Source organism: Lysobacter helvus (assembly GCF_018406645.1).
In the GTDB taxonomy this organism is placed as follows: Bacteria; Pseudomonadota; Gammaproteobacteria; order Xanthomonadales; family Xanthomonadaceae; genus Noviluteimonas; species Noviluteimonas caseinilytica.
This window is the reverse complement of sequence record NZ_AP024546.1, coordinates 1343371-1399256: the sequence shown is the minus strand read 5'-3', so window position 1 is coordinate 1399256 and position 55886 is coordinate 1343371. Positions and strand designations below refer to the sequence as shown.

Sequence of the window (55886 nt, the reverse complement as noted above, 5' to 3'; positions counted from 1 at the left end):
CGTTCGGCGAAGCCGTCGCCGCGCCAGTTCTCGAGGAAGCCGCAGTGGCCGCCGTGCGGTGCGATGTCCAGGTGCGCGTGCGCGGGCAACGCGAGCTGGCGGAATTCGTCGACGGGAATGACCGGATCGTCTTCCGACATCAGGATGCTCGCCGGCACCGACAGCGACGCCAGGCGATCGCCCGCGATCGAATAACCCTGGAAATAGCCGTCGAGCGAACCGAACTGCGTGTGCCGCTCCACCATCCACTGCGTGAGCGGCCGCATGCGCAGGCCGAGTACCTGGTCGTCGAAATCGTGGTGCTGCGGGAACAGCTTGCGCTTGCGCGCCAGCGATTCGCGCCACTTGCGTTCGAAGTACCACATGTACAGCGGCAGGCCGCGTTCCATGTTGTCCATCGTGCGCGCCGGATCCAGCACCGGGCACACCGCCGCGACGTGCACGAGCGGAATGCCGGCAGCCTGCGCGCGCAGGGCGATGCGCAGCGCGAAGTTCCCGCCGAGCGAATACCCCGCCACCACCATCGGGCGCGTGGCATAGCGGTGCGCGATTTCCGCGGCCGCGTGCACGACTTCGTCGATGCGGTTGGAATGGAAGAGGCCTTCGTTGAGATGGTGCGTGTCGCCGTGGTCGCGGAAGTTGAGCCGGAACACTTCGAACCCGCGCGCGAGCAACCGCGCGGCGGTCAATTGCATGTAGCTGGATTCGGCGCTGCCTTCCCAGCCGTGCAGCAGCAGCGCGAGCGCGCGCGGCGTGACGCCGGGCATCGCCGAATGCAGGCCCTGCAGGCGCACGCCGTCGCCGGCGTCGATGATGTGCGCGGTGGTGACGGCGCCGCTGGCGGCCATGGCGCTCCGGCCGCGCCGGCGGCGCAACGCGCTGGAGCCCAGCACCGATTGCAGGTGCGGGCTGTACAGCGAACGCGGCGGGCGATAGTCGCGGGCGGTGAGCATGTCGCGGAGGCTAGCGCGCCCCGTGTCGAGGTCGCGCTCTAACCCGTCGCAGGTCGGCGAACCAACGCTGGAACTCAAGGGGCCGCCATCGCTTCGACGATGCGTTCGCGCGCCAGCTCGGCGATCCGCCGGCGGCCGCCGGCATCGGACACGTCGATCGGTTCGAGGAACCACACCTCGGTCTCCCGCGCCGGCTCGCCGAGCAGGCGCAGGAAATTGGCGGCGAAACTTTCGTCCGGCCCGAAGGCGACCACCGGTTGCGCCGATGCGCCCTTCCCGTAGCGCAGCGCGACCGGCTGGACGCGCACGCCGGCCTCCACCGCGGCCAGGAAGATGCGCGCGTGGAACGGGCCGATCTCGCGGCCATCGCGCGTGCGGCCTTCGGGAAACACGCCTACCGAACGCCCGGCGCGCAGGCGCGCCAGCATCTCGTGCAGCACGCCACCCATCGATTCGCTGCTGCCGCGCTCGTGGTAGATCGTTTCGCCGCGCGTGGCCAGCCAGCCCACCAGCGGCCAGCCGCGGATCTCGCGCTTGGCGACGAAGCCCATCATCCGCTGGCTGTGCAGCGCGACGATGTCGACCCAGCTGACGTGGTTGGCGACGAACAGCGTGGCGCCCGGCAACGGCACGCCGCGGCGATGCATGCGGAAGCCGAAGATGCGCATCAGCCCGCCCTGCCACCAGCGGATCATGCGGTGCTCGAGCGGTTCGCCGCCGATGTCGATGCGCCCGATCGGCGGCAGCATCACCAGCAGGGTGATCGGCAGGTCGATGAGCACGTGCCAGGCGAGCAGCGGCATCCGCAGCGCGAACCGCAGGGCGTTGGGGCCCTTCACTTCGGCGCGCCGGCGGGCAGCGCGATCACCGCCAGGGTCAGGCGCGAGATGCACACCAGGCGGGCGCGTTCGTCTTCGATGCGGATTTCCCACACCTGGGTCTGGCGGCCGACGTGCAAAGGCCGCGCGGTGCCGGTGACCAGGCCTTCGCGCACGCCCCGCACGTGGTTGGCGTTGATCTCGATGCCGACGCAGCCTTCGCCTTCGCCGACGCACAACATGCCGGCGGAACTGCCGAGGGTTTCGGCCAGCAGCACCGAAGCGCCGCCGTGCAGCAGGCCGTAGGGTTGGCGCGTGCGCGCATCGACCGGCATGGTCGCGCGCAGGAAGTCGTAACCGATCTCGGTGAACAGGATGCCCAGCGTTTCCATGGAGGTGCCCGCCGACATCGCGTTGAGCGATTCGATCGAGGCGCCGGGACGGAACGGTCCCGGGTGCGACGACGGGGGGCGGTCGCCGGAAGCCATGCCGGCGGCCTGGCTCAGCCGAACTTGAAGACGCCCGGGCGCCAGCCGCGGGTGTACGACTCGTGCTTGGAGGCATAACCGCTGCTGCTGCCGTAGCCGGTGCCGAACTCGCGCTCGCGGCGGACATGCATGCGGTCGACGAGTTCGTTGCGGCGCGATTCCAGCCACTCTTCGCGGCCGAGCTTGGCCGGATCCTGGCCACGGCGCTTGGCTTCGTGGTCGCGGTAGTCGCAGAAGTCGTCGTAGGCGTCGAGCTCGTGCTTCAGGTCGCGCACGCACAGCTCGATCATCACCGCGTCGTCGAGGAAGCCCAGCACCTCGACGTTGTCCGGGATGATGTCCTTCGGATCGCAGAAGTAGACGAGCGCGGACAGCACGCGCTGGCGGTCTTCTTCCGGCAGGTGCCAGCCTTCGTCGCGCACCATGGCGATCATGTCGTCCAGGCGCAGCAGGCGTTCCTTGATGAAATCGGGGATGTGCACCTTGGCGGCGTCTTCGAGCAGCTTGCCGCTGCACATGACGATGTCTTCGGCCGTCCGGTCCTTCGCCGATTCCTGCGCGGCTTTCATCGCCTTGTGGAAATGCTCGAGGTCGCGGTCGTTGAGTTCGAAATTCAGCGAAATCGACATGGCGGTATCCAGGTCCGTGAGGCGTGGCGGGGAGGCCGGCAGCCTAGCAGAGTCGTGGGGTTCTCCGGAACATTCGGCGCGCACCGACTCGCTTTCGGCGTGGATCAGAGGATCGGTGCCAGGCCCGCGCCGAAGGCCGTGAAGATGCGGGTGGTGAGTCCCTTGACGCTGAGGTTGACCTCGGGAAACGGGCCCACGGGCGTGTAGCAGCGGCGGAACCCGGGGTCGTCGCGCGGCAGCGGCGCGGGGCATTCCGGGCCGGGCGCGAATTCGTAGCTCGTCGCGTATTTCCACGGCCACAGGTCGAACAACGGCAGGGCTTCGGACACCTTGGCCAGCGAATAGTCGAGTCCGGAAAACACGGGCGCCGGATCCCGGCGCGCGATCACCCAGGCATTCTCGGGGCGCATGTCGCCGCGGATGCTGTCGGCCAGCAGGCGCGCGAAGGCCGGGTCGTCGATGACCACGGCGCTCTCGGTGTTGTAGCGATCGCCGCGCGGATCGAAGTTGTGCGTGCCGATCACGGCGATGCGTTCGTCCACCACCATCGACTTGGCATGCAGCCCGATGCGCACGCCCGCGCGCCGCAACGGCACCGGGGCGTTGGCGCCTTCGCCGCCGCTGCCGAAGTAGCGGGTGGCGACGTGTTCGCGCTGCTGCTGCGGGGTTTCGCGACGGGTGCGCGCGTTGCCGCCGGTGCTGCCGCTCGGGGCATCCATGCGTACCGCCGAGGCTTCGTCGATCGCCAACGCCGCGGCCTTGGTTTCCTCCGCGCCCGCGGCGATGGACGCCAGGTCGATCGGCGCGGTGGCCGGGAACGGTTTGAATTCGTAGATGTGGAAACCGAACTCGCGGAGGTAGCGGCGCTTGTACTTGAACGACAACGCGTAGGCGATGAACGCATCGGTCGCCGCCAGGCTGTTGGTCGAGATGACGATCCTGGGCGGCGCCGGGCGTGCCTGCAGCGCGCGGAACATGTCCTGCGCCTGGTCGGACAGCACCAGGTAGGGGGTCTGCAGGAGCACTTCCTTCTGCGAGGCCTCGATGATTTCGCGCAGGCCCTGGCCCGCGACCACCATGTTCGACGGCGCGCTGCGGCGATGCTTCTGCGGCAGGTCCGCGAGGAAACGCACGGCGCCGACCTGCATCGCAGGCGCGACCAGACGTTCGCGCACGAGGGCGGCATCGCTCGCATCGCGCGACATCGCCTCCACGCGCGCCGGCGCATCGAACGGATCCTGCGGCATCGGCTGCGGGCCTTCGGACAACAGCGCGCGGCCCACGTCGTCGAGGCGCTCTGCCGGCACGCTGCGGCGCGATTCCCAGAACGCATCGAAGTTGGACGCCATCTCGCGCGCCACCGGGCCGGCGACCAGCACGTCGCGGTCGCGGAAATCGTAGGTCGGGCTCCAGTCGTAGTAATCGTCCTGGTAGTTGCGCCCGCCGGTGATGCCCACCGCGTCGTCCACCAGCAGCAGCTTGCTGTGCATGCGCTGGTTGAGGCGGTGCCAGCAGCAGATCGACGCCATCAGGTACTGCGGGTAGCTGATGCGTGCGCGGTTGAAGATCGGGTTGTAGACGCGCAGCTCCAGGTTGGCGTGCTGCGAGGACAGCGCGGCCAGCGTGGTGGCCTTCCGCAACGCGGAGAGCTGGTCGACGATCATCCGCACCTTCACGCCGCGGCGCGCCGCCGCCAGGAGTTCGTCGAGCACCAGGTGCCCGGTGTCGTCCTCGTCGAAGATGTAGGTCTGCAGGTCCACGGTGTAGCGCGCGCTGCGGATGAGGTTGACGCGCGCCATCAGCGCGTCGGGGCCGCGGTCGAGCAGCAGGGCGAAGTGGTGCGGGGTGGAGTTCGCGGATTCGGCCAGCGCGGTGTCGGCGAGGTTGCGCAGCGGCGAATCGATGGCGCAGTGGTTGGGGCGGTCGCAATCGATGGCGGTGGCGCGCGCGCCGATCGCGATGGCTTCGGCGTGCCCGCGCTTGGTCTCGGACATCGCGCACGCACCGCACGACAGCGCGAGCGCCAGCACGAGCAGGTGCCGCAGCAGTGGACTCATTTCGCCGGCTCGCTCGCCACGTCGGTCAAGCGCACCTGCAGGTCGAAGCGCACTTCGTCCTTCAGCGCGAGGCGCCAGCCGTCCAGGTCGTAGTCGCCGCGGCGGACGACGCCTTGCGCGTGGATCGCGCAATCGCGGCCGGGGCGCGCGCACTGGCCCGCGGAGAGGACGAAGCGTTCGCGCCGCTGGATGCCGTGCATGCGCAACTGGCCATGCAGCGTGCCGCCGTCGCGCAGGATCGCGGCGTCGTAGGGTTCGGAGATGAACTGCACGTCCGGGAAGCGCGCCGCATCGAAGAAGCGCGGGCCGCGGGTGAGCGAGGTGTAGCGCGGGTGGTCGACGATCTCGACGTTCGCGGTCGGCAGTCGCAACCGCACCTGGCGCTTGCCGTTGCCGAGGTCGACGACTTCGCCGGCGCCGCCCACGAACCGACCGACCAGCACCTGGCTCCAGCGCGTGACCAGCGTGAACTCGAACTTCGATTCCGGCGCCACGTGCGCCAGCTGCGCCTGCGCTGCCACGCCGGCTGCGACTGACGCCAGCAGCACGGTGGCGATCCAGCGATACATGCGCCTAGCCCGTCACGGCCACCAGAAGGCGGCCAGGCGCGCGACGCCCGGCTCGATCGCGGCGTCCTTCGGCACGCTCAGCACCGCGATGCCGCCGGGCGGCATGCCGCGGTAATCGCCGGACTGCCCACTGTGCATGAGCGCGGCGAGCTGTTCGAAACCGGGGTTGTGGCCGACGAGCAGCAGGCGTTCGACGTCCTTGTGGCCATCGGCCAGCTCGATCAGCGTGCCGGGCGTGGCGTCGTAGATCGACGGCTCGAGGCGCTGGTCGACGTAGCCCACCGCGGAGAGCACCGCTTCGAGCGTTTCGCGCGTGCGCCGCGACGGCGAACACAGCGCGCGGTCCGGCACGAAGCCGTGTTCCTTCAGCCAGCGGCCGGCGGATTCGGCTTCCGCCAGGCCCTCCGGCGACAGCGGACGGTCGAGGTCGGCCTGGCCGGTGGCAGCGGGCTCGGCGTGTGCGTGTCGCAGGAGAATGAGTTGGCGCATGCCCGGAGCTTAGCCGAGGTGGAAGCGCGCGAGGGGTGAATGTCGTTTCACGCGCGCTTGAGCCACTTCAGCAGCGGCGCCCAGTCGGCCTGGTGCTCGCGCACCTGCTGGGACTGGTAGTCGAACAGGCTGCGCCCGAGCCCGGCCATCAGCACGTAGGCCTGCGTATCGCGGAGTTCGGCGACCAGCGGATACGGCCACTGGCGGAGCAGGTCCATCGACGACTGCGAGGCATTGGTCCAGGGCCGCAGGCGGTTGCCGACGAGGCCCACGGGCAGCTGCCCCTTCCGCACGCGGGGATGTTTCGCGAGCGTATCGAGGAAAGGGACGGTGGCCTCGATGTCGATCACCGACGGCAGCACCGGGACGACGACCGCATCGGCCACGTCGAGGAAATGCGCGAGTTCCTGGCCGTGCGCGCCGGCGGCGGCGTCGACCACCACGTGCTGCGCGTCCTTCGGGACGCGGCGGTCCCAGTCCTTGCGGGTGCCGTCGACGGGGAGCACGGCGTGTTCGAGGGTGGCGCGCTTCTCGGCCCAGTGGCGCGAGGAGCCCTGGCGGTCGGCATCGACCAGCACCGTGCGTTTGCCATCGAGCGCGAAGCGCGCCGCGAGGTTGGTCGACAACGTGGTCTTGCCCACGCCGCCCTTCGAACTGGCCACGAGCACCGTCTTCATCCCGACCCCCGGATACGCTGGAAGCCGCAGGGTACACGGCGCATGGCGGGCGCGCGCGCGGCTGCGTGCTAGCCTGCGTCGCATGACCGGCGAGATCGACCAGCTCTGGCAACGCGCCGAGTCGATGCTCCACCAGCGCCAGCTCGACCCCGCGAAGCAGGCCTACCAGGCCATCGTCGCGCGCGCCCCGGGCCATGCCGGCGCCTGGCTGCGCATCTCCACCCTCGCCTCCCTGCGGGGCCGGTTCCGCGAGTCCGCCGATGCGGCCTTGAACGCGGCCAACGGCGAACCCCAGCACCCGCAACTGCGCGCCGACATCTTCGACCGCCTCGTCGCAGTGGGCGAATCGCAGGCCGCGCCGATCTTCTTCGAACGCAGCTTCCTGGCCACGTGGTCGCCCGAGGCGTTGTTCGAAGGCGCGCTGGCGCTCAACACGCTCGGGCTGCCGACGCGCGCGCTCGAACTGGTGGACCTCGCCCGCGCCCGCGGCGAACGCGGACCGCGGCTGGGCCTGCTGCGCGCCACGCTGCTCGTCTTCGCCGGCCGCCTGGACGAGGCCGAGGCGGAGCTGGAATCGGTGATCGCCGTCGCCCCGCAGTTCGCGAGCGCGCATTGGACGCTGTCGAAGCTGCGCACGTGGACGCCCGCGCGCAACCACATCGATCGCCTGCGCAAGCGCCTGGTCGCCACGCCGACGCTGGATCCCGGCGTGCCCTACCTGTGGTTCGCGCTCTACAAGGAATACGAGGACTGCGGCCAGGACACCGAAGCATGGAAGGCGCTGGTGCACGGCTGCACCGCGCGCCGCCGCGCGATCGACTACGACCCGAAGTACGAGCAGGACGTCTTCGATCGCCTGATCCACCTCACCACGCCGGAATTCCTCGCGCCGCAGCCCCCCGCGCAGAAAGGCCCGCGCCCGATCTTCATCGTGGGCATGCCGCGCTCGGGCACCACGCTCATCGAACGCATCCTCGGCGCGCATCCGCAGGTGCGCGATGCGGGCGAACTGCAGGACTTCCCGTTCCAGATGGCGTGGGCCTGGGACCACCAGTCGCCGCGCATGCTCGACAACCACATGCTGTCGACGATCGACCGCGTGGATTTCGCGCAACTGGGCCAGCGCTACCTGCAACGCACGCAATGGCGCGCGTGGGCGGCCGACGGCGAGCCGCGCGCGGCGTACACCGACAAGCTCCCGCGCAACGCGATGAACGTGGGTTTCATCCATCGCGCCCTGCCCGGCGCGCGCATCCTCAACGTGGTGCGCGATCCGATGGACACGTGTTTCTCGAACCTGCGCGAATTGTTCGGCGCGGCCTATCCTTATTCCTACGACCAGCGCGAACTGGCGGCGCATTACCAGAACCACCGCAAGCTGATGGCGCACTGGCACGAAGTGTTGCCCGGCCGGATGCTCGATGTGTCGTACGAATCGCTGGTGGCCGACCCCGAAGCCGTCGCGCGCCAGGTCTTCAAGTTCTGCGGGCTGCGGTGGGTGCCGGGCTGCGCGGCGATCGAGAAGCGCAGCGCCCCCACCGCCACGGCGAGCACGGTGCAGATGCGCCAGCCCATCGATGCGCGCCACCAGGGCCGCTGGCATCGCTACGAAACCCAGCTCAAACCGCTGCGCGACGCGCTCGGGGACGCCGTGGACTGAACGCGCATGCGGGGCCGTATTGAGGCCGCGATCGGGGTCGGGGAAGGTCGGGCAAGCCGCCGCTGCTACAATTCGCGGTCTTTTTTCACGACTTTCGGTCGCGCCTCATGACCAGCACTGCTGAGCTTTCATCCCCCGCGTCCGCCAATACCGAGCTCACGAAGTCGGCGGTCGACGGCGATTACACCCTCGATCACAAGTACACGCGCCAGTCCGGCCGCATCTACCTGTCGGGCGTCCAGGCGCTGGTGCGCCTGCCGCTTATGCAGAAGCTGCGCGACCAGGCCGCGGGCCTGGACACCGCGGGCTTCGTCAGCGGCTACCGCGGTTCGCCGCTCGGCGGCTTCGACCTGGAACTGTGGCGCGCGAAGAAGCACCTCGAAGCGGCGCGCGTGAAGTTCACGCCGGGCCTCAACGAGGACCTCGGCGCGACGATGGTGTGGGGCACGCAGCAGACCAACCTGTTCCCGGGCGCGAAGGTCGAGGGCGTGTTCGGCATGTGGTACGGCAAGGGTCCGGGCGTGGACCGCACCGGCGACGTGTTCAAGCACGCGAACGCCGCGGGCACCGCGCCGAAGGGCGGCGTGCTCGCGCTCGCGGCCGACGACCACGCCTGCCGCAGCTCGACGCTGCCGCACGGCTCCGAACATGAATTCGTCAGCGCGATGATGCCGGTGCTCAACCCGGCCGGCGTGCAGGACATCCTTGACCTCGGCCTGATGGGCTGGGCGATGTCGCGCTTCACCGGGCGCTGGGTGGGCTTCAAGACGATCGCCGAAACGGTGGAGTCCTCCGCGTCGGTCGACGTCGATCCGCTCGCGCTGAAGATCGTGCTGCCGGAAGACTTCGAGCTCCCGCGCGGCGGCCTCAACATCCGCTGGCCCGATCCGCCGATGGACCAGGAGATGCGCCTGCACCAGTACGCGGTGAAGGCCGCGCAGGCGTTCGCGCGCGCCAACCAGCTGGATCGCATCGTCATCGATTCGCCGAACGCGCGCCTGGGCATCATCACCACAGGCAAGTCCTACCTCGACGTGCTGCAGGCGCTGGAATACCTCGACCTCGACGCGCGCGCCTGCGCCGACCTCGGCATCCGCGTGTACAAGGTCGCGATGACCTGGCCGCTGGAACCGGTGGGCCTGCGCCAATTCGCGCGCGGCCTGTCCGACATCCTGGTGGTCGAGGAAAAGCACGCCTTCATCGAAAGCCAGATGAAGGAATCGATGTACAACTGGACCGGCGAGCGCCCGTCCATCGTCGGCAAGTACGACGAAGCCGGCGAATGGATCCTGCCGTCCACCGGCGAACTCACGCCGGCGAAGATCGCCAGCGTCATCGCGCGGCGCATCCAGAAATTCCACGACAGCGAACACGTCCGCGACGTGCTGCGCTGGATGGAAGCGAAGGAATCCGAACTCGCCCTGCCCCGCGCCGCGTTCCCGCGCGTGCCGCATTACTGCTCGGGCTGCCCGCACAACACCTCCACGGTGGTGCCGGCCGGTTCGCGCGCGCTCGGCGGCATCGGTTGCCATTACATGGTCACGTGGATGGACCGCAGCACCGACACCTTCACGCACATGGGCGGCGAAGGCGTGACGTGGGCGGGCCAGGCCAGCTTCACCGACACGCCGCACGTGTTCCAGAACCTCGGCGACGGCACGTACTTCCACTCCGGCTCGCTCGCGATCCGCCAGTCGATCGCCGCCGGCGTCAACATCACCTACAAGATCCTCTACAACGACGCGGTCGCGATGACGGGCGGCCAGCCGGTCGACGGCACGCTGAGCGTTCCGCAGATCGCGCACCAGGTGCGCAGCGAAGGCGTGCAGACGATCGTCGTGCTGTCGGACGACATCGCCAAGTGGAGCGATCCGTCGATCTTCCCGTCGGGCGTGGAATTCCTCGACCGCAGCGAACTGGACAACGTGCAGAAGCGCCTGCGCGAGATCCCCGGCTGCACGGTGCTGATCTTCGACCAGACCTGCGCGACGGAAAAACGCCGCCGCCGCAAGCGCGGCAAGATGGTCGATCCGCAGAAGCGCGTGCTGATCAACTCGCTCGTGTGCGAAGGTTGCGGCGACTGCGGCAAGAAGTCGTTCTGCGTTTCCGTGCTGCCGAAGGAAACCGAGTTCGGCCGCAAGCGCGAGATCGACCAGAGCAACTGCAACAAGGACTACAGCTGCGTCAACGGCTTCTGCCCGAGTTTCGTGACGGTGCACGGCGGTGCGTTGCGCAAGAAGAAGGGCACGAATGCGGCCGACCGCTTGCAGTCGATCCCGATGCCCACGCTGCCGTCGCTCGACCAGCCCTGGAACATCCTGATCACCGGCGTCGGCGGCACGGGCGTCGTCACGATCGGCGCGCTGCTCGGCATGGCCGGGCACCTGGAGGGCAAGGGCGCGAGCGTGCTCGACCAGACGGGCCTGGCACAGAAGGGCGGCGCGGTCACCACGCACATCCGCATCGCCAACAAGCCCGAAGACATCCACGCCGTGCGCATCGCCGCGGGCGAGGCCGACCTCGTGCTCGGCTGCGACATGGTGGTGGTCAACGACTACTGGCCGTTGTCGAAGATCCGCAGCGGCCGCACGCAGGTCGTGCTCAACAGCTACGAAGCGATGCCGGGCACGTTCACCACGCGGCCGGACATGCAGTTCCCGGCGCAGGACATCGTCGGCGCGATCAAGCTCGCGCTCGGCGGCACCGATCCCTTCATCGTCGATGCCACGCAGCTGGCGACGGCGCTGATGGGCGACGCGATCGCCACCAACCTCTTCATCCTCGGCTATGCCTGGCAGCGTGCGCTGGTGCCGGTGTCGTTCGATGCGCTGATGCGCGCGGTGGAACTCAACGGCGCGGCGATCGAGATGAACAAGACCGCGTTCGCGTGGGGCCGCCTGGCCGCGACGGATTTGCCGGCCGTGCTCGAAGCCGCGGGCCTGTCGCGCAGCGTTCCGTCGCAGGACACGCTGCACGACCTGCCGGTGCTCTCGCCGGGCGAATGGGAAGGCCACGAGTGGGGCGCCAACGTCGCGCCGAAGCCGCTCGCGAAGGAAGACGAACTGCGCCACGTGCCCGCGCACGGTGCCGAGGTCGCGTTCCTCCCGCTCGACGATGCGCGCCTGTCGCGTTCGCTGGATGAAGTGGTGTCGCGCCGCGTCGCGTTCCTCACGGAGTACCAGAACGCCGGGTACGCGAAGAAGTATTCGGACTTCGTCGCGCAGGTCCGCGCCGCCGAACAGCAGCGCGCGCCGGGCAGCACCGATCTCTCCGAGGCCGTCGCGCGTTACGCGTTCAAGCTGATGGCCTACAAGGACGAATACGAAGTCGCGCGCCTGTACACCAGCGGCGATTTCCAGCGGAAGCTGCAGCAGCAGTTCGAAGGCGACTACAAGCTCAAGTTCCACCTCGCCCCGCCGCTGCTGGCGAAGAAGGACAGCGAAGGCCGCCTGATCAAGGGCGAGTACGGCCCGTGGGTGTTCACCGCGTTCAAGTGGATGGCGAAGCTGCGCTTCCTGCGCGGCGGTGCGTTCGACGTGTTCGGTTACACCGAGGAACGCAAGATGGAGCGTCGCCTGATCGAGGAATACTTCTCGACCGTGTCGTCGCTGCTCGCATCGCTCGACGGCGGCAACGTCGCGCTGGCGACGGAGATCGCCTCGATCCCGGAACACATCCGCGGCTACGGCCACGTCAAGGATGCGCACCTGCACTCGGCGAAGGAACGCGAAGCCGAGTTGCTGGCGAAGTGGAAGGCGCCGGGGGCGCCGGTGCAACGGGCCGCCTGATCAAGGGACCAGGGACCGGGGACCAGGGACCAGTCACTGCAAAAGCAAAAAAGCCGCGCTTGATAGGCGCGGCTTTTTCTTTGCTTTTCCCCGGTCCCTGGTCCCCAGTCCCCGGTCCCCCCTGCTTACTTCTTCGGCGCGTAGATCGGCGTCAGCAGGTCCGGCTTGCCTTCGATCCGCTCCAGGTGCGGGTACTTCAGGCCGTCGAAGTACGACAGCTTGATCGTGCGGAACAGGTCGAACTCCTTCACCAGCAGCGTGATCGGCTGCTTGCTGTCCTTCGCGGCCTTGACCGCGTCTTCCAGGATCTCGCCGCTGTACGCGCGATCGTTGACCGCCACGATGGTCATGCCCGGGCCGATGCCGGCCTTGAACGCCGGGCTGTCCCAGCGCACGTCGGACACGGTGCTGTCCTTGCCCACGCTCAGGCCCAGCGAATACAGGAAGTCCGCACCGCCGCCGTACTCGGCCTGCGCGGCCTTGGCGTACGCATTGGGCTTGTCCTTGTAGACCAGCTTCCAGCCCGAGGCCTCGATGCCGCCGGTGAGCGGCTTGCGGCCGTCGAGGCGATCGCGCAGGAACGTGTTCCAGTCGTAGGGCTCGATCGAATTGAGCGTGGCCACCACGTCGTCGAAGGTGTATGGGTTCACCTTCCAGTCGCCGTTGTTGATGCCGAAGAACTTCTTCGCGAAGTCGTCCAGCGAATGCTTGCCGCCGCTCTTCTGGCGCAGCAGGGCGTCGGTTTCCAGCCAGATCATCTGGCCGCCGGAGTAGTAGTCCTCGCTCAGCTGCCAGCTGCGATACGCCTTCGGCAGGCGCTTGGCGACGATCGGATCGTTGGTGGTGTCCTGCAGCGCGCGCCATTCCAGGCCCGGGCGGTTGTCGGCGTAGTTGGCCGCGACCAGCGCCAGCGCGTCCTTCGCGGTGTCGAAGGTGCGCAGGCCCGCGCGCGCGGTGATCACGTTGCCCCAGTACTGCGTCTGGCCTTCGTACACCCACAGCAGGCTGCCCTGCATCGGCGTGTTGAAGTTCGGCGTGGCAAGGTCCGCGCCGCGGCGGTACTTGCCGTCCCACGAATGGTTGAACTCGTGCGCGAGCAGGTCGCTGCTGCCGGTCTTGGGATCCCACGAGGTGAAGTACTTCGGGCCCACGCCGTTCTCGCTGGAACGCTGGTGCTCCAGGCCGTTGCCGGACATCTGCGAGCTGAGCGAGAACAGGAAGTCGTAGTGGTCGTAATGGTGCGCGCCGTACAGCTTGTACATCTGCTGCACGAGGTTGCGGTGCGCCTGCAGGTGGTCGGGCTTGGCTTCGAGGTACTTCGCGTCGTCGGCGACGACGTTCAGGCGCACCGGCACCGGGCCGTTGGGGTCGAGGTCGTAGGTCTTGAAGTACTTGCCCGCGTAGATCGGCGAGTCGGCGAGCACTTCGAAGTTCACCGGCTTGTACGTCACCGTGTCGCCGGCGCGCGCCTGCGTTTCGAGCGCGGTGGCGGCCTGCCAGCCGGCCGGGTACTTCACGGTGGGCGCGAAGGTGATCGCGCTGGCGTCGTAGCCGGCGGGATACAGCGACATCGCGATCCACTGCAGGTTGAGCATCGCCGGCGTCATGACGACGCGGCCCTGCATGTTGTCGGTGGGCGAGAGGAACTGGAACGCGACGTCGAGCTGCGTGGCGCCGGCCGGCACGTCCACCTTGAACGCGAACACGTCGAGCGGATCGCGCACCCATTCCAGGCGCTTGCCGTTGGCGGAGATCTCCAGGCCCGCGATCTTGTCGACGCGGCCGTAATCGGCGTGGCTGCCCGGCAGCCATTTCGGCAACAGCAGCGTCATCGGCCCGGTCTGCTGCACCGGGATCTTCTGCTTCACCTGGAAGATGCGCTGCGACAGGTTGGTCGCGTCCACGTCGATGGCGATCGTGCCGGGATACGGCGTCTTGCTCGCGGCATACACCGGCGCCTGCGGCGAGGTCTGCGCGAAGGCGGCGGGCGCGGCGGCGAGCGCGGGCAGCGCCAGCAGCAGCGAAAGAGCGAGCACGGTCGGACGTGGCATTGCGGATCCCCCAGGAGGTGTCGAAAGGCGAAACGCCGATCGTCTGTCATGGAGCCCCCGCGCAACCCCTGCCATTCGGCATGGTCGCGCGGGCCGCGGTCGCATTCAGTGCGGCTTGAAGCTTCACGCGGCGCGGGCGTAGGGTGCGGCCTCCCCCGACATGGAGTCCGCCATGGCCCCCTCGACCCGCATCGCCTGCGTCGCCTTCACGGTGTTCGCGTTGTCCGCCTGCACGTCCACGCCGCACGGCGATGACGCCGTCGCATCGTCCGGCACGATGGCGCCCGCGCCCGCCGCCGATGCAGGCACCGCTGCCCCCGCAACGCCGGCGCAGCAGTGCAACGCCGACGCCGCGCAGTCCGCGGTGGGTCAGGTGGCCTCGGATGCCGTGGTCGAAAAGGCGCGGACGGATGCGGGCGCGACGGTCGCGCGCACGCTCAAGCCCAACCAGGCGGTGACGATGGAATACCGCTTCGATCGCCTGAACCTGCGCGTCGACGCGAAGAACGTCGTCGAGTCGGTGGCCTGCGGCTGAGCCCGCCCTAGGTCAACGGCGAACCGGCGAGGATCATCTTCGCCAGTTCCGGTTCGCCGCTTTCGATCAGCTGCACCGGCGTCTTGCGGAAGCCGCTGAGCACCATCGCTTCGCTCAGGCACCACTCGCGTTCTTCGCGCGTCAGCGTGCGGCTGCCCGCGGCCACGTCCTGCAGCGTTTCGCGCGTGGGCTGCACGTCGACGGGTTCGGCGGGCGTCTGGTGCACCGGCGTCGGCAGCGCGCGGATGCGTGCGCCGGCTTCGATCAGCATCCGCATGCGCAGGCGCGCGGCTTCGGCGGCGGGGATGTTGTCGTTGACGCCTGGGACGGCGTCGGCGAGGGCCTGGCGCAGTTCGTCGCGTTCGCGGCGCACGCGCAGCTGCGCCTCCGGCGATTCCTCCGTGTTCGACAGCCCCAGGATCGCGTCCTCGATGCGCGCGCGGAGCGGGCTCGATTCGAAATCCGGCACGGCGCGGCGCAAGGCGGTGCCGCAGTCCAGCAGCAAGGCGCGCAGGGAGCTCATGCGTTGGCATCCTTGCGATCGGCGTCGGTCAACTCTGCCGCGGCCGGGACCGGCGGCGCCTCGTCCTCGGCCACGTGGTGGCTGCGCGCCTCGTCGGCGTCGACGGGCTGGTGTTGCAGGAAGCGGTTCTCGGCGGTTTTCTCGACGATCCGGTGGCTGTGCTTGTTGTGCATGGCGCGGCTCCCGCGGGAATCCCGGGGGAGCCTAGACCGGCGGATGTTGTGGCCGCGTCACTTCAGGGTGCGATCGAACAATTCCAGGATCCGGCGGTACTCGTCGTACCAGCTGTCGGGGTGCGTGAAGCCGTGGCGTTCCAGCGGATACGGCGCCAGTTCCCACTTGTCCTTGCGGAGCTCGATGAGCTTCTGCGTCATCATCACCGAGTCCTTGAAGAACACGTTGTCGTCGATCATGCCGTGGGCGATGAGCAGCGAATCCTGCAGGCCGGCGGCGTATTCGATCGGCGAGGAGACCTTGTAGGCCTCCGGGTCGAGTTCCGGCGTGTTGAGGATGTTGGCGGTGTACTCGTGGTTGTACTGCGACCAGTCGCTCACCGGGCGCAGCGCGGCGCCGGCCTTGAACACGCCGGGCTGCTTGAACAGCGCCATGAACGTCATGAAGCCGCCGTAGCTGCCGCCGTAGATCCCGACATGCGCGCGGTCGCCCTGCTTGTTGGCGACGATCCAGTCCAGGCCGTCGAGGTAATCCTCGAGCTCCGGCGTGCCCATGCGGCGATAGATGTCGGTGCGCCACTTGCGGCCGTAGCCTTCGGAGGCGCGGTAGTCGAGGTCGAGCACGATGTAGCCGCGCTGCACGAGCAGGTCATGGAACATCTGCTCGCGGAAGTAGTTCGGATAGCGCGTGCTGACGTTCTGCAGGTAACCGGCGCCGTGCACGAACATCACGATCGGGTACGTGCGGCCGGCTTCCATCTGCTTCGGGCCGTAGTACTTGCCCCAGATGGTGCCCGCACCGTGCTTCGACGGGATCTGCACGTACTCCGGCTGGATCCACGTGCGCGCGCGGAACTGCGGCGTGCGCGTGTCGGTGAGTTCGGCCAGGCCTTCGCCGTTGGCGCCGATCACCGCGACCTGCGGCGGGATGTAGCTGCCGGAGTGGCGCACCAGCACCTTCGCCTCGTCGGGCGAGAGCACGAAATCCTCGACGCCATCCAGCGCCGTCACTTCGCGCACCGCGCCGCCGTTGCGATCGACGCTGCACACTTCGTAATCGCCCGGCCACGCGCGGTTGCACAGGAAGAAGAAGCGCTTGCCGTCGCCGGTGAGCACCGGCTGCGAGGTTTCCCAGTTGCCCGACGTCAGCGCGCGCGGCGCGCCGTTGCCGTCGGCGATGTACAGGTGCGAATAGCCGTCCTGCTCGGAGAGGAACCACAACGCGCCATCGGGCGCGAAGCCGAAATCGTTGAAGCCCCAGTTGATCCAGGCCGGATCGGTGAGGCGATGGCGCGACTGCAGCTTCGCGTTGGCGAAATCGACGGTGGCGATCCAGCGATCCTTGTTGTCGATCGCGCGGACCATCACCGCGGCCTGACGGCCATCGGGCGTGAAGCGGATCGACGGCGGGCCGCTGTTGTCGCCGGAGGTGAGCACCTGCACGTCGCGCGCGCCCTTCAGCGCGGGCTTCTTCGCGGCCTTGCGCATCGCGGCGAGCGGATCGACGTCGATGCCGGGCAGCGCGTCGAACTTCAGTTCGCGCACGCTCGCGCCGTTGACGTCGACGAGCCACAACCGCTGCGGCAGCGGCGCGTTGTGGCCGACGCGCGTGCGCACGTCTTCGAATTCCTCGTACCCCGATTCGGTCACGTACTTCGGCATCTTGCCGGCGGTGCCGGTGTCGGCGCCCTTCGCGGTGGTGACGACCAGCAGCCAGCGGCCGTCGGGCGACAGCGCGCTGTCGGCGATCTCGACGTCGTCGCCGAGGAACGCCGGCGCGGGTGCGCGCGTCGGATCGGCCTTGCGCCAGGCGTCGCTCTGTTCGCGCGCGGCGTCCTTCTGCGCGCGGTCATTGCGCAGCGTGTCGATCAGGCGCAACTGGCGGTCGCGCAGGTCGTCGGCCTTCGGCGGGGTGTTCGGTGCTTTTTCCGCACGCACGACCGCGGCCTGGCGCACGCCGTCGCGCGCGGTCCAGCGATACCAGTCGTTGGAGACGCGGAACGCGAGGCTGCCGTCGCTGCCCCATTGCGGCTGCGATTCGTCGTCGTTGCTGCGCGTGACCTGCGTGAGCGCGCCGCTGCGCAGGTCGCGCACGAACACGTCGCCGTTGCGCACGAACGCCATGTGCGCGCGCGTCGCGTCGATCACCGGTTGCGCGGCGTCGGCATCGGCGCGCGACGGGCCGTCGAGCACGGTGGCCACGCCGCCGGCGATCGGCTGCACGTAGGTATCGCGGACCGTGGCGCCGGCGCGCTTGCGCAGCGAATACGCACGCTGGCCGTCCCACGACCACCACGCCTGTTCGATCGGCGGGCCGATCCAGTCCGGATCCGCCATCACCTGCGTGAGCGTCAGCGGCGCATCGGCGGTGGCGGCCTGCGGCGCCTGCGGCGCCTGCGCGAAGGCGGGCATCGCGAGGGTGGCGAGGAGGCAGGCGAACGGAAGCAACGGTGCGGCGGCGGGCAAGCGCATCGGGAGTTCTGGCAGGACGGAAGCCGCGCAGCCTAGCAGCCGGGACGGGCGCGGGCCGAGGTCAAAGGTCATGCGGATTCGCGCGAAATCGCCCTACATCCGGGCTCGTGGCGGCGCATGCGCCTGCCCTTCGCGCGCCGGGCCCTGGAACGGTGCGAGCCCATGCACGGCCGGCCCGTTCAGCCGGTGCCCGTCGACCGCATCGAATCGCGAGCCGTGGCAGGGGCAATCCCAGCTGCGCTCGGCGCCGTTCCAGTGCACCACGCAGCCCAGGTGCGGGCACATCGCCGAATGCAGGTGCAGCGCGCCCGCGTCGTCGCGCCACGCGGCCACCTTCTGCAACCCGCAGCGCAACACGGCGCCCTCGCCCGCCGGCAACGCGCCGAGGCCTTCGATCTCGCCGGCGCTCATCCAGTCGGCGTAGTACGGCACGAAGTTGAGCGTTTCGCGCACGAAGGCATCGGCGGCGCGCAGGTTGAGGCGGCTCGGCGAATACAGCGCGCGCAGCGGCGAATCGCCGTCGACGATCAGGTCGGCGATCAGCGCGCCGGCGATCGTGCCGTGCGTGAGGCCGTTCCCGGAATCGCCGGTGGCGATGTACACGTTGTCGGCGAAGCCGGGGTTGTGGCCGAGGAAGGCGAGGCCATCGATCGGTTCGATCACCTGCCCCGACCAGCGATAGCCCACGTCCAGCGCGTCGGGGAAATGGTGGCGCGCCCAGGATTCCAGGACTTCGTAGCGCACGGCGGGTGCGTCGTCCTGCCCGGTCTTGCGGTCTTCGCCGCCGACGACCAGCCACGTGCCGTTCCGCGCATGGGCGATGCGGACGTAGTGGTAGGGCTCGCACATGTCCCACAGCAGCGCGTCGGGCACCGCGCCCGGATCCAGCCGCAACGCAATCACGTACGTGCGGTACGCGGCCTGTTTCGCGTGGATGGCGATGCGGTCGTTGAAGGGCACGTTGGTCGCGACGACGACCGCCTCGGCCTGCACGCGCGCGCCGTTGGCGCAGGTGGCGCCGGCGTTCGCACCGCCGTCCACCGCATCGACGCGGGTGTGCGTGTGCAGGCGACCCCCGAGTTGCACGAACGCCCGCGCGAGCCCGCCGAGGTAATCGAGCGCGTGGAAGCGCGCCTGCCGCGGGAATCGCAACGCATCGCCGAAGGCCGCCATCGCCCCCGGCGGGGCCGCGACGCGTTCGACCGCGATGCCGGCCCGGCGCGCGGCCGCGAACTCGTCGTCCAGCAGCCGCGCGGTGCGCGCATCGTCATGCCCCCGCACCAGGTACCCGTCGACCCGCGCGAACCCGCAGACGATGCGTTCGTCGATGCAGGTGCGTTCGATCATGTCGATCGCCACGCCGTGGCTGTGCGCGGCCAGGCGCGCGCCCTGTTCGCCGTGCAGGTGTTCGAGGCGGCAGTAGCGATCGTCGAGGGCGTCGGACAGGTGGCCCGTGGTGCGCGCGGTCTGGCCGTCGTGGAGGTCGCCTTCTTCCAGCACGACCACGTCCGCGCCGGCGCGCGCCAGGCGGTACGCCGTGGTCAGGCCGGCGATGCCGGCGCCGACGATGCAGACGCGCGCATGCGCATCCGCGGATAGGGGCGCGAAAACAGGCGGATCAGCCGTCGCCATCCATAGGGAGCGACTGGCGCTTTTGCGTTCGGAGGTCGGAGTGCGTTGCATCGACTCACCTGCATTCGCGCGTGATCCAGCCTAGCCCCCGTTGCGGTGATGGGTGCGTGGACTGCGCGCGCACGGGCGTATTCATCGGCGGGGCACGGCCGGGTTCGGGGCGGGCGGATGCGATGCCTCCCTCACGATCGGGGAAGTTCTTCACGCATGCGGGAATTGCGGGTTCCGTCACAACGTCGTTTCCTACACAATCGTCGCGACTTTCGACGGGCCCGCGATGCACGCTTTCGTCTACAAGAGCCTCCGACAGGCCGACACCTACGTGTACCTCGCTGCGCGCGACGACTTCGCCCGCCTGCCGACGCCGTTGCGCACGCAGGTGGGCGAGTTGCGCTTCGTGCTCGAGGTGGCGCTGACCCCGGAACGCAAGCTGGCCCTGGCCGATCCCGCCGTGGTGCGCGAAAACCTCGCCACGCGCGGCTTCTACGTGCAGTTCCCGCCCACGATGGCGGACCCGATGACGGAAGACTGGGGCACCGATGGCTGAGCCCGCGCGCCGGTCATTGCGCATCGCGGCCGCGGCCCTGGCGGGCGTGGCCCTGTCGCTGGCGACCGGGTTCGATGCCGCGCTCGTCGCCGGGATCGCGGGCGCCCTGGCGCAGCCGGCCCATGCGCTGGCGGTGTCGTGGTGGCGCGGCACGCGCACCTCGTCCCGCTGGCCGCGCGATGCGGGCGCCCTCGCCAGCTTGTGGGCGGGCGGGCTCGTCGTCGCCGCGATCCTGGTGGTCTGGCCCCTGGCCGCGCTGCGCGAGACCGGCAGCCTGTCGGCCGCGATCGGCCTGAGCCTCGCCGCCGGCGTCGGCCTGCTGCTGCTGTGGCGCACCTGGCCGGTGTGGCACGTGCTGGAACGCGAAGGCGGCCCGATCGGCAACGCGTGGCGCAGCCTGGGCGAACTGGAAATCGGTGCGTGGCGCGGGCTCGGCGTCGCCGCGATCGTGGCGGCGATCCTCGGCGCGATCCTCGCGCTCGCCTGGCCGGGCGTGTTGCCGGCGCCGATGCGCTGGCCGGTGGCGATCGCGCTCGCGCTCGGCGGGTTCGGGCTGCACTGGGTGCTGCAGGTGATCGCGACGGCGTCGCCGCTGCCCTTCGAACAACTGCTCGCGGCCGCGGACACGGACGATGCGCCGCTCGAACCGATCGCGCTGCACGACGACCTCGACGTCGCGCTGTACGCCGCCGCGCGCGGTGGCCGCGTGGATCGCGCCCTCGCGCTGCTCGATGCCGGCGCCAACGGCCATGCGCTGCCGCCGGACGACGAACGCGACCAGCGCACGTTGCCGATGCTCGCCGCGATCCTCCCGGACCTGCGCCTGCTGCGCATGCTCATCCAGCTCGGCGTCGACGTGAATGCCGCGCACGCCGGCATGGCGCCGCTGCTCGCCGCCACGCGCGACAGCTGGCACGGCCGCCCGGAAGCGGTGATGACGCTGCTCGCCAACGGTGCCGACCCGCGCGTCGCCGATGCCGACGGCAACACGCCGCTGCACCACGCCGCGCGCAGTTCCGATCCCGGCGTCGCCGCGCTCCTGCGCGATGCCGCGGCGGAAGTCGACGCGATCAACCACGACGGCCTCACGCCGCTCGGCATCGCGTGCGCGGCCGGCAACTGGCGCCTTGCGCGCTTCCTGCTCGAACGCGGCGCCAAGCCCGAACGCGCCGGCGCCACGCCGGTGCTGCTCGCCGCCGCCGGCACGGAAGAAGACGATGTCGCCGGCGTGCAGCTGCTGCTGAAGCACAAGGCGAAGGCCGACGCACGCGACGCACGCAGTCGCAGCGCCCTGCACGAAGCCGCGCGCGCGGGGCATGTCGAGATCGTCGACATGCTGGTCGCCGCCGGCGCCGACGTGCAGGCGCAGGACATCGACGGCCGCACGCCGTGGCTCGAAGCCGCGCGCGGCGGGCACCTGGAAGTCCTCGAACACTTGCTGCTGCATCGCCCGCAACTCGCGCATGCCGACCACGACGGGCGCGATGCGCTGATCCTGTCCGCCACGGCGGACGGCGCGACGCCCGCGCTGGTGCAGCGTTTGCTGGAACTCGGCCTGGATCCGATGCGCCGCGACAACGAAGGCAAGCGCGCAGCCGATCATGCGGCGGCCGCGGGGCGCTGGTCGCTGGTCTCCGCACTGGATCCGGCCTATCCGCTGCCGGCGGCCGTGGCCGATGGTGGTGCTGCAACGGCCATCGATCGCGCACCGGTGACGTTGATGCGCGATGCGTTGCGCGAAGGACGCTTCGGCGACCTGCACACGGTCGCGGGGCTGCTGTCGCCGCGCGAACTCGGCGTGCAGTTGCGCGAAGCCGCGACGGGGGCCAATCCCGGCGCGCGCATCGACTGGCTGCTCGCCAACGGCGCCGATCCCGACGTGCGCGAAGGCCTGGAGGACAACGCGATGTTCGCGTTGCTCGCGCAGGGCCCGGCCGCGGCAGGCGCGGTGCAGGCGTTGTTGCGTCGCGCGGTGTCGCCTGCGGGTGCGGGCGGACTGGCGCGGTTCCTCGGCGGGTGCGTCGCCAGCGACCACGCGGGTCGCGGCCTGGAACAACTCGCACTGGATTTGCTCGAACGCGGCGCCGATCCGTATGCGCCCTCGCCCGCCGGCGATCCGCCGCTCGCGCTGGCCGTGCGCCTGGGCTGGTTGCGCGTGGTCGAACGCCTCGTCGCGCACGGCGTCGATCTCGATGCGCGCGATTCGCACGGCATGACGGCGTTGCATCTCGCCGCGGCGCTCGGGCGCGAATCGGCGTTGAAGTCGCTGATCGCGCAGGGCGCGAATCCCGACATGCGCGCGGCCGATGGCCAGACGCCGCTCGGCGTTGCGTTGTCGTCGGGGCGTCGCGATCTCGCCGATTGGCTCGACTGGCGCGGCTGGCCGTTGCCGGGGCGTCCGTTGCAGGCCGGCGATCTTCCGTCCGCGGCGATCGTCGGCGAGGCCGATGCGGTGCGCCGCCTGCTCGATCTCGGCTTGCCCGTCGATGCGACGGATACGCAAGGCTGCACCGCGTTGTTGCGTGCGGCCGGTGGCGGGCATCGTGCGGTCGTCGACCTGTTGCTCGATCGCGGTGCGGATCCGCGCATCGCCGCGCGCTCCGGCGCGACGCCGTTATCGGCCGCCGTGAGCATGCGCCAGGCCGACATCGTCGAACGCCTGCTCGCCGCCGGTGCGCCGCTCGAACAACGTTTGCCGGGTGAAGTGACGGTGCTGATGCTCGCCGCCGCGCTTGGTTTGCCGGATCTCGTCGCGCGCTTGCTGACCGCCGGCGCCGACGTGCATGCGAGCGATGCGCAAGGCCTGGCGCCGCTGCATTGCGCGGCGCTCTACGGATTCACCGCGCGCGAACGCCCGCGTCTCGTCGCGTTGCTCGATACGTTGCTGCTCGCGGGCGCGGAAGCCGACCAGCCCGCGGCCGGTGGCGTCACGCCGCTGCTGCTGTTGCTCGGTGCGCGCGCCGAGCCGGGCACGGCATGCGACGAAGACGTCGTGCTCGCCGGCCTCGAACGCCTGCTCGACGAAACCGTCGCGCTCGAAGCACGCGATCCGCGCGGCTTCGGTCCGCTGCACCTCGCGGCGTTGCATGGCTTGTTGCAGGTCGTGCAGCGCCTGATCCGCGCGGGTGCGGATCCCGACCTGCGCGACGGCCTCAACCGCAGCGCGCGCGAGATTGCGGTGATGCGCGGCTTCGTGGATGTCGCCGCGGAGTTCGTGCCTGCCACGCCGGGCGGCGTGTCGATGGCGCGGTTCCTGCGCGAACCGCGCTGAAACCGCTGGACTAGACGTCTTCCTGGCGCGCCGCCGCGGTCTGCGTCGTTGATTCGCGCGCGGAGCGTTCGGCCGGCGGCGTCGACAAGCCCTTGAGGTCACCTTCGCCACGGTCGGCGCCGAAGAGCTGTTCGAGTTCCTTGCGCGCCTGCTGCGAGGTCTGGATGAGCGCGGCTTCGTCGTCGTAGACCAGGTATTGCGTGCGCAGCAGCGCTTCGTCGTGCTCGCGGAATTGCTGCACGCGATCGGCGGCGACGTCCGGCGGCAGGCCCAGTTCCTGCAACACGTGCTGGCCCATCACCAGGCTGGAGTGGAACGTCTCGCGCACCACCTGCGCGCCGAGGTCGAACAACTCCCATGCATGGCGGCGATTGCGCGCACGCGCGAACACGGTGGCTTCCGGGAACTGGCGGCGGATCGCCCGCACGGTGCGCAGGTTGGTTTCGACGTCGTCGACCGCGATCACGAACACCTGCACGTCCGACGCGCCCGCCGAACGCAGCAGGTCGGCGTTGGCCGGATCGCCGTAGTAGATCTTGCTGCCGAAGCGGCGCAGGAATTCCACCTGCTCCTGGCTGTGCTCGATCGCGATGAACGGGATGCGCTGCGCCGCCAGCATGCGTGCGACAACCTGGCCGAAGCGCCCCATGCCCGCGATCAACACCTTCGGCTCGGCTTCCGGCGTGATCGTGTCGAACGGTTTCTCGGGCGCCGGTTGCGCGGCGAGCCAGCGCGACAGGCCGATGTACAGCGGCGGCGTGAGCGCCATCGACAAGCCGACGATCGCCACCAGCTGCGCGCGTTCGACCGCGTTGATCAGCCCGGCGCGCATCGCATCGCCGAACACGACGAATGCGAACTCGCCGCCCAGCGCCAGCACGCTGCCCAGCAGCAGCGCCTCGCGCTTGCCCAGCCCGCCGGGCTTGATGCCGATGAGGAACAGCAGCGCGAACTTGATCGACATCAGGGCGAGCACGCCGAACACGACGAGCGCCGGATCGCGCGCGATGCCCAGCACGTCGATCGACATGCCGATGGCAATGAAGAACAGGCCGAGCAACAGGCCTTCGAACGGTTTGATCTGCGCTTCCAGTTCGTGGCGGAACTCCGAGTCGGCGAGCAGCACGCCGGCGAGGAATGCGCCGAGGCCCATCGTCAGGCCCGCGATCTGCATCAGCCACGCCGCGCCCAGCACCACGAGCAACGCGCTGGCAGTGAACACCTCGGGCATGTTGGTCTTCGCCACCACGCGGAACATCTGCCGCAGCAACAGGCGACCGCCGATCACGACGCCGGCGATCGCGCCGACGGCCTTGGCGATGGCCATCCACGACACGCCGTTGCCATGCGCGCCGCCGAGCAGCGGGATGGCCGCCAGCAACGGGATGGCCGCGAGGTCCTGGAACAGCAGGATCGCGAACGCGAGGCGGCCATACGAGGTGGTGAGCGCCTTGCGTTCGGCGAGCAGTTGCAGGCCGACGGCCGTCGACGAAAACGCGAGCCCGATGCCGACGACGATCGCGCCGGCATGGTTGATGTTGCGAAACACCACGAGCGAGGCCAGCGCGATGCCGCACGTGAGCATCTGCAACCCGCCCGCGCCGAACACCGGTTTGCGCATCACCTTCAGGCGCGTGGGCGACAACTCCAGGCCGATGACGAACAGCAGCATGACCACGCCGATTTCGCTGGCGGCCAGCACGGGCGCAACGTCGCGGATCACGCGCGCGCCATACGGCCCGAGGATCACGCCCACCACGAGATAGCCCAGCACCGCACCCAGCCCGAAACGACGGAACACCGGCACCGCGATCACCGCGGCCAGCAGGAACACCAACGCCAGTTCGAGCCCGCCACTTCCGTGCATGGGGTTACCTCCGGTCACCTGTGCCGAATACTGCCACGCGCGTATGGCTGAGCCGTTGCGCGCAATCCCGCTGCGACCCTAGCATCGCCGGGCGCGGGCGGGGTGCCTGCCGGGGGAACACAAGGATGCGACGGACGTGGATGATGGGGTTGCTCGCGTGCGCGATGGCGCTGATGGCGTCGCTGGTTTCGGCGCGCGAGCCGGAAGTGAAGACGGTGGATGTCGATGCCGACATCGTGATCGCGCAGGACGGCAGCGTGCGCGAGATCGACGTGGGCAAGGACGTGGCGCCGGGCGTGGCGGCGCTGGTGGAGAAGGCCGTGAAGCAATGGCGCTTCGAACCGGTGGTGCGCAACGGCAAGCCGGTCATGGCGAAGACGGGCCTGACGATGGACCTGGCCGCGACGAAGGTCGGCGCAGGTTATTCGCTGCGCATCCAGCGCGTGGTGTTCGTCAGTTCGCGCGCCAAGCCGCTGAAGTACGTGGTGCCCGGGATGCCGAGGACGGCGATGGGCAGCGGGATGAACTTCGATGTGCTCGCGGCGATGCGCGTGGATCCGCAGGGCAACGTGGTCGAGGCGGCGTTGTTGTCGCTCCAGGTCCGCGGCGGTCGTCGCGAACCCAAGCACCTGCGCGAAGACTTCGCGGTGGAAGTGGAGCGCGCGCTCAAGCATTCGAAGTTCCGCCCGGCGGACGTCGCCGCCGGCGAACGCGGTGACGATACGTTCTACCTGCCGCTCGATTATCGAAATGCGCTCGGGCGCGGCGCGTCGCTGACCATCGCCGAACGCTTCGGCGATGCCACGCCCGTGCCGTGGCTCACGCCCGACCAGCAACCGAAGCTGATCGAGCTGCCGGAAAGCAAGGGCGGCATGCCGGTGGCGATGGCGGACAGCGATGTGCGGTTGGCGACGAAAGTCGTGGGCGCCACGCTCTGACACCTGCATCCCGCGCCAACAAGAACGCCCCGCATCGCGGGGCGTTTTCTTTTCCTGCCGGAAGCCGATATCAGCGCTTCATCGAGCCGAAGAACTCGTCGTTGGACTTCGTGTTCTTCATCTTGTCGAGCAGGAATTCCATCGCGGCGATCTCGTCCATCGGGTGCAGGAGCTTCCGGAGGATCCAGATCTTCTGGAGCATTTCCGGCTCGATGAGGAGGTCTTCGCGGCGCGTGCCCGAACGGTTGATGTCGATCGCCGGGTAGACGCGCTTTTCGGTGATGCGGCGGCTCAGGAGCACTTCGGAGTTGCCGGTGCCCTTGAACTCTTCGTAGATCACCTCGTCCATCTTGCTGCCGGTTTCGACCAGCGCGGTGGCGATGATGGTCAGCGAGCCGCCTTCTTCCACGTTGCGCGCCGCGCCGAAGAAACGCTTCGGGCGGTGCAGCGCGTTGGCGTCCACGCCGCCGGTGAGCACCTTGCCGGAGCTCGGGACGACGTTGTTGTACGCGCGGGCCAGGCGGGTGATGGAGTCGAGCAGGATGACGACATCCTTCTTGTGCTCGACCAGGCGCTTGGCGCGCTCGATCACCATTTCGGCGACCTGCACGTGGCGCGCGGCGGGTTCGTCGAACGTGGAGGAGATGACCTCGCCGCGCACGGTGCGCTGCATTTCGGTCACTTCTTCCGGGCGCTCGTCGATGAGCAGCACGATCAGGTGCACGTCCGGGTGGTTGGTGGTGATCGCGGTGGCGACCTGCTGCAGCATCATCGTCTTGCCCGCCTTCGGCGGCGAAACGATCAGTGCGCGCTGGCCTTTGCCCTGCGGCGCCATCAGGTCGAGGATGCGGCCCGAGATGTCCTCGGTGCTGCCGTTGCCGCGCTCCAGCGTGAAGCGGCGGCGCGGGAACAGCGGGGTGAGGTTCTCGAACAGCACCTTGTTCTTCGAGGCTTCCAGCGGCTCGCCGTTGATCGTGTCGACCACCGACAGCGCGAAGTAGCGCTCGCCATCCTTCGGGAAGCGGATGCGGCCGGACAGGTGATCGCCCGTGCGCAGGTTGAAGCGGCGGATCTGGCTCGGCGAGATGTACGTGTCGTCCGGGCCGGCCAGGTAGCTGGCTTCGGCCGCGCGGAGGAAGCCGAAGCCGTCCGGCAGGATTTCGAGCACGCCGTCTGCGGCGACGCCTTCACCGTGGCGCGTGAGCACCTTCAGCAGCGCGAAGATCACGTCCTGCTTGCGGGCGCGGGCCACGCCTTCGGAGATGTTCAGCTGTTCGGCGATCTCCAGCAGCTTCGGCGCAGGCATGCGCTTGAGGTCGCTGAGGGAGTACTGCGGGAAGCCTTCCGGCACGCTCGGCATCGGGCGCTGCGGGAAGTGCTGCTGTTCGTTCGCGCCCTGGTCCTGCGGCATGCCGTCGTCGCGGTAACGCTCGCGCTGGCGGTCTCGGCGGTTGCGGAAGCGGTCGCGGCGGTTGTTGTTGAAGCGGCCCTGGCCATCGCCGCCGTCATCGCCCTGGTCGCCGCCGTCGGCCTGCTGGCCGCCGCCCTGCTGCTGGGGATTCTGGTTCTGGTTCTGGTGTTGCTGCTGGTTCTGGTTCTGGTTCTGGTGCTGCTGGCGCTGCTGCTGGTGCTGCTGCGGCTGTTGCTGCTGCGGCGCCTGCGGTTGCTGCTGCGGCGCCTGCGGGGCCTGCGGCGGCGCGACGGGCGCGCTTTCGGCCGGCGGTGCGCTGGCGGCGGGCGCGGCCGCATCGGTGCTGGCGGCGGCTGCACGCGGCTTGCGCACGCGCTTCTCGGCGACGGCGCCGGAGTCGGAATTCTGGTCGGACAAGTAGGGATCCTCGCTAAGCGGCGAGCGCCCGCGGATGCGCGGGCGGGGTTTCAGGAGAGGGTTTCAGAAGGGTGCGGCGCGCTTTCGCCTGCGCCGGGTGCAGCGAAACTAGCACTGGCCCGACGCGGCGGCAAGCGTGCCCCGCTGATGGCAAGTGTGGAATTCAGCAAGTGTCGGCCGCGCGAAGGCACGGCCGGGGGTCATCTCAGAGCGCCTTGTCCAGCATCTGCGCCAGCTGGGCCTTGCCCACCGCGCCGATCTGGGTGGCCTGGACCTGGCCGTTCTTGAAGAGCAGCAGGGTCGGGATGGAGCGCACGTGGTACTTCATCGCGATGTTGCGGTTCTGGTCGATGTCGACCTTCACGACCTTGGCGCGGCCGGCATAGGTGGAGGCCAGCTCGTCGAGCGCCGGGGCGATCATCTTGCAGGGACCGCACCACGTCGCCCAGAAATCCACCAGCACCGGGCCCTGGGCAGTGAGGACCTGGGCGTCGAAATCGGCGTCGGTGGCGTGGATGACGTTGTCGTTCATGTGCGTCCTCGGAACTGCTTGGGCGTGGGAAGGCAGCCTGGCGCTCGGTGCGCCGCGGGCTGCTGCTAGACTTGGGCGCTATCCGCGGCGGCTTCAAGCCCCGCCCGCACCCCCGAATCGATGGCCGGCAGTCTGCTTCGCGGACGCCCCCCGACGCAAGGGCGACCACCGCGCCCCACAGGCAGCCTTCCGACGCATGAGCGACAAGCCCCTTACCGATATCGCCTTCTCCGAGTTCGACCTCCATCCGGCGCTGCTCGCCGGCCTGGAAGCCGCGGGGTTCAACCGCTGCACGCCGATCCAGGCGCTCACCCTGCCGCTCGCCCTCGCGGGCCGCGACGTCGCCGGCCAGGCGCAGACCGGCACCGGCAAGACGCTGGCGTTCCTGATCGCCGTCATCAACCGCCTGCTCACGCGCCCGGCGCTGGCCGATCGCAAGCCGGAAGATCCGCGCGCGCTGATCCTGGCGCCCACGCGCGAACTGGCGATCCAGATCCACAAGGACGCGGTGAAGTTCGCCGACGCGCTGGGCCTGAAGTTCGCGCTGGTCTACGGCGGCGTGGATTACGACAAGCAGCGCCAGATCCTGCAGTCGGGCGCCGACGTCATCATCGCCACGCCCGGCCGCCTGATCGACTACGTCAAGCAGCACAAGGTGGTTTCGCTGCACGCGTGCGAGATGTGCGTGCTGGACGAAGCCGACCGCATGTTCGACCTGGGCTTCATCAAGGACATCCGCTTCCTGCTGCGCCGCATGCCGGTGCGCACCGAGCGCCAGACGCTGCTGTTCTCCGCCACGCTCTCGCACCGCGTGCTCGAGCTGGCCTACGAACACATGAACGAGCCGGAGAAGCTGGTCGTCGAGACCGAGTCCATCACCGCCGCGCGCGTCCGCCAGAAGATCTACTACCCGGCCGACGAAGAGAAGATCCCGCTCCTCATCGGCCTGCTCTCGCGCAGCGAAGGCGCGCGGACGATGGTGTTCGTGAACACCAAGGCGTTCGTCGAACGCGTGGCGCGCGCGCTGGAGAAGGCCGGCTACCGCGTCGGCGTGCTCTCCGGCGACGTGCCGCAGAAGAAGCGCGAGTCGCTGCTCAAGAAGTTCCAGGCCGGCCAGCTCGAGATCCTGGTGGCCACCGACGTCGCCGCGCGCGGCCTGCACATCGATGGCGTCTCGCACGTCTACAACTACGACCTGCCGTTCGACGCCGAGGACTACGTCCACCGCATCGGCCGCACCGCCCGCCTGGGCGCCGAGGGCGACGCGATCAGCTTCGCCTGCGAGCGCTACGGCATGTCGCTGCCCGACATCGAAGCCTTCATCGACCAGAAGATCCCGGGCGAGCACGTCACCGCCGACATGCTGGTCGCGATGCCGCGCACGCCCCGCCCGGTGGTGGAAGGCGCGGAGCCGGAAGAAAGCGTCAGTTCCATCTTCCGCGAAGCGCGCGAGCAGAAGGCCGCGGACGAAGAACGCCGTGGCGGTGGTCGCAGCAAGCCTGGCGCGGGGCGTTCGTCGCCCGGCGGCGGGCGCCCCGGCGAGCGTCGCCCGCACGGTGAGCGCGGTCCGCGCCCGCCGCGCAAGCCCGAAGGCGTGCCCGCTGCCGCGGCCGTCGATGGCAGCGCGCCGCAGCCCGTGGCCGCCGCACCCAGGCCCCCGCGCCCGCCGCAGGCCTCGGTCGAAGGCGCGCCGGATGCCGAACGCGCGCCGCGCAAGCGTCGTCGTCGTCGCGGCGGCAAGCGCATCGAAGGCGCCGACGCGCTGCCGATGCAGCAGTCCGCGCCCGCGCAGGTCGGCGCCAAGCCGGCCTCCGTGCCCGACGCCAGCCCCTCGCTGCTGTCCCGCGTCGCGAAGGGCCTGAAGGCGCTGGTCACGCGCGCACCGCGCTCGCAGCACTGACGATCCGATGATCCGCACCGCCGCGCCTAGCCGCGGCGGTTGGCTCCGGCGATACTGCGGGCCCTCGTCCCACGGATGCGCCGCACGCCGATGTCGGTCCTGCGCTTCGACAATGTCAGCAAGCAATACCCGGGCGGGCATGTCGCGCTGTCGGAGGTGAGCTTCGACGTCGCGCCCGGCGAGATGCTGTTCGTCACCGGCCACTCTGGCGCTGGCAAGAGCACGCTGCTCAAGTTGATCCAGCTGGCGGAGCGTCCTTCGCGCGGCGCCGTGCTGTTCGGCGATCGCAACCTGGCGAAGGTGCGCGGCGGGAAGGTCGCGCTGCACCGGCGTTCGGTCGGCGTGGTCTACCAGAACCACCAGTTGCTGATGGACCGCAGCGTGGGCGAGAACGTCGCGCTCCCGCTGATCCTGCGCGGCATGAAGCGCGGCGAGATCGGCAAGCGCGTGCGCTCGATGCTCGAACGCCTCGGCCTGGGCCCGCGCGAACGCGCCCTGCCCTCGCAACTCTCGGCCGGCGAACAGCAACGCGTCGGCATCGCGCGCGCGCTCGTGGCAGAACCGGCGATGCTCGTCGCCGACGAACCCACCGGCAACCTCGACCCCACCTTGTCGGCCGAAATCATGGCGCTGTTCGCCGCGCTGCCGGAAACCGGCACCAGCGTGCTCGTCGCCAGCCACGACCTCGGCCTGATCAAGCGCATGCGCAAGCGCGTGCTGGTGCTGGACCAGGGGCGACTGGCCGACGACATCTCGCCGGAGGAGCTCGCCGATGCCTGAGGCAGCTGCCGTGCGCGACAAGCGCACCCATTCCAGCGGCCCCGGTGCGTGGGTCGACCATCATCTCTACAGCTTCGTCGCGAGCCTCGGGCGCGTGTTCCGCAAGCCCTGGGCCACCTTGCTCACCGTCGGCGTGATGGCGGTGGCGCTCGCGTTGCCGCTCGGCCTGTGGGTGGTGCTGGGCAACGTGCAGCGCTTCGCGGGCGAGGTGCAGAGCTCGCGGCAGATCTCGGTGTTCCTCAAGACGGGCGTCGATGCGGCGCATGCGAACGCAGTCGCCGACACATTGCGCAAGCGCGATGAAGTCGCTTCGGTCGTCGTGCGCACGCCGGACGAAGGCTTGCAGGTGCTGCGCGCGCAGGACGGCCTGGGCGAGGCGATCGATGCACTCGCCGCCACCGGGGCCGACGACAACCCCCTGCCCTACGCGCTGCTGGTGGTGCCGCGCGGCGATGACCTCACGCTCGCCGAATCCTTGCGCGCATTGCCGGATGTCGACCTCGTGCAGCACGACGCCGTGTGGCGTTCGCGCCTGGACAACTGGTTGCGCTTCGGCGGGCGCGTGGCGCTCGTGCTTGCGGCATTGCTGAGCCTGGGGGCGCTGCTCGTCGTCGGCAACACCGTGCGCCTGGACATCCAGTCGCGGCGCGACGAAATCGGCGTGCTGCAGTTGCTCGGTGCGAGCGACGGCTTCATTCGCCGCCCGTTCCTGTACCTGGGCATCTGGTACGGGCTCGCGGCCGGCGCACTCGCGCTCGCATTGCTCACCGGTGCATGGATGGCGTTGCGCGCGCCGCTGGCGGACCTCGCCAACAGTTACGGCAGCGGCTTCACCCTGCAGGGCGTCGATCCGTTGCAGGCCGCGATCGTGATCGGCGGCGCCACGTTGCTCGGCTGGATCGGCGCGGGCGTCGTCACCAGCCACTTCCTGCGCCAGACGCGGCCCACGCGATGAGCAGCCAGGACCTCCGGCATCTCATCAGCGACGCACCGCGCGTGCTCGTCGTCGATGGCTCCAAGCTCGTGCGCAAGTTGATCGGCGACGTGCTGGTGAAGGAATTGCCGAACGTCGAGGTGGTCGGTTGCGCGGGCGTGGCCGAAGCGCGCGCTGCGCTCGACACCGGCCCGTTCCACCTGGTCACCACCGCGCTGTCCCTGCCCGACGGCGACGGCATGGCGGTCGCGAAGATGGTGCGCGCCGCGTCCGGCCAGGCCTACGTGCCGGTGATCGTGGTGTCCGGCGAAGCGCAATCGCGCCTGGAAGACCGCAGCCTGAGCGAAGACGTCACCGATTATTTCGACAAGGGCCTCGGCCACAACGCGCTCGCCGCGTTCATCCGCGGCTACGTGCAACCCGAACCCGTCGCCGGCGCGCGCGTGCTCTACGTGGAAGACAGCCGGGTCGTCGCGATGGCGACCAAGCGCATGCTCGAACGCCAGGGCCTGCAGGTCGTGCACACGATCAGCGCCGAAGACGCGCTCAAGCATCTCGAAACCTTCCGCGACAGCCCCGATGCACCCGGCGCGGACCTCGTGCTCACCGACGTGTACCTGAAGGGCGAGCTCAGCGGCCGCGACCTGCTCGCGAGCATCCGCAACGATTTCCGCTACGGCAAACGCCAGTTGCCGGTGCTGGTGATGACGGGCGACGAGAACAAGGACAACCAGAGCGGCCTGTTGCGCGAAGGGGCCAACGACCTGGTGCTCAAGCCGATCGAAGAACGCCTGCTCGTCACCAAGACCCTGTTCCAGCTGCGCGTGGCGAAGATGCCGGAGCAGCGCAGCCTCGACGCATGACGGACGCACCGTCCGCGAACACCGACCGCGTTCGCCTCGAACCGGGCTGGAAATCGCGCATCGGCGATTACCTGTTGCGCGACGACATGCAGGCGCTGTCCGCGTTCCTGCGCGAGCGTCGGGCGAAGGGCGCGCAGGTGTTCCCGCCGTTGCCGCAGGTGTTCGCCGCGCTGGACGCCACGCCGTTCGACAAGGTGAAAGTGGTGATCCTCGGCCAGGATCCGTACCACGGCTTCGGACAGGCGCACGGCTTGTGTTTCTCCGTGCAGCCCGGCACCGCGATCCCGCCGTCGCTCGACAACGTGTTCAAGGAATTGCAGCGCGACCTCGGCATCCCGCGGCCTGCGCACGGCTGCCTCACGCACTGGGCCGAACAAGGCGTGCTGCTGCTCAACGCCGTGCTTACCGTCGAAGAAGGCAAGGCCGGCGCGCACGCGGGGAAAGGCTGGGAATGCTTCACCGACCGCATCGTGGAAGTGCTCGCCAACGAACGCGAGCATCTCGTGTTCCTGCTGTGGGGCGCCTATGCGCAGGCGAAGGGCAAGGTGATCGACACCGGCCGCCATCGCGTGCTGAAGGCGCCGCATCCTTCGCCGCTGAGTGCGCACCGCGGGTTCATCGGATGCGGGCACTTCTCGAAGACGAACGAATACCTGGTGCGGCACGGGCAAGCGCCGATCGACTGGCGCCTGCCTTGACCAACACGCGCTGACGCGCGTCAGTCCTGCTTCAACGCCAGGTCCACGCCGAGCGTCTTCGACAACTCCGTGATCCGCGCCTGCAGCGCCCCGTCCACTTCCTGCGGGCGCACGCGGCCGAGGATGCCCTTCAGCACGCGCTTCTCGTTGTCGTCCACCACGCCGTCGGCTTCGGCGATCGCGACGATGCGATTGAGTTCGCCCAGGTCCAGCTTGCCGTCGTCGCTGAAACAGGTGATCGAGTGGAAGGCCATCTCGAGGTAATCGCGGCTTTCGGCCATGTCTCGCTCCCTGCGGCTCAGAAGATCTTGCGATAGACGAGGAAGCACGAACGCTCGGCCACCTGGTCGTAGAGTCGCATCGCCGTCGTGTTGGTTTCGTGCGTTTGCCAGTAGACGCGGGGGGAACCCGCTGCACGGGCGCGGGCGTAGACCGCTTCGATCAGGGCGCGCCCGATGCCGGTGCCGCGCGCCGCCTCTGCGGTGAAGAGGTCCTGCAGGTAGCAGGTGGGCTGCAGCTGGATGGTGCTGCGGTGGAAGAGGTAGTGCGTGAGCCCCAGCAAGGTGCCCGCCCGGTCGGCGACCAGGGCGTGCATGGGTTCGGCCGGATCGAAGAACCGGGTCCAGGTCGTTTCGATGACCTCCGCCGGGACGGCGGTGTCGCCCTGCCGGCCATAGAAGGCGTTGTAGCCGGCCCACAGGCCCTCCCATTGCAGGCGGTCGGCGGGGGCGAGGTCGCGGATCACGATGGTGTTCATCGCCCGATCTTACGTGCGCTCCGGCCCCGCTCGCACTACATTGGTGCAATGTCCGACCGCGCCCTCGCCTTCGACCTGCTCACCACGCCCATCGCCTGGACGGGCGCCGATGGCCGCGTGGAAGGGGCGAACGCGGCGTGTGCGCGATGGCTGGGTGTCAGCGCGAAGCGGTTGATGGGCGTGCCGCTGGCGGCGCTCGAGTTCGAAGGCGATGCGTTCGCGCGCGCCCTGTCCGATCCCGCGCTCGAAGGCGCGCGCCTGCGCCGCATTCCCCTCGCCTTCCCCGGCAGCGATGCGCCGCGCTTCGCCGACGTCGCGTTGTCCGCGCGCGATGCGGGCGGCTGGTGGGTGGAAGCGCATCCGGTCGACGAATTTCCCGGCGAGGATCCCGCGCAGTTGTTGCCGAGTGCGTTGTCCGCGGCGCTGAAAGGCCTCGCGCATGAACTGCGCAATCCGCTCGCGGGCCTGAAAGGCGCCGCGCAATTGCTCGCGCGCCGCGTCGCCGACGATGCCACCGGCCGCGAACTCACCGCGCTCGTCGAATCCGAAGTCGATCGCCTCACCGCGCTGCTCGATCGTTTGCTGTCGCCCGCGCCGCCACGCCCGTTCGAACCGCTCAACATCCACGTCGTACTCGAACGCGTATTGCGCCTTGCGGAAACCGACGCAGGCTGGGCGGTGCGCCTCGTGCGCGATTACGACCCATCGTTGCCCGACGTGCTCGGCGATCCCGATCGCCTCACGCAAAGCACCTGGAACCTCGTGCGCAACGCGATCGAAGCCGGCGCCGCCAACATCACGCTGCGCACGCGCGCCGAACACCAGGTGCGCATCGGCGACACGCTGCATCCGCTCGCCATCCGCGTCGAGATCGTCGACGACGGACGCGGCGTGCCGGAAGAACTGGCCGAACGCATCTTCCTGCCCTTGGTGAGCGGCCATGCCGCGGGCAGCGGCCTTGGGCTGGCGCTCGCGCAACAGGTCGCGCGCGAGCATCGCGGCTCGCTCGCCTATCGCTCGCGCCCGGGCCACACGGTGTTCACGTTGTTGCTGCCGTCGTGGACGGCAGCGGAGGAGGGTACCGATGGCGAATGATGCGCGCCGCATCTGGATCGTGGACGACGATCGCGCCGTGCGCTTCGTCCTCGCCACCGCGTTGCGCGAAGCGGGCCACGCCGTCGATGGCTTCGAGAACGCGCGCGATGCGCTGGCGGCCTTGCGCGATCGCGGTGCGCCGGCGTTGTTGTTCACCGACGTGCGCATGCCGGGCGAAGACGGGCTCACGCTGCTCGACAAGCTCAAGCAGGCTGCGCCGCAGTTGCCGGTGATCGTGATGAGCGCGTACACCGACATCGCGAGCACGGCGGGCGCGTTCCGCGGCGGTGCGTACGAATTCCTGTCGAAGCCCTTCGACCTCGATGCCGCCGTCGCGCTGGTCGCGCGCGCGTTGCCGGAAGCGGGGGAGGGCGCGGCCGTCGCGCGCGTCGCACCCGCGATGCCCGGCACCGAGCTGATCGGCGAAACGCCCGCGATGCGCGCGTTGTTCCGCAGCATCGGGCGGCTCGCGCAGGCGCCGTTGTCGGTGCTCATCACCGGCGAAACGGGCACCGGCAAGGAGCTCGTCGCGCGCGCGCTGCATCGCGAATCGCCGCGCGCGCATCGGCCGTTCGTCGCGCTCAACACTGCCGCGATTCCCGCCGAACTGCTCGAGAGCGAATTGTTCGGCCACGAGGCCGGCGCGTTCACGGGGGCGACGAAGCGCCACGTCGGCCGCTTCGAACAAGCCGACGGCGGCACCTTGTTCCTCGACGAGATCGGCGACATGCCGGCGTCGCTGCAGACGCGGCTGCTGCGCGTGCTGGCCGAAGGCGAGTTCTTCCGCGTCGGCGGGCGCGAACTGATCCGCGTCGACGTGCGCGTGATCGCGGCGACACACCAGGACCTCGATGCACTCGCCGCCGAAGGGCGCTTCCGCGCGGACCTGCTGCATCGCCTCGATGTCGTGCGCCTGCACCTGCCACCGTTGCGCGAACGCACCGACGACGTGCCCGCGCTCGCCGAACGCTTCCTCGCCGCGGCCGCGCGCAAGCTGGACGCACCGCCGAAACATTTCGCCAAGGCCGCGCTTGCACGCCTGCGCGCGCACGACTGGCCCGGCAACGTGCGCGAACTCGAGAACCTCTGCTGGCGCGTCGCCGCGCTGGCGCCCGCCGATACCGTGGGCGTCGCCGATCTCGAAGCCGCCTTGCGCGCTTCACCGCGTGCATCCGTCGACGCCGACGACTGGGAAGCCGCCCTCGCACGCTGGGCCCGCGCCCGCATCGAGGCCGGCGACGCCGACCTGCATGCGGAAGCCAAGGCCAAGCTCGACCGGATCCTGCTGGATGCCGCCCTGGAACACACCCACGGCCACCGCGGCGAAGCCGCTTCGCGCCTTGGACTCGGACGTAACACGGTGACCCGCAAGCTCGGGCCCGGCCGCAAGCGTCGCTGATCCCTTTCACGGAGGAATTGCCATGCGCCATGCATCGCTCACCCTGTTCGTCGCCCTCGGCGTCACCGCGTGCGCGACCAAACCGCCGGCACCGCCCGCGGCGCCCGCACCGCAGAGCACGGCGAAATCCGCGCTGGTCAACCTTGCGCCCGCCTCGGGCAGCCTCGTCAGTGGCCGCGTGATGCTGGCGCCGATGCGCGACGGCGTGCATCTCACCGGCACGATCGGCGGCTTCCAGCCCGGCAGCGTGCATGGCCTGCACGTGCACGACAAAGGCGATTGCAGCGCCGCCGATGCGAGCAGCGCGGGCGGGCATTTCAATCCGACGGCCAGTGCGCACGGCCGCGCCGGCACGGCCACGCACCACGCGGGCGACATGGACAACGTCACCGCCGACGGCAATGGCCAGGTGCAGCTCGACATCCACCTGTCCAACGTGACGCTGGGCGGCGGTGCGGCGAACGACATCGCCAACCGCGCGCTCGTCGTGCACGCAGCCGCGGATGACTACATGACGCAGCCCTCCGGCAACAGCGGTGCGCGCGTGGCGTGCGGCGTGATCCAGGTGAAGGGATGACCGCCGCGGTCTACCGCGTGCGGACCGCGCACGCGGCCGACGCCCCGTTGCTCGCCGAATGGGCGGCCGCGATGGCGCTGGAAACCGAACACAAGCAACTCGACCACGACACGGTGCGCGCGGGCGTCGCGACGGGCATCGCCGAACCGGCGAAGGCGCGTTACTTCATCGCGATGCAGAACGCGTCGGTCGCAGGCTCGGAAGTGCTCAGCATCCCGGTCGGCACGCTGATGCTCACCACCGAATGGAGCGACTGGCGCAACGGCGACTGGTGGTGGATCCAGAGCGTGTACGTGCCACGCGAACACCGGCGCAAGGGCGTGTTCGCCGCGCTGTACAAACACGTGGAGACGTTGGCGAAGGACACGCCGGGCGTGGTCGGCTTGCGCCTGTACGTCGAACGCGAGAACGCCAACGCGCAGCGCACCTACGAAGCGCTGGGCATGCAGGACGAGGGGTACCGGATCTTCTTCGCGAAGACTTAGGCGAGCTCGGCGTGCGAATCCACGCCGGCATCGCAATGCACGAAGTTCACCGGGATGCCGTGCGCCTGCAACACCGCGGCGAACTGGCGCTGGCGTGCCTGGAAATGTTCGAACGCGCGTTCGAGCCGATCGCAGTCGCCTTCCGATGCGTGCGCGGCGTCCGGCATGTAGCGCGTGCGCCACGCTTCGGGCGTGAACAACGCGATGCGCGCTTCGCGATCGGCGTAATGCACGACGGGTTCCGACCCGGCCTCGAGCCATTCTTCCGCATCGGGGGCGAGCAGCGCGGCTTCCAGCACGGGCCACAACGGCGCGAGGCCGGCGTGTTCGTACTGCAGCGCCATCATCGCGGCGAGGTCGTGCAGCGTGAGATAGCGCGCGTGCTCCACCTGCAGGCCGAAGGTTTCCTGCGCGAACAACGCCGTCGCAGCGCCCGCCATCCCGCGCTCCATCAACTCGCGTTCGAAGCGATCGCCGATGCGCGCGGCGATGTCGGCGTCACCGCCGAGCACGAAGGGCACCAGGCGCAGCGGCCCGCCCGCGTGTTCGGGTTGCGGCGACAATGCGCCCGGCAACTGCGCCGCATGCGCGCCGAAGGCGATCACGCGCCCGCGCGCGTCGCCCGGGGCCCGCGCGGCGAGCTGGTCGAGTTCGCGATGCAGCGGCCAACCCGGCCGCAGCAGTTCGACCACGTCGTAATGCGCACCCACGGTGACCAGTTGCAATTCGCTGGCTTCGGGGGAAAACCCCGACAAATCCCGTGCAATGTGCTGCGCCAGCGTGCCCGCGGCGCCCTGGTCGAGCGCATGCAGCGCGGCTTGCGAGCCCGGTTTGAGCTCGAGGGCGAGGGCGCCGAGCAATTGCAGGTCCGGCGTCGTGTCGTTCATCTGTCGTCCGGGCTCGTGGATTGGCCCCGCACAGGGGCGGGTTTACACTGCGGCGCATTATGCCCGCGCGCGACGCGCGGGCCGTGATCCACGAGGTGCCTCGATGCTGCACGGCCGTCCCGTCGCCATTCTCGGCGGCGTCCGCATTCCCTTCTGCAAGCAGAACACCGCTTATGCGGACGTGGGCAACCTGGGCATGTCGGTGCGGACGCTCGGTGCGCTGGTCGAAAAGTTCGGCCTGCACGGCCAGCAGCTCGGCGAAGTGGCGCTCGGCGCCGTCATCAAGCACTCCAGCGACTGGAACCTCGGGCGTGAAGCCACGCTGTCGTCCGGCCTGTCGCCGCTCACGCCCGGCATCACCCTGCAGCGCGCGTGCGGCACCTCGCTCGACGCGATCGTGCACATCGCGGGCAAGATCGCGACGGGCCAGATCGAAGTCGGCGTCGGCGGCGGTGCGGACACCACGTCCGACGTGCCGATCGTCTACGGCCAGGAATTCCGCCGCCGCCTGCTCGCCGCGGCCATGGCCAAGACCACCAAGGACAAGCTCGCCGCGTTCAAGGGCTTCCATCCGCGCGAACTCAAGCCGGACTTCCCGGGCGTGGCCGAGCCGCGCACCGGCAAGTCGATGGGCGACCACTGCGAGGACATGGCCAAGCAGTGGAACATCTCGCGCGATTCGCAGGACGAACTCGCCGCCGCCTCGCACCACAAGCTGGCTGCCGCGTACGACCGCGGGTTCTTCGACGACCTGGTCGTGAGCTTCCGCGGCGTGTCGCGCGACAACATCCTGCGGCCCGATACCTCGATCGAGAAGCTCGCCACGCTCAAGCCCGCGTTCGATCGCACCAGCGGGCGCGGCACGCTCACCGCGGGCAATTCCACGCCGCTCACCGATGGCGCGGCCGCGTGCCTCGTCGCGACGGACGAATGGGCGTTGGCGCACGACCTCGAAGTGCTGTGCCACCTGCGCGATGCACAGGTCGCCGCGGTGGACTTCGTGCATGGCGAAGGCCTGCTGATGGCGCCGACGATCGCGGTGGCGGACATGCTCCGCCGCAATAACCTGACGCTGCAGGACTTCGACATCTACGAGATCCACGAAGCCTTCGCAGCGCAAGTGCTGTGCACGCTGCGCGCATGGGAGAGCGAGGAATACTGCCGCTCGCGCCTCGGCCTCGACGCGCCGATGGGGCGCATCGATCCGGCGAAGATCAATCCCAACGGCTCATCGCTTGCGGCGGGTCATCCGTTCGCGGCCACCGGTGCGCGCATCGTCGCCACCGCCGCGAAGGAACTGAAACAGCGCGGCGGCGGACGGTGCCTGATCTCCATCTGCACCGCCGGCGGCATGGGCGTCGTCGCCATCCTCGAACGCTGACGCGCGATCAGCCTTCGCCTGGATTCGCGGGCGCGGGCAGCGGACCGTCCACTTGCAGTTCGGCGTGCGTGCGGATGAAGCGCCACGCCACCAGGCCCGCGCTGGCCAGCAACGCGCAGGCCAGCAGGAACGGCGCACCCGGCAACTTCGCCGGCGCATGCGGGCCGATGAAGAGCGCGAACACCGAGGTGTAGATCGCCGGCGCGATGATGCCCGCCAGGCTCGCCAGGCTCGTCAACGCACCCTGCACGCGCCCCTGGACTTCGGGCCCCACCAGGCGCGTCACCATCGATTGCGTCGCCGGCATCGCCAGCGCCCACAACGCCATGATCGGCATGCCCATCAGGAACACCGCGCCCGTGGGCGCCAGTCCGTAGATCGCGAAGCCGACCACGCCGCACGACAGCCCGATCAGCAACGCGCGGCGTTCGCCGAACTTCGCGACGACGCGCTTCACCAGCACGGCGTTGACGATCACGCTGAGGACGCCGACGACGCCGAGCACGTAACCCACCGTGCGGGGGCCCCAGCCGTACGCGGCATCGGCGAACAGCACGAAGACGCTCGGATACACGTAGTGCGCGAGGTTGAGCAGGAACACCACCGCGACCATGCCCCAGATCGCCGGATAGCGCGCCAGCAGCTTCATCGAACCGAACGGATGGGCGTGCGCCCAGTCGATGCGCGCGGAACGTCGCGCCTTGGGCAGCGACTCGGGCAGCACGAACAGGCCATAGCAGAAGTTGACCAGCGCCAGTCCCGCCGCGGCCCAGAACGGCAGGCGGATGTCGATGCCACTGAGCGTGCCGCCGATGATCGGGCCGACGATGAAGCCCAGGCCGAATGCGGCGCCGAGCATGCCGAACGCCTGCGCGCGCTTCGACGGCTCGGTGACGTCCGCGATGTAGGCGTTGGCCGTGGTGAAGCTGGCCGCGAAGATCGCGGAAATCACGCGCCCCACCAGCAGCCAGGGCAGCGTTTGCGCCAGGGCCATGAAGATGAAGTCCACGCCCAGGCCCAGGCACGACAACAGGATCACCGGCCGGCGCCCGAAGCGATCGGACATCGCGCCCTGCACCGGCGAGCTGACGAACTGGATGGCGGCGAACAGCACGCCGAAGATGCCGACCCATTTCGCCGCCGTCACCATGTCGCCGCCGGCCATCTCCTGCACCAGGTGCGGCAGCACGGGAATGATCAGGCCGAACGCCATGATGTCGATCAGGACGGTGACGAAGATGAAGACGGTCGCGGCCTTGCGCGCGCCGGGATGGGCGCCGGTGGGGGCGTCGGAAGTCACTGGGGATTCCCGCGGATGGACGACAGGCGCGCAGTCTAGCGTGGCCCGTCAGCCGGCGAGACAGCCCTTCATCATCGAGGCAGCGCAGAGCAGGCCGAACATCAGGCCTGGCAGGACGAGCGGCGCGGCCGGGCCCCTGCGCGACTCCGAAGTCATCGCCACTGCGAACCATCCGAGTGCATAGGCAAAGGCGATGCCCGCCGTATTCATGGCGAACGCGATGGCGTTGGCCATCGTGTGCGCGAACGGCAGGGTGGTGGCAAAGGCGTAGGCCGCCGCGCGCGACAACCCGACCAGCGTGCGAGGTTCCGACAGTACGGTGCGATTCCCGGCGGCGTTCCAGAAAGTGACCTGGCGCGGGTCGATCTCCGGCGGCAGCGCGATCCGCGAAACACCGAGCCATTGGAGCAGCGCGTGCAGGCGCGTGGGAACACCGGGGATCAGCGAGAACAGCAGTACCTGCCAACGCGCGAACGGCCGCTTCAGCTGGCGGACCCATGCGTTCGCGGCGCGTGGCGTCGCGGCGAGGTGCCTGTCGATCATCGCGCGCGCCAGGTCGCTCGCATGCTCCGGCAGCAGGTACCAGCGCACGATCAGCGTTTCGCGCAGCAGTGCCACCTGGACCGGATCGCGACCGCGATCGATCTGCCACTCGTCGAAGAAGCCGGCGAGCACATCGAACGCGTGCTCGCCGAATGGCGGCAGTTCCTCCCACAGCATCGTGGCGATGTCGCTTGCCGCCTCGCCCTTGTGCTTGAGCGACCACAGCACGTCCTGCGCGAGCAGCCACGTTCGCAATCCCGCCGCATCGTCCGCGCGGCCGAACGCCAGCAGCGCGGGATGGAGCGTGTCGATCGACTGCGCGGATGCGTCCGGTTCCGGCGATACGACGGCCCCGATCGGCGCGTGGATGGCCTGGTTCGCCGGCATCACCGCAACGTCCGCGTCGTCGTCGATCATCCAGCACGCGGCTTCGTACATTGCGCGCAACTGCTGGAACCCTGCCGGGTCCTCGTCGGGCCGCGCAGCCTTCAACCGCTGTGCGTACGCGCGTTTCAGGTCGCGGACGCTTGCGCCGGAGCCCAGGCCGAACCACGCGAGGGCATCAAGCATTGCGATACCGCGGCAGGCTGCGATGCCGGAACGTATCGACCATCCACAACACCAGCGCCGCCGTCAGCGTCACCGGCCACAAGGCGGCCAGGAACACGTACAGGAGTGCGTACGCGATGTTCAGCGTCGGAATCCGGTGGCCGCCGCGTCGCATGAAACGGTAGAACGCGAGCGCGGAAATCGCGGGCGCCAACGCGAACATCCACGCGAGGTTGTCGGTGGCCGCCCACGCCACGAACATCGACACCACGAGCAGCGGCACCGCAAGCGTTCGCAACCATGGCCACCGCGTGGGCGCCTGGTCCGGGGCGGCCTGCCAGTTGAACAGCCAGCGCAGCGGGACGGTGAAGCACAACCACGGCAGGTACATCGCCGCCGCCCACAGGGGCGACCATGCGAAATCGATGAGCGTTTCGCGCAACCAGTGCGTGTCGTAGCGGATCGACGTCACCAGCGTGACGAACCACGCGAAGGCCAGCGCCCACGTGCCGCCGATCGCAAGGCGCGGCAGGCGCAACGCCGACGTGGTGCAGGCCTCCATGAAGAACTTCACCTGCGCCGGTTCCACCGGGGGCGGCAAGTCGAGGCGTCCGCCGTCCACGCGCAGCAGGAAATCGCACACCCGCCTGGGCCCGTTGCGCACGCCGAACCACCAGGCCTGCGCGAACTTCAACGGACGGGTCACCTGGCGCAGGATCGCCTCGGCCTCCTTCTCGCCCGGCCTGCCGTCGGGTCCGCGCACGATGCGGAACAGCTGGCGCTTGTTGGCGAGCAGGTAACGCACGTGCATGCGCCGCCGCAATCGCAGCAGCGCCGCGGCGTCCACGTTGCGCTGCACCTGGGCGAGGCCGAAGAACTGCAGCGTGTCGTCGAACAACGCGTTCCGCAGCGCGGGCGCGTCGTCGAACAAACGCTGGACCAGCAACCGGCCCGCCGATTGCTTGCCGTCCAGCGACCACAACGCCGGATGCGCCTCGAGCCAGTCGCGCAGGCGACGTTCGTCGTCGAGCGTCGCGCGCGCGATGAAGTCTTCGTAGAACGCCTGCGCGTCGAACGGTGCTTCGACCGGCGCATCCACCACGGCAGGCACGCGCGTGGACGGCTGCCACGCAGGCTGCGTCATGCGGATGCGGGCGATCGTCACCGGGGCTGCGTCGTCATCGCCGGCGCTTTCGAATTCGGCTTCGGCTTCGGTGTCTGCTTCGTCCGCATCGACACCGGCGACGGCCTGCGCATCGCGCCACTGCACGAACTGCATTGCGTCCTGGTACCACGCATGCAGCTGCTGGAATCCGTCCGGATCCACGTCCGGCCGCATGCCCTTCAGGCGCGTCGCATATTCCCGCTTCACGGCGCGCACGTCCGCCCCGGCCGGCAGGCCGAGGCGCTGCAGCGGATTCATGCGTTGGCCTCGATCTCGTCCAGGCCCGCGGAGAACGCCTTGCGGTCGTGGTCGATGCGCGCGGTGTCCTGCGAATCCAGCGCCGCGCGGAACGCGGCGATCCATTGCGCCAGCGTCGCGCGTGCGCCGAGGTATTCCTCGTACAAGCGCTCGGCGCGCGCCAGCACCGCCAGGTTTTCCTGGTGTTCGCGCGGGTGGATCTTCAGCCCTTCGAGTTTCGCCAGGCGCTCGCGGATCTCCGCGGCGCTCAGCAACCCCGGATTCTGTTCGAGCACGAGTTCGTGGCGCTTGCCGGTGGCGTGCTCGGTGACTTCCACCTGCAGCAGGCCGTCGACGTCGTACGTGAAGCGCACGGTCACGCCGTTCTCGTGTTTCGGGCGGCGCGGATCCAGCTTCACCTGGATCTCGCCCAGGCGCACGTTGTTGGCGACCATCGGGTTCTCGCCCTGGAACACCGGCAACGCGAGCACCTTCTGGTGGTCCTGGATCGGGAAGAACTGGTCTTCGCGGCTCACCGGCACGGTGCTGTTGCGTTCGATGATCGGCTGGAAGAAGCCGGCCTGGTACGTGCCGTCCTCGCTCTGGCGCGCCACTTCGGTGCCGAGCGTGTATGGGCACACGTCGGTGAGGATGACTTCTTCCAGTCGTGCGTCGCGCGCCTTCAGGCCCGCGGCGACGGTGGCGCCGAGCGCGATGGCCTGGTCGGGATCGATGTGGCGCAGCGGCAGGCGGCCGAACATGCGCGACACCATCTTCGCGACCATCGGCATGCGGCTCGCGCCGCCGACCAGCAGGATTTCGTCGAGCTGCGACGGCGACAGCTTCGCATCGCGCATCGCGCGTTCCAGCGGCGCGCGCATGCGCTGCACCAGCGGTTCGCACAGGCGCAGGAAGCGCGCTTCGTCGATCGTCCACTGCACCGGCTTGCCGCCCAGCTGCACGTCGACGCTCGCTTCCGAAGCGCCGCTCAGCGTGCGCTTGGCGAGCTCCAGCGCGCGCGACACGCGGGCCAGTTCCATCGCTTCGAGCGCGGACACCTTCACGCCCTGGTCGTCGAAGAAGGCCTGCAGCAGCACGCCGAGGAAATCCTCGCCGCCGAGATAGTTGTCGCCCGCGCTGGCATGCACTTCGACGACGCCTTCGAACATCTCGAGGATCGACACGTCGAAGGTGCCGCCGCCCAGGTCGAACACGAGGAAACGGGACTCGCGGTCGCGCTGCTGCAGGCCGTAGGCGAGCGCCGCGGCGGTGGGTTCGTTGACCAGGCGCTCCACGCGCAGGCCGGCGAGTTCGCCCGCGGCGCGCGTGGCCTTGCGTTGCGCATCGGAGAAGTACGCCGGCACGCTGATCACCGCATCGGTCACGCGTTCGCCGAGCGCGGCTTCGGCATCGGCGACGAGCGAGCGCAGCACGAGCGCCGACAACTCTTCGGGCCGGAACGCACGCTTGCCGAGGAAGGTTTCGCGATTGGTGCCCATCCAGCGCTTGAACGCCGCCACCGTGTGCTGCGGATGGCTGACGAGGCGATCGCGCGCGGCCTGGCCGACCAGGATCGTGTCGCCGTCCACGCTCACCACCGACGGCGTGAGGACGTCGCCGAGTGCGTTGGGGAACAGCCGTGGGCCGTGTTCCGAGTAGGTGCCGATGAGTGAATGCGTGGTGCCGAGGTCGATGCCGACGATCATTGGCGCGTGGTTCCCCGCACGCGGCCCGTGGCCGGCGCGTCTGTGCTGTGGATGACTGCGCGCCGCAAACGGCGCTCCCCGGCGCCGATGGTACCGGGCGATCGGGCATATCGCACCGTCTGTCGGCACGGTGTCCGCTGCCTGCGATGCGCGGCGTTGGACCAACGTTCCACCCATTCCCCCGGGGGGTCGGACCGTGCGCTACCGCGCTTTCCTCAGTTACAGCCACAACGACGCCGCATGGGCGCGTTGGCTGCTGCGCAAGCTGGAAGGCTACCGGGTGCCCGCGCGCCTGGTCGGCACGCCGGGGCGTGATGGCCCGATTCCTGCACGGCTCGGCGCGATGTTCCGCGACCGCGACGAACTCCCCAGCGCCGGCGACCTCACCGGCACGATCCGCGAAGCGCTGGCCGAGTCGGCGAGCCTGGTCGTGATCTGCTCGCCCGCCGCCGCGCGTTCGCAGTGGGTGGATGCGGAGGTGCGCGCCTTCATCGAGCAGGGCCGCGCCGATCGCGTGCTCTGTTTCATCGTCGATGGCGACCCCACCGTCGACGAATGCTTCCCGCCCGCCACGATCGACCATGGCCGCATCCCGCTCGCGGCGGATGCGCGCCCGCAAGGGGATGGCCGCGAACGCGCCTTCCTGAAAACCATCGCCGGCCTGCTCGGCGTGGGTTACGACGCGCTGGTGCAGCGCGAAACGCAACGCCGCAACCGGCGCATGGGCATCATCGCGGCGGCGTCGCTCGCGGGCATGGCGCTGACGTCGACGCTGGCGGTGAGCGCGTATGTCGCGCGCAACGATGCACAGCGGCGACAGGTGCAGGCCGAAGACCTGCTCGGTTTCATGCTCGGCGACCTGCGCGAGAAGCTCACGAAGGTGGGCCGCCTCGACCTGATGCATTCGGTCGACGACAAGGCCACCACGTATTTCGCGACCCTGCAGCCGCGCGACCTCAACGACACCGCGCTGGAAGCCCAGGCGCGTTCGCTCACCGGCATCGGCCAGGTGCGCCTGGGCGAAGGCAACCATGCGGCCGCGATGCGCGCGTTCCAGGAAGCCTACGCACGCAGCGCCGCCTTGCAGGCGCGCAAGCCGTCGGATGGCAAACGCCTGTTCGATCGCGCGCAGGCCGAGTACTGGATCGGTTACGTCGCCTGGCAACAGGATCGCCTGGACGACGCGGAAAAATGGTTGACCCGGTACCGCGACAGCGCGCTGAAGCTGGCGGCGATGGATCGCACCAACTTCGACTGGCAGAAGGAAGTGGCGTACGGCCACCACAACCTCGCGGTGTTGGACGAATCGCGCGGGCGCCACGCGGAGGCCGAACGCGCGATGCGCAAGGAGCTCGCGCTGTTCCGCGAATGGGTGCGCACGCGCCCGACCGACATGGGCACGCGCGGCGAGATGGGCACCGTGCTGTCGTGGCTCGGCAGCAATGCGTCGCGCCAGGGCAAGTTGTCGGAAGCCGAAGCCTTCTTCAACGAGCACCTGGCGAACCTCGACACGCTGCGCCGCGCGGATCCGAAGGACGCCAACCTGCGCATGGACTGGGTGGACGCGCAATTGCTGCTCGGCGACGTGCGCGCGCATCGCGGCAAGCTTGCCGAAGCGCGGTCGGCGATCGAGGCGGCGAACACGCAAGCCGATGCGTTGGTGGCGCAGGATCCGAAGAACCACAAGTGGGCTTCCGCGCAGGGCATCGCGCGGTTCTGGCGCGCGCAACTGGACGTGGGCACGCCGGAACGCGCCGCACCCGAAGCCGCGGCCGCCACCGCCGTGCTCGAACGCGCGCACGCCGAAGAACCGAAGGACGCACGCATGCGCGAATGGCGCGGGCGCGCGGCGGTGCTGCAGGCGCAGGTGGCGCTGGCGATGCACGATGCCGCTGCGGCGCGCCGTTACGCCGCCGATGCGCACGCCACGATGGACGCGACGTGGAAGCAGGCGAAGGACGACAACCTGCGCGTCCCGCTGGCGCGGCTGGCGCTGGTCGACGGCGAACTGGCGCAGGACGCCGGCAACACGGCGGCCGCCGACACCGCGTGGCACGACGCACGCACGCTGCTGCTGGCCGACACGCCGGAGCAGGACATCCCGTTCGCCCGCCTGGATCCGCTGGTCCGGACGCTGCACCACCTCGGAGACGCGGACGCCGAAAGCGAATATCGCCGCAGGCTCGTCGCCGCGTCCTACTCGCCCCTGCAACCGTTGCCGCCGCTGCCTGCGATCGCGGCACGCTGAGGAACAGAGCCATGCAAACCGATGACCACGCCAAGCTGCGCACGACCAAGCTGCGCGTCGACGACAACGGCAGCTACAAGTATTTCGGCGGCCACGACGACCAGGGCAACCTGCACGCCGGCAAGGACGACGGCCATGTCGAGTTCCGCATCGATGTCGTCGGCAACCGATGGAAAGTCGAGAACGTCGAGTTCGACGACAACCCGGACGGCCAGCTGAGCTGGAAACCGGACGGGGATTCGGCCGTGATCATCCACAACGCCAACACCAGCGGGATGGATGTGAAGTACAGCGTGGTCGTGCGCGATCCGAGGGGGCAGATCGTGCGTTGCGATCCCATGATCCACAACGAACCGCGTGGATAACGAAGCGGTTCCCCCTCAGCAGGAGCGTCGCCATGTCGAAGAACGAAACCGTCACCCTGAAGGTCAAGCCGGGCAACAGCAACGGCAACGGGTGGACCAACACCACCGGTTCCAACGGGCAGCCCTACAGCTTCAAGTATTCCGGCGGCCAGAACGACAACGGCGGCCTGAAGACGAAGGTGGGCGACGGCCAGGCAACGATTGCCCTCAGCGTGGACACCGACAACCGCTATTCCCTCTTCGGCGTGAACTTCGTCAACGACACCCAGCACCAGTTGTCCTGGTCGCCCACGTCGGGCAGCCAGTCCGCGGGCACGATCACCGACGCGAATTCGGTCGCGGAGAACTGCGACTACGTCACCGTGGTCGTCGACGGGCAAGCCAACGGCGCGACGATCTACTGCGACCCCATGATCCAGAACGAGCCCCGCGGCCCGATGCCCCGCATCGTGCACCAATGAGGAGCACGACCATGTCCAAGCACGAGCACGTCACCCTGAAGGTCAAGCCCGGCGCCTCGAGCGGCAATGGCTGGCAGCAGGTCATCGCGTCCAACGGCCTGATGTACAGCTTCAAGTACTCGGGCGGTTACCAGGACAAGGGCGGGTTGAAGACCAAGGTGGGCGATGGGCCGGCGCTGATCGACGTGCACGTCGACAAGGACCAGCGCTACACCATCGACCACGTGCACTTCACCGACGATCCCTACCACCAGCTGAGCTGGGCGCAGGGGGACGACGCGTCCGGCGTGATCATGGATGCCAACACGCAGGCGGAAGACGCGGACTACGCGATCGTCGTGGCCGATGCGCAGGCCGGGGGCGCCACGATCCCGTGCGACCCGATGATCCAGAACGAACCGCGCGGCCCGAAGCCGCGGGGGCGGATCACGCAGCACTGAGTGCCGTTACGGAGACGGCAGCTCCGCCGCCGTCTCCGGTTGCGCTTCCGGATCCTCGCGGAAGTTGCGCGGCAGGCGATTGTGGATCGCCGTCGCCGCGACCGCGGCGTGGCCCACCGCGACGCTGATCTGGTTGAGCCCCGTCACCACGTCGCCGATCGCGTACAACCCGTCGACGCTCGTCTGCTGGCGATCGTCCGTTTCGATTTCGCCGTTCCCGTCGACCGTCGCCCCCAGCGCGGCGCCGAGTTTCGATTGACCGTCGCCGCCCAGCACCGGATACACGGTGTCGAATCGATGCGCGCTGTCGTCTTCCAGCTTGAAGACGCAGCAGCGGCCGTCGTGTTCGAGGCTCTTCGCGACGGGCAGCACCGCGACCTTGGCCTCGCGCGCGAGTGCGGCGAGTTCGGGATCGGGTTCGCCGGGTTCCGAGCGCACCGCCGCCACGCTGCGCGAGAACGTGCGCAGGAACACGGCGTGCCGGATCGCTTCGTCCACCGGCGCGTACACCGCGATGTGGTCGTCGCTGGCTTCGTACGCATCGCACACCGCGCACATGCGCACGACGTTGTTGGCGATGGCCTCTTCCAGGCCCGGCATCGCCGGCATCTTGTCCACGATGCCGGTGGCGAGGATCACGCAGGTGGCTTCCCAGCGCGTGCCGTCTTCGGCGATGGCGGTGAACACGCCCGTTACCGCGTCGCGTTCCAGCTTCGCGATGCAGCCGGACACGATCTCCGCGCCGTAGCCCTGCGCCTGCGAACGCAACTTGTCGAGCAGTTCCGTGCCGGCCACGCCGAACGGGAAGCCCGGGCAGTTGTGGCTCTTCGGGATCCAGCGCGCGCGGCTGCGCCCGGCGTCGACCACGAGGCTGCGGCGATGGAAACGCGTGAGGTAGGTCGCTGCCGTGAGGCCCGCGGGGCCCGCGCCGATCACCAGGCAATCGAGCGGCGCGGCGGCTTCGGCCATCAGCGGTTCTGGCCGACCGAGATGAACTTGAGGAATTCCGAACGCGTGCGCGCGTCTTCGCGGAACGTGCCGAGCATCGTGGACGTCACCATGCTCACGCCGCGCTTGTGCACGCCGCGCGTGGTCATGCATTCGTGCGCCGCTTCGATCACCACGCCCACGCCCAGCGGATGCAGCGCGCGCTGGATGCAGCCGGCGATCTGCGCCGTCATCTTCTCCTGCACCTGGAAGCGGCGTGCATACGCCTCGACCACGCGCGCGAGCTTGCTGATGCCCACCACCTTGCCGTCGGGCAGGTAGCCCACGTGCGCGCGGCCGATGATCGGCGCCATGTGGTGTTCGCAGTGGCTTTCGAACTGGATGTCGCGCAGCACGATGAGTTCGTCGTAGCCCTCGACTTCCTCGAAGGTGCGCTGCAGGTAGTCGTCGGGATCGAGCGCGTAGCCGCTGAACCAGTCTTCGTAGGCCTTCACCACGCGCTTGGGCGTGTCGAGCAGGCCTTCGCGCGCGGGATCTTCGCCGGACCAGCGCAGCAGCGTGCGCACGGCTTCCTCGGCTTGCTTGCGGGAGACGTCGTTGCGGGTGTCGTCGCTCATCGGGAAGGCGGCCCTGCGTGGGGGCCGCCATGGTAACGGGCAGGCGTGTCCAGGACGATGTTCAGCGCGGTGGCGGCTGGTGTTCGGAACGCCCCAGCGCTTCGTCGAGCGAGCGCCATGCATGTTCGACCGCGGGCCGTGCTTCCAGCCAGCCCAACCGCGAACCGAACCGCGCGTTCGCTTCCCAGGCCCCTTGCAGCGTCGACTCCATGTCGGCGAAGGACTGGCCGTCGGCGCGTTCGTAGTTTTCGAGACCGAAGCGATAGGCCGGCTCGTAGTCGGTCCAGTCCAGGCCGTGCCGGTAGTAGGGCATCGACTGGAAGATCTGCTGGAAATGGCCGAGGTTCTCGCGGCGATCGCGTGCCTCGGAGAGGCGGTCGCCCGCCATCGCGCCGAGCGCCACGCCCACCACGCCGCCGATGGCCATGCCGGGCGGACCGCCCACCACCGTGCCGATCGCGGCTCCGGCTGCACCGCCGGCCAGCGCACCACCGCCGGTGCCGACGATGTGGTCCTTCTTCAAGATGCTCATGGGCAGGCCTCCTGTCGAGATCGCACGCTAGGGCGGCGGCTGTTCAACCAGAGTGAAGCCGTGAAAAAGCAAAGGCCGCGCGAGGCGGCCTTTGCGTCCGGCGATCCCTGCCGGCTCGTCTTGCGGCGCCCCGTGCCGGTGAGGGCAAGGGGCCACCGCGAGTCTTGTCACTTGCTGGGCTTAGCGACCGTCGCGGTCGGCGTCGCCCGGCATCGCGCGTTCGATGTGATGCCAACCATCGCGCACGGCGCCGCGGGCTTCGCTCCACGCCAGGCGCGAGTTGGCCTTCGTGGTGTCCCAACCGGCTTCGAGGTTGCTTTCGACGTCTTCGAAGCGCTGGCCCTTGTACTGGCCATAGGTGTCGTAGCCGTACTTGTACGCCGGCTCGTAGTCGTTCCACTCGCGGCTGCTGTTGTAGTACGGGGTTTCGCGATACGTGTTCTTGAAGTGATCGTTGTATTCGGTCGGGTTGACGGCTTCGGCCACCGCGCCGCCAGCCTTCGCGCCGAGCACGCCACCGGCGATCGCACCGACCACGGTACCGATCGGGCCCGCGGCCGAACCAACGGCGGCACCGGTCACTGCACCGGTCACTGCGCCCGTACCTTCACCGACGCTGTGGTCCTTCTTGATGTCGCTCATGGTGTAGCTCCTGGATTCTTTGGGGGACGACGCGTCAAGCGACGCGGCGAAGGCGGATGTTGCGCACGCGCTGGTAGAGCGACAGTGAAGAGCGCACGCGATTGCATGAATCATCGGCAACATCACTGCGCGAAGCGGGCGCTTGCCTGTTCAGCGAATCGCAACGAAATCGTCACTCACGCGACGCAAACGCGCAGCAAGCCCCGAAACGCGTTGTGCGCGCACTGCCAGCGCAGCGCGCAATGCGGCTTCCGATGCGCACACGTGCAGCGTGGTGCGTGCGCGCGTCATCGCGGTGTAGATCAACTCGCGCGAGAGCGTGCGCGCAGGTTGCTTCGGCAACTGCAGCCACACCGTGTCGAACTCCGAACCCTGCGCCTTGTGCACGGTCATCGCGAACGCGCCGGCATGCGCGGGCAACGCACCGGGATGGAACGGACGCAATCCCGCAGCGGTGCGGAACCACACCGCCGTGCCGTCTTCGCTGCGCAGGCACAGGCCGAGGTCGCCGTTGAACAGGCCGTGGCGATAACTGTTTTCGGTGATCGCGATGAGGCGGCCGTGGAAATACGGTGCGCGCTGCGCGCCCGCGAGCGCTTCTTCGATGCGCGCGCCGAGCGGGCCCGCGCCTTGCGGCCCGTTGCGCAATGCGGTGAGCACGCGCGCGTGCTGCGCGAGGGCGAGGGCGGCATCGATGTCGTCGGACGACGTGGCATCGACGGCGCCGAGCATGCGCCAGGGGGCCAGCAAGCTGTCTCGCAACGCGGGCGACAACGGATCGTCGATGTCTTCGTGGAAGTGCACGCCTTGCAACGCGTTGCCGCGCAGCAGGTCGAGCGCGGTGTCGGCGTCGCCGTCGCGGACGGCGGTGGCGAGCGGCGCGAGTTCGAGCGCATCGGACTGGCGCCATGCACGGCGGAGTTCGACGCGGATGCCGCCGAAGCCTGCGGCGGCGGGGATTCGCGTGGCGAGCGTCGCCAGCGCATCACCACCGATGTCATCGACCGGCGTCGCGGCGTCGGCGATCGCGGACAACACGTCGCCCGCTTCCACCGACGGCAACTGGTCGCGGTCGCCGAGCAGGATCAGGCGCGCGCCTTCGGGCACGGCTTCGACGAGCTTGCACATCAGCGGGAGATCGACCATCGAGGCTTCGTCGACGACGACCAGGTCGAACGCGAGCGGGAGGTCGGCGCCGTGGCGGAAGCGCGGGCGTTCCGGGATCGTGCCGAGCAGGCGATGCAGCGTGCCGGCTTCGAGCGGCAATGCATCGCACAGCGCGGGGTCGACGCCTGCCTCGCGCAATGCGGCGACGGCGCTGCGTAGGCTTTGCGCCATGCGTTCGGCGGCGCGCCCCGTCGGTGCAGCGAGTGCGATGCGTGCCGGACGTCCGGCGGCGCGCGCTTGCGCCACCGCGAGGATCAGCAGGCGCGCGATGGTGGTGGTCTTGCCCGTGCCGGGCCCGCCGGTGACGAGCAGCAACGGATGGCGCAATGCGAGCGCGGCGGCGCGGGCTTGTTGCGGATCGCGCGTGGCGGGCGGGAACAGTTGGGCGAAGACGGGGTCGAGTGCGTCGACGCTGTCGTCGGGCATGTCGGCCGCGGCGATGCGGCGCAGGCCCAGCGCGAGGCGGCGTTCGTATTCGCGATAGCGGCGCAGGTAGAGCAGGTCGCCTTCGAGGACGAGCGGCATCGCGGGATCGGCGGCTGCATCCGCGTCGGGCGTCGCGACCCAGGGCGAGGCGCGCAATGCATCGCGCAGGGTGCTGGCGTCGTCATCCGAATCCGCGAGCGCGAATCCGGCGTGGCCTTCCGCGATCGCGAATGCGGCCTGTTCGGCGGCGCGCAACACGCGCGGATGCGTGTCCGGCGCGCGACGGCGCAGCAGATCGGCGAAGGCGCGATCGAAGGCGCGCGGTGCGTCGTCGGCGGTGCGCTTCATGCGTGGCCTCCGATCAGCAACGCGTCGACGGCTTCGACGAGCGCGGCGGGGAATTCCGGGACGGCGAGGCCGGGGACGGCGTCCGTCGCATCCAGCCCGCGGCAGAACAGATAGCGCACGCCGCCGAAATGCGTCGCCATCGAATACCCGGCGCCCCGTCGCAAGCGCATCCAGCGATGCACGGCGACCACGTACAGCAAGGCCTGCAGGTCGTACTCGCTGGCGCCCATGGCGTCGGCCAGCGCCTGCGTGTCGTACGCAGGCAAGCGATTGGACTTGTAGTCGACGACGTACAGGCGCCCGTCGACGCGATACGTGAGATCGATCTTGCCCGTCATCAGGCCGGACAAGCGCGGCCACGCGCCGAAGTCGCGGCGACCGCGCGCAATCCCGTGCGCCTGCAGCAACGCCAGGAAGGCATGCGCATCGGCGTCGGCGAGGGTGAAGTGGAATTCCAGTTCGGCGATGCGGTCGGCGTCGGGGACGTCGCACAGGCGCACGCCTTCGGGGAGCGGGGCGTTCAGGGTGCGCGCGACGAGGGGCGCGAGTTCGCGTACGCCCGCGTCGAGGTCGGTGTCGGGATAGTCCTGCGAGCGCAACGCGTCGCGCAGGATGTCGACCTGGTCGGCGGGTGCGTCCTGCGCGTCGCGCCACGCGGCGAAGTCGACGTGTTCGAGCGCATGGTGCAGCGCGTTGCCGAAGCGCGTGCCGGAAAAACGCAGCAACGCCGGATCGATCGCGTCGACCACCACGAGCGGGCGCTCGTCGTCGGCGGGCGACTCTTCGGCCAACGCCTGCGCACCGTGCGCATGCTGGCGATGCAGCTGGCTGAAGCTGTGGATCCACCAGTCGCGGCGCAGGCGGCGTTCGGGCACGCGCGGCGGCGGGATGTCGCCGGGTGTCGCGGGCGGGAGGCGGGCGTCGTCGTCCGCCTCGTCGCGCGGCGCACGCAGGTCGAGGCTGCCGCCGAGGTCGCGCTGCACGTCCGCGTGCGGCAACACGCCGCCGAACAGGCGATGCAACGAGGATTGCGCGTTCGACGCGAACGGCCCCGTGCACAGCCACAGCGCATCGCGCGCGCGCGTGAGGCCGACGTACAGCAGGCGCATGTCTTCGGCGGCATCCTCGCGCCGGGCCGCGTCCTTCGCCTTGTCCCACGCCGGCGCACCCGGTTGCGGCTGCTGCGTCTTCCATTGGCGCACGCGGCGGCCGGTGGCGTCGTGATACTGCATGACGCGCGCGCGGTCGTTGCGGGAGCGCCCGATCGCCGCGAACGGCAGGAACACGAGCGGGAATTCCAGGCCCTTGCTCTTGTGCAGCGTGAGGATCTGCACGCGGCTCGCATCGGATTCCAGGTTGGGCCACTGCGTTTCGTCTTCGCGGTCGGCGTGCGCGATGGCGGCACGCAACCAGTCCACCTGGCCTTGCGGACCAAGGCGTTGCGCGCGCGCTTCCTGCAATTGCTCGCCGAGTTGCAGCAGGTGCGTGATGCGGCGCTCGCCGTCGGCGAACGCGAGCAGGCGCGCGGCTTCGCGTGCGACGACATCGGCGAGCATCGGTTGCGGGCCGTGCGATTCCCAGCGCAGGCGCCAGTCGGCGAGGTCCTGTTGCCAGCGGCGCTGCGCTTCGCCGTCGTCCTCGAGCGCCTGCAACATGCCCGCGTCGTATCCGAACAACGGCATCGCGAGCACGGCCCGCAGGCGGCGATCGTCGCCCGGCGCGGCCAGCGCGAGCAGCAAGGCAAGCAACTGCTGCGCTTCGTCGGTTTCGTACAGGCTGCCGCGGCCGGCGCTGACCGCGGGCACGCCGAGGTGCGTGAGCGCGTCGCGGATCGCGATGCCTTCCTTGTGGCTGCGCACCAGCACGGCACAGTCGCGCGGCTCGACGGGGCGCTGCACGTTCGCGTCGCGGCGGGTCGCGCGGCCTTCGCGCGCAAGCA

At 69.3% G+C, this 55886-nt stretch carries 49 protein-coding genes (2 of these 49 only partly in view); 20 read left to right on the top strand and 29 right to left on the bottom strand.

Translation table 11 applies throughout. From position 1 onward, the window contains the following. The 8 genes from LYSHEL_RS06820 to LYSHEL_RS06785 form a co-directional block, all read right to left on the bottom strand. Positions 1 to 953, bottom strand: partial view of a YheT family hydrolase gene (locus LYSHEL_RS06820; protein WP_213437000.1) — the 5' portion only. It extends 67 nt beyond the left edge of the window; the window shows 953 of its 1020 coding nt (coding positions 1-953); it begins with the start codon at positions 951 to 953; the stop codon falls past the left edge of the window. Positions 954 to 1027: 74 nt separating this feature from the next. After that, positions 1028 to 1756, bottom strand: coding sequence for a lysophospholipid acyltransferase family protein (locus LYSHEL_RS06815; RefSeq protein ID WP_213437660.1), 729 nt, complete (start codon positions 1754 to 1756; stop codon positions 1028 to 1030). Between the two features lie 32 nt (positions 1757 to 1788). After that, positions 1789 to 2259, bottom strand: coding sequence for a hotdog fold thioesterase (locus tag LYSHEL_RS06810; protein ID WP_213436998.1), 471 nt, complete (start codon positions 2257 to 2259; stop codon positions 1789 to 1791). A gap of 14 nt (positions 2260 to 2273) precedes the next feature. Further along, complete coding sequence (locus LYSHEL_RS06805; protein WP_213436996.1) at positions 2274 to 2888, bottom strand: YkvA family protein; 615 nt, start codon at positions 2886 to 2888, stop codon at positions 2274 to 2276. A 104-nt stretch (positions 2889 to 2992) separates the two neighbouring features. Then, the gene (locus LYSHEL_RS06800) at positions 2993 to 4945 is read right to left on the bottom strand and encodes a phospholipase D family protein (protein ID WP_213436994.1); all 1953 of its coding nucleotides are present in this window, start codon (positions 4943 to 4945) and stop codon (positions 2993 to 2995) included. Then, positions 4942 to 5514, bottom strand: coding sequence for a YceI family protein (locus LYSHEL_RS06795; protein ID WP_213436993.1), 573 nt, complete (start codon positions 5512 to 5514; stop codon positions 4942 to 4944). The genes LYSHEL_RS06800 and LYSHEL_RS06795 overlap by 4 nt, the downstream gene beginning before the upstream one ends. A 12-nt stretch (positions 5515 to 5526) precedes the next feature. After that, positions 5527 to 6003 (bottom strand): SixA phosphatase family protein, encoded by a 477-nt coding sequence (locus LYSHEL_RS06790; RefSeq protein ID WP_213436991.1) that lies wholly within the window; start codon positions 6001 to 6003, stop codon positions 5527 to 5529. Between the two features lie 47 nt (positions 6004 to 6050). Further along, a complete protein-coding gene (locus LYSHEL_RS06785; protein WP_213436989.1) occupies positions 6051 to 6680 on the bottom strand; it encodes a ParA family protein in 630 nt (209 codons plus the stop codon). An 82-nt stretch (positions 6681 to 6762) separates the two neighbouring features. Between LYSHEL_RS06785 and LYSHEL_RS06780 the strand changes: the two genes are divergently transcribed. Then, positions 6763 to 8340, top strand: a complete 1578-nt coding sequence (locus LYSHEL_RS06780; protein ID WP_213436987.1) for a tetratricopeptide repeat-containing sulfotransferase family protein — start codon at positions 6763 to 6765, stop codon at positions 8338 to 8340. Between the two features lie 107 nt (positions 8341 to 8447). Further along, the gene (locus tag LYSHEL_RS06775) at positions 8448 to 12128 is read left to right on the top strand and encodes an indolepyruvate ferredoxin oxidoreductase family protein (RefSeq protein ID WP_213436985.1); all 3681 of its coding nucleotides are present in this window, start codon (positions 8448 to 8450) and stop codon (positions 12126 to 12128) included. Positions 12129 to 12253: 125 nt separating this feature from the next. On the opposite strand, the gene LYSHEL_RS06770 is transcribed toward LYSHEL_RS06775, so the two are convergent. Beyond that, positions 12254 to 14179 carry a M61 family metallopeptidase gene (locus LYSHEL_RS06770; protein WP_213436983.1) on the bottom strand — a complete coding sequence of 642 codons (1926 nt, stop codon included), beginning with the start codon at positions 14177 to 14179 and terminating at the stop codon, positions 12254 to 12256. 172 nt (positions 14180 to 14351) lie between these two features. Here LYSHEL_RS06770 and LYSHEL_RS16095 point away from each other — a divergent pair, with 172 nt between their 5' ends. Then, positions 14352 to 14714 carry an I78 family peptidase inhibitor gene (locus tag LYSHEL_RS16095; protein WP_341868571.1) on the top strand — a complete coding sequence of 121 codons (363 nt, stop codon included), beginning with the start codon at positions 14352 to 14354 and terminating at the stop codon, positions 14712 to 14714. Between the two features lie 7 nt (positions 14715 to 14721). On the opposite strand, the gene LYSHEL_RS06760 is transcribed toward LYSHEL_RS16095, so the two are convergent. The 4 genes from LYSHEL_RS06760 to LYSHEL_RS06745 form a co-directional block, all read right to left on the bottom strand. Next, positions 14722 to 15237, bottom strand: coding sequence for a hypothetical protein (locus LYSHEL_RS06760; RefSeq protein WP_213436979.1), 516 nt, complete (start codon positions 15235 to 15237; stop codon positions 14722 to 14724). Then, positions 15234 to 15410 (bottom strand): hypothetical protein, encoded by a 177-nt coding sequence (locus tag LYSHEL_RS06755; protein ID WP_213436977.1) that lies wholly within the window; start codon positions 15408 to 15410, stop codon positions 15234 to 15236. The genes LYSHEL_RS06760 and LYSHEL_RS06755 overlap by 4 nt, the downstream gene beginning before the upstream one ends. Positions 15411 to 15467: 57 nt before the next feature. Further along, positions 15468 to 17882 (bottom strand): S9 family peptidase, encoded by a 2415-nt coding sequence (locus LYSHEL_RS06750; protein ID WP_213436975.1) that lies wholly within the window; start codon positions 17880 to 17882, stop codon positions 15468 to 15470. A 93-nt stretch (positions 17883 to 17975) separates the two neighbouring features. Next, a complete protein-coding gene (locus LYSHEL_RS06745; RefSeq protein ID WP_213436974.1) occupies positions 17976 to 19514 on the bottom strand; it encodes an FAD-dependent oxidoreductase in 1539 nt (512 codons plus the stop codon). 277 nt (positions 19515 to 19791) lie between these two features. Here LYSHEL_RS06745 and LYSHEL_RS06740 point away from each other — a divergent pair, with 277 nt between their 5' ends. Together LYSHEL_RS06740 and LYSHEL_RS06735 are read left to right on the top strand one after the other, a co-directional pair. Then, positions 19792 to 20061 carry a YcgL domain-containing protein gene (locus tag LYSHEL_RS06740; protein ID WP_213436972.1) on the top strand — a complete coding sequence of 90 codons (270 nt, stop codon included), beginning with the start codon at positions 19792 to 19794 and terminating at the stop codon, positions 20059 to 20061. Then, a complete protein-coding gene (locus LYSHEL_RS06735; protein WP_213436970.1) occupies positions 20054 to 23332 on the top strand; it encodes an ankyrin repeat domain-containing protein in 3279 nt (1092 codons plus the stop codon). Before LYSHEL_RS06740 ends, LYSHEL_RS06735 begins: the two co-directional genes overlap by 8 nt. A 10-nt stretch (positions 23333 to 23342) precedes the next feature. On the opposite strand, the gene LYSHEL_RS06730 is transcribed toward LYSHEL_RS06735, so the two are convergent. After that, positions 23343 to 25199 carry a monovalent cation:proton antiporter-2 (CPA2) family protein gene (locus tag LYSHEL_RS06730; protein WP_213436968.1) on the bottom strand — a complete coding sequence of 619 codons (1857 nt, stop codon included), beginning with the start codon at positions 25197 to 25199 and terminating at the stop codon, positions 23343 to 23345. 125 nt (positions 25200 to 25324) lie between these two features. Here LYSHEL_RS06730 and LYSHEL_RS06725 point away from each other — a divergent pair, with 125 nt between their 5' ends. After that, on the top strand, positions 25325 to 26137 hold the full coding sequence (locus LYSHEL_RS06725; RefSeq protein WP_213436966.1) for an energy transducer TonB: 813 nt from the start codon (positions 25325 to 25327) through the stop codon (positions 26135 to 26137). A gap of 70 nt (positions 26138 to 26207) precedes the next feature. On the opposite strand, the gene rho is transcribed toward LYSHEL_RS06725, so the two are convergent. Both rho and trxA read right to left on the bottom strand, forming a co-directional pair. Beyond that, positions 26208 to 28001, bottom strand: a complete 1794-nt coding sequence (rho, locus tag LYSHEL_RS06720) for a transcription termination factor Rho (protein ID WP_407075177.1) — start codon at positions 27999 to 28001, stop codon at positions 26208 to 26210. Positions 28002 to 28170: 169 nt separating this feature from the next. Continuing rightward, entirely contained in the window at positions 28171 to 28497 is a 327-nt protein-coding gene (trxA, locus tag LYSHEL_RS06715; RefSeq protein WP_213436963.1) for a thioredoxin TrxA, read from the bottom strand. A 196-nt stretch (positions 28498 to 28693) separates the two neighbouring features. Between trxA and rhlB the strand changes: the two genes are divergently transcribed. The 5 genes from rhlB (at position 28694) to ung (ending at position 33672) form a co-directional block, all read left to right on the top strand. Continuing rightward, a complete protein-coding gene (gene rhlB, locus LYSHEL_RS06710; protein WP_213436961.1) occupies positions 28694 to 30397 on the top strand; it encodes an ATP-dependent RNA helicase RhlB in 1704 nt (567 codons plus the stop codon). Between the two features lie 90 nt (positions 30398 to 30487). Continuing rightward, complete coding sequence (locus tag LYSHEL_RS06705) at positions 30488 to 31177, top strand: cell division ATP-binding protein FtsE (RefSeq protein WP_213436959.1); 690 nt, start codon at positions 30488 to 30490, stop codon at positions 31175 to 31177. Next, the gene (gene ftsX, locus LYSHEL_RS06700) at positions 31170 to 32132 is read left to right on the top strand and encodes a permease-like cell division protein FtsX (protein ID WP_213436957.1); all 963 of its coding nucleotides are present in this window, start codon (positions 31170 to 31172) and stop codon (positions 32130 to 32132) included. Before LYSHEL_RS06705 ends, ftsX begins: the two co-directional genes overlap by 8 nt. After that, complete coding sequence (locus tag LYSHEL_RS06695; RefSeq protein WP_213436955.1) at positions 32129 to 32974, top strand: response regulator; 846 nt, start codon at positions 32129 to 32131, stop codon at positions 32972 to 32974. Before ftsX ends, LYSHEL_RS06695 begins: the two co-directional genes overlap by 4 nt. Next, positions 32971 to 33672 (top strand): uracil-DNA glycosylase, encoded by a 702-nt coding sequence (gene ung, locus LYSHEL_RS06690; RefSeq protein ID WP_213436953.1) that lies wholly within the window; start codon positions 32971 to 32973, stop codon positions 33670 to 33672. The genes LYSHEL_RS06695 and ung overlap by 4 nt, the downstream gene beginning before the upstream one ends. Positions 33673 to 33692: 20 nt before the next feature. Here ung and LYSHEL_RS06685 read toward each other — a convergent pair whose 3' ends face one another. Both LYSHEL_RS06685 and LYSHEL_RS06680 read right to left on the bottom strand, forming a co-directional pair. Further along, positions 33693 to 33953 (bottom strand): hypothetical protein, encoded by a 261-nt coding sequence (locus tag LYSHEL_RS06685; RefSeq protein ID WP_213436951.1) that lies wholly within the window; start codon positions 33951 to 33953, stop codon positions 33693 to 33695. Positions 33954 to 33970: 17 nt separating this feature from the next. Beyond that, on the bottom strand, positions 33971 to 34429 hold the full coding sequence (locus LYSHEL_RS06680; protein WP_213436949.1) for a GNAT family N-acetyltransferase: 459 nt from the start codon (positions 34427 to 34429) through the stop codon (positions 33971 to 33973). A gap of 48 nt (positions 34430 to 34477) precedes the next feature. Between LYSHEL_RS06680 and LYSHEL_RS06675 the strand changes: the two genes are divergently transcribed. The 4 genes from LYSHEL_RS06675 to LYSHEL_RS06660 are packed head-to-tail and all read left to right on the top strand — an operon-like array spanning position 34478 to position 37985. Then, positions 34478 to 35524, top strand: coding sequence for a two-component system sensor histidine kinase NtrB (locus tag LYSHEL_RS06675; RefSeq protein WP_213436947.1), 1047 nt, complete (start codon positions 34478 to 34480; stop codon positions 35522 to 35524). After that, positions 35514 to 36923, top strand: coding sequence for a nitrogen regulation protein NR(I) (gene ntrC, locus LYSHEL_RS06670; protein WP_213436945.1), 1410 nt, complete (start codon positions 35514 to 35516; stop codon positions 36921 to 36923). Before LYSHEL_RS06675 ends, ntrC begins: the two co-directional genes overlap by 11 nt. A 22-nt stretch (positions 36924 to 36945) precedes the next feature. Next, positions 36946 to 37500, top strand: a complete 555-nt coding sequence (locus LYSHEL_RS06665) for a superoxide dismutase family protein (RefSeq protein WP_213436943.1) — start codon at positions 36946 to 36948, stop codon at positions 37498 to 37500. Continuing rightward, positions 37497 to 37985 carry a GNAT family N-acetyltransferase gene (locus LYSHEL_RS06660; protein ID WP_213436941.1) on the top strand — a complete coding sequence of 163 codons (489 nt, stop codon included), beginning with the start codon at positions 37497 to 37499 and terminating at the stop codon, positions 37983 to 37985. Before LYSHEL_RS06665 ends, LYSHEL_RS06660 begins: the two co-directional genes overlap by 4 nt. On the opposite strand, the gene LYSHEL_RS06655 is transcribed toward LYSHEL_RS06660, so the two are convergent. Next, positions 37982 to 38872 carry a hypothetical protein gene (locus LYSHEL_RS06655; RefSeq protein ID WP_213436939.1) on the bottom strand — a complete coding sequence of 297 codons (891 nt, stop codon included), beginning with the start codon at positions 38870 to 38872 and terminating at the stop codon, positions 37982 to 37984. The genes LYSHEL_RS06660 and LYSHEL_RS06655 overlap by 4 nt on opposite strands. Positions 38873 to 38975: 103 nt before the next feature. On the opposite strand from LYSHEL_RS06655, the gene LYSHEL_RS06650 reads away from it, so the two are divergent. Then, on the top strand, positions 38976 to 40253 hold the full coding sequence (locus LYSHEL_RS06650; RefSeq protein ID WP_213436937.1) for an acetyl-CoA C-acetyltransferase: 1278 nt from the start codon (positions 38976 to 38978) through the stop codon (positions 40251 to 40253). A gap of 7 nt (positions 40254 to 40260) precedes the next feature. Here the strand turns inward: LYSHEL_RS06650 and LYSHEL_RS06645 are convergent, their stop codons facing one another. The 4 genes from LYSHEL_RS06645 to LYSHEL_RS06630 are packed head-to-tail and all read right to left on the bottom strand — an operon-like array spanning position 40261 to position 45753. Next, the gene (locus LYSHEL_RS06645) at positions 40261 to 41553 is read right to left on the bottom strand and encodes a TCR/Tet family MFS transporter (RefSeq protein WP_213436935.1); all 1293 of its coding nucleotides are present in this window, start codon (positions 41551 to 41553) and stop codon (positions 40261 to 40263) included. Positions 41554 to 41601: 48 nt separating this feature from the next. Beyond that, positions 41602 to 42666, bottom strand: a complete 1065-nt coding sequence (locus LYSHEL_RS06640; RefSeq protein ID WP_213436933.1) for a hypothetical protein — start codon at positions 42664 to 42666, stop codon at positions 41602 to 41604. Continuing rightward, positions 42659 to 44068, bottom strand: a complete 1410-nt coding sequence (locus LYSHEL_RS06635) for a hypothetical protein (protein WP_213436931.1) — start codon at positions 44066 to 44068, stop codon at positions 42659 to 42661. The genes LYSHEL_RS06640 and LYSHEL_RS06635 overlap by 8 nt, the downstream gene beginning before the upstream one ends. Then, the gene (locus LYSHEL_RS06630; RefSeq protein WP_213436929.1) at positions 44065 to 45753 is read right to left on the bottom strand and encodes a molecular chaperone HscC; all 1689 of its coding nucleotides are present in this window, start codon (positions 45751 to 45753) and stop codon (positions 44065 to 44067) included. Before LYSHEL_RS06630 ends, LYSHEL_RS06635 begins: the two co-directional genes overlap by 4 nt. A gap of 196 nt (positions 45754 to 45949) precedes the next feature. Between LYSHEL_RS06630 and LYSHEL_RS06625 the strand changes: the two genes are divergently transcribed. The 4 genes from LYSHEL_RS06625 to LYSHEL_RS06610 are packed head-to-tail and all read left to right on the top strand — an operon-like array spanning position 45950 to position 49267. After that, complete coding sequence (locus tag LYSHEL_RS06625) at positions 45950 to 48001, top strand: toll/interleukin-1 receptor domain-containing protein (protein WP_213436927.1); 2052 nt, start codon at positions 45950 to 45952, stop codon at positions 47999 to 48001. Between the two features lie 11 nt (positions 48002 to 48012). Next, complete coding sequence (locus LYSHEL_RS06620) at positions 48013 to 48366, top strand: hypothetical protein (RefSeq protein WP_213436925.1); 354 nt, start codon at positions 48013 to 48015, stop codon at positions 48364 to 48366. Between the two features lie 32 nt (positions 48367 to 48398). Further along, entirely contained in the window at positions 48399 to 48827 is a 429-nt protein-coding gene (locus LYSHEL_RS06615; RefSeq protein WP_213436923.1) for a hypothetical protein, read from the top strand. Between the two features lie 11 nt (positions 48828 to 48838). Continuing rightward, positions 48839 to 49267, top strand: coding sequence for a hypothetical protein (locus LYSHEL_RS06610; protein WP_213436921.1), 429 nt, complete (start codon positions 48839 to 48841; stop codon positions 49265 to 49267). A 6-nt stretch (positions 49268 to 49273) separates the two neighbouring features. Here LYSHEL_RS06610 and LYSHEL_RS06605 read toward each other — a convergent pair whose 3' ends face one another. The 6 genes from LYSHEL_RS06605 to LYSHEL_RS06580 form a co-directional block, all read right to left on the bottom strand. Then, complete coding sequence (locus LYSHEL_RS06605; protein ID WP_213436919.1) at positions 49274 to 50236, bottom strand: NAD(P)/FAD-dependent oxidoreductase; 963 nt, start codon at positions 50234 to 50236, stop codon at positions 49274 to 49276. Next, positions 50236 to 50832, bottom strand: coding sequence for a GTP cyclohydrolase I FolE (gene folE, locus LYSHEL_RS06600; protein WP_213436918.1), 597 nt, complete (start codon positions 50830 to 50832; stop codon positions 50236 to 50238). The genes LYSHEL_RS06605 and folE overlap by 1 nt, the downstream gene beginning before the upstream one ends. 61 nt (positions 50833 to 50893) lie before the next feature. Next, on the bottom strand, positions 50894 to 51364 hold the full coding sequence (locus tag LYSHEL_RS06595; protein WP_213436916.1) for a glycine zipper domain-containing protein: 471 nt from the start codon (positions 51362 to 51364) through the stop codon (positions 50894 to 50896). A gap of 180 nt (positions 51365 to 51544) precedes the next feature. Further along, complete coding sequence (locus LYSHEL_RS06590; RefSeq protein ID WP_213436914.1) at positions 51545 to 52006, bottom strand: glycine zipper domain-containing protein; 462 nt, start codon at positions 52004 to 52006, stop codon at positions 51545 to 51547. Positions 52007 to 52156: 150 nt separating this feature from the next. Continuing rightward, positions 52157 to 53947 carry an exodeoxyribonuclease V subunit alpha gene (recD, locus tag LYSHEL_RS06585; RefSeq protein WP_213436912.1) on the bottom strand — a complete coding sequence of 597 codons (1791 nt, stop codon included), beginning with the start codon at positions 53945 to 53947 and terminating at the stop codon, positions 52157 to 52159. Further along, positions 53944 to 55886: the 3' portion of a UvrD-helicase domain-containing protein gene (locus LYSHEL_RS06580; protein ID WP_213436910.1), read on the bottom strand. The gene runs 1600 nt beyond the window's last position; 1943 of the gene's 3543 nt are visible here — the last part of the coding sequence; its start codon lies off the right edge, out of view; it ends in the stop codon at positions 53944 to 53946. Before LYSHEL_RS06580 ends, recD begins: the two co-directional genes overlap by 4 nt.

What these genes read in the sequence shown, in the direction of transcription:
- LYSHEL_RS06750 (WP_213436975.1), bottom strand. Translation starts at nt 17,882, where the DNA reads ATGCGCTTGCCCGCCGCCGCACCGTTGCTTCCGTTCGCCTGCCTCCTC.
- LYSHEL_RS06590 (WP_213436914.1), bottom strand. Translation starts at nt 52,006, where the DNA reads ATGAGCGACATCAAGAAGGACCACAGCGTCGGTGAAGGTACGGGCGCA.
- ntrC (WP_213436945.1), top strand. Translation starts at nt 35,514, where the DNA reads ATGGCGAATGATGCGCGCCGCATCTGGATCGTGGACGACGATCGCGCC.
- folE (WP_213436918.1), bottom strand. Translation starts at nt 50,832, where the DNA reads ATGAGCGACGACACCCGCAACGACGTCTCCCGCAAGCAAGCCGAGGAA.
- ftsX (WP_213436957.1), top strand. Translation starts at nt 31,170, where the DNA reads ATGCCTGAGGCAGCTGCCGTGCGCGACAAGCGCACCCATTCCAGCGGC.
- LYSHEL_RS06760 (WP_213436979.1), bottom strand. Translation starts at nt 15,237, where the DNA reads ATGAGCTCCCTGCGCGCCTTGCTGCTGGACTGCGGCACCGCCTTGCGC.
- trxA (WP_213436963.1), bottom strand. Translation starts at nt 28,497, where the DNA reads ATGAACGACAACGTCATCCACGCCACCGACGCCGATTTCGACGCCCAG.
- LYSHEL_RS06745 (WP_213436974.1), bottom strand. Translation starts at nt 19,514, where the DNA reads ATGGCGACGGCTGATCCGCCTGTTTTCGCGCCCCTATCCGCGGATGCG.
- LYSHEL_RS06770 (WP_213436983.1), bottom strand. Translation starts at nt 14,179, where the DNA reads ATGCCACGTCCGACCGTGCTCGCTCTTTCGCTGCTGCTGGCGCTGCCC.
- LYSHEL_RS06675 (WP_213436947.1), top strand. Translation starts at nt 34,478, where the DNA reads ATGTCCGACCGCGCCCTCGCCTTCGACCTGCTCACCACGCCCATCGCC.
- LYSHEL_RS06805 (WP_213436996.1), bottom strand. Translation starts at nt 2,888, where the DNA reads ATGTCGATTTCGCTGAATTTCGAACTCAACGACCGCGACCTCGAGCAT.
- LYSHEL_RS06725 (WP_213436966.1), top strand. Translation starts at nt 25,325, where the DNA reads ATGCGACGGACGTGGATGATGGGGTTGCTCGCGTGCGCGATGGCGCTG.
- LYSHEL_RS06620 (WP_213436925.1), top strand. Translation starts at nt 48,013, where the DNA reads ATGCAAACCGATGACCACGCCAAGCTGCGCACGACCAAGCTGCGCGTC.
- LYSHEL_RS06650 (WP_213436937.1), top strand. Translation starts at nt 38,976, where the DNA reads ATGCTGCACGGCCGTCCCGTCGCCATTCTCGGCGGCGTCCGCATTCCC.
- LYSHEL_RS06775 (WP_213436985.1), top strand. Translation starts at nt 8,448, where the DNA reads ATGACCAGCACTGCTGAGCTTTCATCCCCCGCGTCCGCCAATACCGAG.
- LYSHEL_RS06795 (WP_213436993.1), bottom strand. Translation starts at nt 5,514, where the DNA reads ATGTATCGCTGGATCGCCACCGTGCTGCTGGCGTCAGTCGCAGCCGGC.
- LYSHEL_RS06815 (WP_213437660.1), bottom strand. Translation starts at nt 1,756, where the DNA reads ATGCCGCTGCTCGCCTGGCACGTGCTCATCGACCTGCCGATCACCCTG.
- LYSHEL_RS06735 (WP_213436970.1), top strand. Translation starts at nt 20,054, where the DNA reads ATGGCTGAGCCCGCGCGCCGGTCATTGCGCATCGCGGCCGCGGCCCTG.
- LYSHEL_RS06635 (WP_213436931.1), bottom strand. Translation starts at nt 44,068, where the DNA reads ATGAATCCGCTGCAGCGCCTCGGCCTGCCGGCCGGGGCGGACGTGCGC.
- recD (WP_213436912.1), bottom strand. Translation starts at nt 53,947, where the DNA reads ATGAAGCGCACCGCCGACGACGCACCGCGCGCCTTCGATCGCGCCTTC.
- LYSHEL_RS06685 (WP_213436951.1), bottom strand. Translation starts at nt 33,953, where the DNA reads ATGGCCGAAAGCCGCGATTACCTCGAGATGGCCTTCCACTCGATCACC.
- LYSHEL_RS06790 (WP_213436991.1), bottom strand. Translation starts at nt 6,003, where the DNA reads ATGCGCCAACTCATTCTCCTGCGACACGCACACGCCGAGCCCGCTGCC.
- rhlB (WP_213436961.1), top strand. Translation starts at nt 28,694, where the DNA reads ATGAGCGACAAGCCCCTTACCGATATCGCCTTCTCCGAGTTCGACCTC.
- LYSHEL_RS06730 (WP_213436968.1), bottom strand. Translation starts at nt 25,199, where the DNA reads ATGCACGGAAGTGGCGGGCTCGAACTGGCGTTGGTGTTCCTGCTGGCC.
- LYSHEL_RS06740 (WP_213436972.1), top strand. Translation starts at nt 19,792, where the DNA reads ATGCACGCTTTCGTCTACAAGAGCCTCCGACAGGCCGACACCTACGTG.
- LYSHEL_RS06610 (WP_213436921.1), top strand. Translation starts at nt 48,839, where the DNA reads ATGTCCAAGCACGAGCACGTCACCCTGAAGGTCAAGCCCGGCGCCTCG.
- LYSHEL_RS06660 (WP_213436941.1), top strand. Translation starts at nt 37,497, where the DNA reads ATGACCGCCGCGGTCTACCGCGTGCGGACCGCGCACGCGGCCGACGCC.
- LYSHEL_RS06640 (WP_213436933.1), bottom strand. Translation starts at nt 42,666, where the DNA reads ATGCTTGATGCCCTCGCGTGGTTCGGCCTGGGCTCCGGCGCAAGCGTC.
- LYSHEL_RS06680 (WP_213436949.1), bottom strand. Translation starts at nt 34,429, where the DNA reads ATGAACACCATCGTGATCCGCGACCTCGCCCCCGCCGACCGCCTGCAA.
- LYSHEL_RS06665 (WP_213436943.1), top strand. Translation starts at nt 36,946, where the DNA reads ATGCGCCATGCATCGCTCACCCTGTTCGTCGCCCTCGGCGTCACCGCG.
- LYSHEL_RS06605 (WP_213436919.1), bottom strand. Translation starts at nt 50,236, where the DNA reads ATGGCCGAAGCCGCCGCGCCGCTCGATTGCCTGGTGATCGGCGCGGGC.
- LYSHEL_RS06615 (WP_213436923.1), top strand. Translation starts at nt 48,399, where the DNA reads ATGTCGAAGAACGAAACCGTCACCCTGAAGGTCAAGCCGGGCAACAGC.
- ung (WP_213436953.1), top strand. Translation starts at nt 32,971, where the DNA reads ATGACGGACGCACCGTCCGCGAACACCGACCGCGTTCGCCTCGAACCG.
- LYSHEL_RS16095 (WP_341868571.1), top strand. Translation starts at nt 14,352, where the DNA reads ATGGCCCCCTCGACCCGCATCGCCTGCGTCGCCTTCACGGTGTTCGCG.
- LYSHEL_RS06595 (WP_213436916.1), bottom strand. Translation starts at nt 51,364, where the DNA reads ATGAGCATCTTGAAGAAGGACCACATCGTCGGCACCGGCGGTGGTGCG.
- LYSHEL_RS06655 (WP_213436939.1), bottom strand. Translation starts at nt 38,872, where the DNA reads ATGAACGACACGACGCCGGACCTGCAATTGCTCGGCGCCCTCGCCCTC.
- LYSHEL_RS06800 (WP_213436994.1), bottom strand. Translation starts at nt 4,945, where the DNA reads ATGAGTCCACTGCTGCGGCACCTGCTCGTGCTGGCGCTCGCGCTGTCG.
- LYSHEL_RS06780 (WP_213436987.1), top strand. Translation starts at nt 6,763, where the DNA reads ATGACCGGCGAGATCGACCAGCTCTGGCAACGCGCCGAGTCGATGCTC.
- LYSHEL_RS06755 (WP_213436977.1), bottom strand. Translation starts at nt 15,410, where the DNA reads ATGCACAACAAGCACAGCCACCGGATCGTCGAGAAAACCGCCGAGAAC.
- LYSHEL_RS06630 (WP_213436929.1), bottom strand. Translation starts at nt 45,753, where the DNA reads ATGATCGTCGGCATCGACCTCGGCACCACGCATTCACTCATCGGCACC.
- LYSHEL_RS06810 (WP_213436998.1), bottom strand. Translation starts at nt 2,259, where the DNA reads ATGGCTTCCGGCGACCGCCCCCCGTCGTCGCACCCGGGACCGTTCCGT.
- LYSHEL_RS06695 (WP_213436955.1), top strand. Translation starts at nt 32,129, where the DNA reads ATGAGCAGCCAGGACCTCCGGCATCTCATCAGCGACGCACCGCGCGTG.
- LYSHEL_RS06705 (WP_213436959.1), top strand. Translation starts at nt 30,488, where the DNA reads ATGTCGGTCCTGCGCTTCGACAATGTCAGCAAGCAATACCCGGGCGGG.
- LYSHEL_RS06785 (WP_213436989.1), bottom strand. Translation starts at nt 6,680, where the DNA reads ATGAAGACGGTGCTCGTGGCCAGTTCGAAGGGCGGCGTGGGCAAGACC.